This is a genomic window from Paenibacillus sp. FSL M7-0802 (assembly GCF_038004945.1).
Lineage (GTDB): Bacteria > Bacillota > Bacilli > Paenibacillales > Paenibacillaceae > Paenibacillus > Paenibacillus polymyxa_B.
The window spans coordinates 1,095,758-1,153,428 of record NZ_JBBOSD010000001.1 but is presented as its reverse complement, the minus strand read 5'-3'; the positions used below and the strand labels follow the sequence as shown (position 1 = coordinate 1,153,428).

Here is a 57,671-nt window from a genome sequence, read left to right as displayed (position 1 = left end):
CCAAAGGTAACTATACACAAGTTACCTTGCAAGCGACCGTTCCAGCTACAGCTACAGCAGGTAATGTTAACTTTCTGACACGCGTAGCCTACCAATATGTTTAACAACTAATTACCAATACAATGGGAGGGAGAATGTCTATGTTTGTACAGTGTAATGGATATTCTCCTGTGTCACAGGATTTTATTTGGCTGGGTGAGTACGTAGATGGTACTCACCTTTCTGAATATGATTTTGTCACACAGGCAGAAAACAGCTTCTACGCTATTCAGAAAGAAAAGTTGATCCGATTTGGTTTAGTTGGGCATGGTAAAAAGTTTTTTTTTGAGAGCGATGGAATTTTCAAATTGGCTGGCAGAATGCTGGAACTGGTGTATTCAACACCAGACAGAGATTATAATCTGACCGGTAATGTATTTCAATCTTACACAGATATTATTTCGTTTAAGGATGCCGAGGCATCTGGATTACCTAACTATAGTCCTGTTGCCGTTGGAGAAAAAGGTGTAATGAATAGCACAATTACCCAGTTTAATTTTGGATATAAGGCAGCACTTCGGATTAAAAATGTTCAATTTCATATTAAGGCAATTTGTAAAATTCCATTTAATGCACCAGTTCATATGGCTTTGAGACTGGTATCTGATACTGAACTAGATGGAAAATTACAAATCAAAGTAAATGGCTTTACCACAAAAGAATTTATTGCCCCATTAAAGCCTAATATCGGAGGTGAGTTGAATTGGCTGGTTCAGTAATTCGTAACTATACAATTGAAATAGATAAAACCCATAAAAAATCAATAGTTAATATTTATCCGCATCCAGTAGAAATTCTCACTCCCAATGGATGGGAGAATATTAAAGAAGAATTTGAAGAACTCCAGGAAAAAATACTAGACAACAGTTATAAATTAACGCCTGAAGAAGAACAAGCCTTTCAAGAGTATCAACAATTAGCCCATAAATTTTATGAGAATAAAATAACATCTACTATTATATTTGATACAGACGATCCAACTGGAATCGATATTGTGGGTAGAGACCGAGTTCAACATGTACTGGATGCAGAAACCCGTGAAGAAATCTCGTTTTGCCGTGAATTCGCTTACGTGTACGGAGCATCCAATATTAGCGGAACAATTATTTTGCCATATGATGATTATTCAGATGTATATGTAGTTAGTGATGCGGATGAAGATGGTGTCGCTGAATTGACTTACGTCAAGGATAAGGAAGAAACCGACGGTGTAAGACCCTATTATGAAAAGGCTAATGGCCAGACTTACATCTACGTAGATCACTTCTCAGGTGGCGGTGGAACACAGGCAGACCCGTATATCGTTTCTAATGAGCAGGATTTGGATGATGTACGTAAAAAGCCTGGGGCCTGGTATTTACAGGACAGAGATATTGTCATGGGCAGTTTTCAAAGTGGAGAGGGATTTACCCCGATAGGTTCTAGCGCTTCCTATTTTACTGGAGTATATGATGGCAATGGTTACTCTATAAAAAGCTTATACATGAATCAGGACAGAGATTTCGTCGGATTATTTGGCTATACTAGGGCTGCAACTATTCGCAATTTAAGATTAATTGACCCTAATATTACTAATAAAAAGGCATATACAGGAGCTCTGGTAGGTTACGGAGATTATAACGTCAAGATATATAATTGTAATGTTATTTCTGGTGTAATAGAAGGCCAGAATGGATATGTTGGTGGATTAATTGGTTATATTTATAATACTTCAGGAAACACAACCATTAATAACTCATATAATTACAATTGCACCGTTCGTTCTGCAGCCGACATCGCAGGAGGATTCATTGGAAATATGAATCTATATTCTGATAGGTTTGACGTAGTAAATTGTTATTCAACAGGTAAGGTTGAAGATATCACTGTAGCTAAAGATAGAAGCAAGATTGGTGGATTTATAGGAACTACTAATCGTCCTGATTTATTCAAAAATTGTTATTGGGATATGCAGACCTCTGGTATTCAAATAAGTGGAACTGGAATAGGAAAATCGACATTAGAATTAAAAACTCAATCCACATTTCAGGATTGGGATTTCACCCTTTATTGGCATGTAAATCAAGATTATAACGGAGGATACCCTGAGCATCGGCAATTCATTCGGTATCAGAGCGGATCAGGAACAGAGCAAGAGCCCTTCCTTATTCTAAATGAATTCGATCTTGGCCAAATGCGTTGGTTTCGAAACGGCTCTTATTTCAAATTTGAAGATGATATCAAGATGACAGAATATCAGACTGGTGCCGGTTTTTATCCTATTAGCACCACTCTTGAAGGTAAGGAGCAGTATTTCAAAGGGTACGTTGATGGTGGTGGGCGTTGTGTGGCTAACCTATTTATCTATCGCCCTAATGATCAAATGGTAAGCCTCTTTGGGTATATAGCAGGTGGATGGATAAAAAATCTGGATATTGTTGACTGTAATATTACAGGAAACAATTATACAGCGACTCTGGTGGGGCAAGTCTCTAATTCAAATATTAGCAATTGTCATATTGATACTTTTTCATCTTGTAAAGTTACAAGTACAGCAAATCATGGTTCTGGTTTGGTAGGTTTAGTAACTACCAACGGTATTGTAGAGGATTGTAGTGTGAATGTGACTGTTGCTGGAGTGAACTATGTAGGCATATTTGCAGGTTATTTGAATGGTAATGGAATCATACGTAGATGTTATGCTTCCGGTAAGGGAGAGAATACAGGCAATTGGCTTGGAGGGTTTATTGGTTACACAAACAGCAGTACTGCTGTTATAGAAGATTGTTTAACAATTGCAGAATTAAATGGGACATCTGTAGGTGGATTTGGTGGTAGTATCCAATCCTGTATCATTAGACGTTGTATTGCGTCTGGCAAGGCTTTTGCCTCATCCTCATTAAACGGATTTATTTATACAGGTAGCGGTACCTTTTCTGATAATTACTTTGATAAAGAATTATATAAAACAACCTCCAGTACTGGGGCGGTAGGTTTGACAACTCGTGAAATGAAATACAGAGGAACTTACTCCAACACTGCGTGGAATTTTGATGATATTTGGATATTAGACCCTCAATACAATAATGGTTATCCATCTTTAAGAAAGCTGTTGCCTCTTGATTTACCGTTGTTAGGCTTCCGTAATGAGTTTGGTAAATACTACACAGATAATGCAGGAGAGCGACTGCGTTATCTGGAATTCGGTACATTAGTTGCAAGCCAAACCTCGTCGCCTAAGCCAGTGTGGGTGCAAAACAATGCCGATTTTCCTATTAATCAACTAAAAACATGGGTAGATCCTGCAACGGTAGCCGAAGGAATGGAAATCGATTTAAGTAATTCGGACACTCCTTTTTTACCTGCCCAGGAATTGTCCTTCAATGGCACAATGGCCAAGGGGAGCGCGGCAAAGTTCTATGTGAGAATCAAATCGGATATTGCCGTGAAGACGGGTGGAACGTTTGATCTAAGGGCGAAAGCAAGCCCAGTGTAATGATGTTCCAATACAATGGAATAGGGCGTGATATTGATGTTTAGTAAGAGAGGATTAGTCCTTTCCCTTCACGCTTCCCTTGCTAATCAAGGTTTGGAAGTTGGCTCCAACTTAAAACCCACTTCGCAATGGCACGATTTGAGTGGTAAAGGAAATCACGGAATACTGAATGGTTTTAATTTTACGACAGATGATGTTTGGGTAGGTAGGAACACCTTAACGAACCCATATGCCCTTTTCTTAAATGGAACGAGTAATTATATCAGGTGTAGCAGTACTAACATTGCAAAGCCTATTTTCAGCTTCACTTTTGAAGTGTGGATATATTATATCGGCGGGAACACTATTTTGTCTTCCGGCGGGCAGTTGAACGATACTCAGGGTATCTCGGTCAGATTTAACGATATGGGGGAATTGGAGCTACAGCTTGCGACAAGTAATAGAAAGGCCTATACCAATTTGGGGAGATTACCCAAAAATGAATGGTACCACATTGCTGGCTCATACGATGATCTTACAGGTAATCTGTCTGCTTTTCTAAATGGTGCTCCTCAAGGAATAGTCCGAGCTGAAGCTGCTGAGCATCATAAATTACCAAGCAATCTTTTCATCGGACGAGATAGTGCGGATAATAGCAAATGGTTGCGCGGTTATATTCCTATTATAAGGATGTACGACGTTGCTTTGACGATGGACGAAATTGCTGAGAACTATCTGGCCGGTTACCTTTTAAATATTGACCACTCAGACATTCCAATTCGTGCAGGATTGCCAGAAAGGAATAATGTCACTGGATATTTACGAATTGGAATTAATCGTAAATTTAAGGCTAAATACACGATTATTCCTAACGATATGGCTGATATGTCTTCAAACATAAGGATAAAAAAATCCATTGATTTAGACAGCAGTATGTATATCAACCCTAGTGCTTCCGTAAAGATTCGTTATGGCATAACCCCTGTGGATAATGGCGATGTTCAAGGTGCTATTAAAATTAAGGTGTCCAAGAACCTTACAGCTCTTCTGAGTGTTAATGTATCGGCTAAGGCAACAGCCCAGTACGATGTAAATTCATTGAAACCAAATGATTTACCAGCCAACTTGAGCATAGTACAACAGAGATTACCTTCCCGGATGGCGGTATATGCTCATTCCACATTAGCTGCAAAATATAATATTCACACTCTGCAAGAGCAGGACCTCAAAGCTATAGTAGAAGTCAAGCAGCCTAATGATGTCATCAGTGTTTTAAAAATTAACGCACGGACAAAAGGTAGCGGGATATACCATGTATTGGGAATTGAGCATGATAACCTCAGTTCCAGTTTACAGATTAAATCTATTCGTCAGCTTAATTCCATATTGTCAGTACGGGTTCATACTCAAATGGCGGCGAAATATAGTATATTGTCTATTGCAACCGGTGACATCCTATCTCTCCTGACCGTGAGAAGTATATCTGAATTGCACAGTAACATCCAGGTAGGAACCCACTCTCGGATGATAGGCCATTACGATATCAGCTTAAGTAATGTTATGGATATGCGCTCTTGCTTGGATATTAAAGAAACAGGGGATATACCTTCATCATTCTCCATTTCACCATATACCAAGACTACTGGAAGATACCAGATGGTTGCTCAGAATCGTGATGATCTTTCATCTGTGTTAACGGTTCAGGAAGTATCTGATCTTTCTTCTACCGTAGGAATTTCACCCTATACCTGGATGAAAGGCAAATACGATGTTATTGAGCCTCCAACGTATACGGTCAGCGTTTATTCCAATAGGGATGCTTTTGTTCGCGAGTCTCAGCCAAGATTAAATTATGGCGTTGAAGAACAAATGTATGTTGGATATTCCACATCTGCTCTGGAAAGATTCAGATCTTATGTTGGTTTTGATTTGGAATCAGCTTCTATCCCTAAGGAAAACACAACGATTAAATCTGCTGAGCTAAAAGTATACTTTGATGGCCGAGACATACCTGAGAAGGCAATACAGCTCATAGAGGCCTCAAAGGAATGGACAGAATATGGAGTTACATGGCAAAACCAACCGTATCCATTTGGCTTCAGCAGCCCAACTTCAACCTATAACGGGATAAACGTTGTTAAAGATGTAGGTGGTAATTCTGACTACTTTTATTTCAATGTGACAAATTCGATTCGTGATTGGTATGAAGGAAAAAGACCGAATTTCGGTTATATTCTTAAAGCTTTGGACGAATTTGAAAATGGAAGCATTCGATTCTTTACTAAGGAAGAGAAATCATACCGTCCTATATTGGATATTACCTACTATGATACTCGCATTTACAGTTTAGGCAGGAATAGTATAGCTGGCAGTATTACTTCTCGTTTAAATAAGATAACTGATTTAGCAGTGTCGTTCCGTATTAAACAGTTCTATGGAGAAACGATTAGACAAGGAAATTTGTTTGTCCATAACCCCAGAGAAATTGTTGCAGATATTGCAGTGAGCAAACCCAATATGGATTGTGGATTAGCAATACGCCGTAAGAGAAAAGATTCTATAGACGGTCAAGTTATTGTTGCGGTTGGGCTTGAAAATTCCATTGATGGCTGTTTATTGGTCAACAAGAAAATAGTTCCTACACACTTATATATCCTTTATAGGGATGACCTTGCTGCAGAAATAAGTGTGGTCAAATGGGTCAAACCGTTTCCTATACTCCCGGGAGTTCTTTATGTCAGCAGGAGAGACATCACCGGGTCTATGACTGCAATAAGGACAGGCAATCATGATTTTTTATCCGACATAGTTCTAAGTATTCCTAAAATACCAGGAAGTATCGACGTTCTCAAAGGCTCGGTTAAGGAAGGCTCGGTTTCTGTTCGAAGATATTGTGACGGGGAAATAATGGCGGAGGGATATTTACCATATCGATGTGATATGCCTACTGAGCTGCGCGTTCATAACCTCAATCTTTACGGCAGTATTCAAGTGGTATTTATTAGTCAACTCATGTCGGGTTTGTTTGTAAGATCCCAAGAGCATTCAGAAAAATCTTCAACGATTACACTACCGCACCACGCTTCTCTAGAATCAAGTTTATCGATCTGGCCTAAAAAAGACTATCCTTCAAGTATCACTGTACTTTCAGGATATTTATCCGGGTCAATTACCATTCCATATAACAAATTGAAGGATATCCTTTCACGAATTACAGTGCGTGTAAAGCTAGTTTCTGATATGGAAATTGCAATAGGGATACGATCTGGTTATCTCGGCTCTAATATCAAGGTTAGAATTGATAGTTATGTAGATCAGTTTTCTTATCTGCAAATCAGGTGTAGTAACCATGGATATTTTCCAGGTGAGCTTTATGTGAGTACCTGGGAAAAATCTGAAATGAAAAGTATGATCAGCGCACGAAAAAATCGTGACTCGGACAAGTGGTCTCGAATTTCAGTACAACTTTCACGTTGGAATGATTTGGTTGCTAATCTCTCGGTGCTTGTTATGGAGCCTAAAGACCTGAACTCTGATTTGGAGATCAGGAGGAAGGAGACGTATGACAAGCGGGGACGAGTTATTGTTCGGCACTTGGATCAAATGGAGATTCCAGCGGATCTAGGTGTCCGGGAACATAGTCACATATCAGGTATTCTAGCTGTAAGGAGAATGGAACGGATATATATACCCAGTAATGTTAGCATATGGAATAAATCAGCTATCAATGGGGCGGTAACAGTCAGACAGTACAGTTACCGTGATCTTCACACCTCAATGGATATATGGAAGAGGGCTATATTAGAAAGCTATATTTCTGTATGGCAAAAATCATTTTTGCCCGGAACTATACAGGTTCAGGTTTATGACAACCTCGAATCTAGTATTGAAGTCGCTACAGAATATGGATATAGTTTCATTATATAAAATTTAACCCCTACTATTTATAGCAGGGGTTAAATTTTATTGATTTTTACTTATATTGATCGCAAAAAGGAGGGCGGAGAGCACTATCTATCCGACAGGAAGGGGTAGTACAAAAGATGATTTGGTAAAAAGTTATCTTAGCATGCTTTGGAGAGGGATTATTAATACTAACTGTCAAATAGATTCGGCAGCCTTATATGGAATTTTAAAACTAGGTCATTTTGATTGAGTAGGGATATTAGGTCTAGGTCTTTTGTGATATTTTCAATTGATTCAAAAGTCTTATTTTTTTGAGGTGTTTTACACAAAAAACAAATCATTATAACCATGTTAAAATAATATCAACCTATGTTAGTAATTGACAAGGTTATATATACCTATTAAAATAAGAACAAAAGTTCGTATATAGCTCAAAAAAAGTATTAAATGAATTGCAACTCTTTGCATGTATATGACGACTATTAGAGTATAATTCTAAAAATTATTTATTCGCCTAGGAAAATGGAACTGATTCAAATGAATTACGTAATAGAAAAGAGTAGGATAACATAAAGAAAATAATGGAAATTTATCACCAAAATACAGAAAGGAAGGTGATAATTATTTTAGGTGGAGGAAATATGAAACAGAGGAGGACGGAGCCTACTAAATTAAACATACTAAATTAACTACTAAAATGGGAGATTCACATGATAACAACAAATGTTAGTTCATTTAATCCGGACACTTTAAATCATATTTTTAATTTTATATTGCGAGGCGTCAATGAAGAGGATCGAGAAGATGTTAAGCAGGATTCTATCGTTAAAATTCTGACCGCTATTAATAAAGGAACCATAAAAAAGGATATATCTACATTTTCACATACTATAATCAAACGTTCGGTAGTTGACTATTATCGTAAAAAAAAACGGAAAATTACACAATGCAGTACAACGGTTCATTATTGTGATGGAGCAGACGAAGAAGGATCAATGACAAGTTTTTACTCAGTCCAAGTTCATGATTACGGATTTGAATTAGCAAACATAAGAATAGACTATATGAGTAACATAAACAAGTTCACAAAACAGGAACAACGAATAATAAACTTCATGTTGCTCACCGAAGAAGGAATGGATATGAAACCGACAGAAATTGCCCATTATCTTGATATTCATAAATCCCATGCAAGCCGGGCTATGAAAAAATTAAGAACGCTTTGTGAGTGCTAATCATCAAATAAGATAAACTCCCTGATATGCCACTATCAGATAAGATTAACATTGAAGCCTATAGTAAAGAACTACACATTGCCCCTTACTATACTTTTTAGTATACATATCTAGAAGAGGCATTGCAAGCGAATGATTCTAAAGTTTTAATGAAAATTGGAATGAGGAAGGTTATTTATATGCTAAGTCGCTATATTGTCGGTGGAAGACTAGATCCGCCTTTTCAACCTACCAAAACAAGACCTTATATTTTAAGTCGTATGGTTGATATAGACGGTTTAAGAGCTATAGGAAGCAAAAGGATAGTATCAGACACATTTACAATGTCACATGATGTGGAATTTTTCGCTATATCATTAAAAGCGGATATTATTACTTCTGCCGATTATTGGTCTTTAATGGTTGATGGTAGATTAATTATCAATCATGTATATTGCAAAGACTATGGCGAAGGTCTTTATTTTCAAGTAGCCCATCCTGTCAAAGGAGGTAAGGAATTCGAGTTTGAGTTTTCTACCGAAAGTGATGAGTGCAAAAGGATAGAGGTATCATATCATTTTCTGACAGACCCTGACTTTAATCTTAGTTTAAACGGTACGGTAGACCCAAGTTATTACCTTGATCCATTACCTGAATCGATTGAACCTATAAATCTGTTAGTTGAAAATGATCCTTGTGTGGCTCCTGTTGTTTGGAATCCGCATATTTCAGTTAAAAGTGCAGAGGGGTGGTGTAAAAGTGTTGGTATAACGGCGGATTTTTCTAACCAGCTGGATGCTGCAAATTATATTACGGAAGCCTTGACCTTTTTACTTAATCATTGCTGTGGATTCGGACGTATGCTGGCCGAGAATCAGATGCAAATTCTCATTAAAAAGATTAATGGTGCTAATGGTTACTTTGATCCGGCGAAAGAGCAGATCGTCATTAATAAACAGTATAATTTTAAAGATGCCAATAAGGTTGCCGAGATTGAGTATGAAGTAAGGCAGAAATCTTCTCCTCATAAGCTGCGTACTTTTATTCATGAGGTGGGACACTGGCTGCATTTTCATAGCATTGGAAAAGAACAGTTTCTTCGTTACTCTTCACTTGATCCGGATCACTATGGGAACAGGACGATTTTAGCACAAGCAGATGAAATCTATATTGCGAATCATCTTAGTCAGTATGCTACTAAATGGTTTCCTATTGAATTTATACCTGAGGTATATACTGCAAGGGTGACGGGAATCGATATTGATCCCAAGATATGGGAGTGGTATTTACAATATGGAGGCTATGAATGCTCCAATTGATAAGGAGGTTTATATGGATATCACAGTTCCGTGTACGTTTTGTAAATATTTTAATCGAAATGATAAAGGTAATATGACTTGTAGAGCCTTTCCAAACGGAATCCCGAAGGAAATTCAGGAACTAAAAGTGATTCATGATCATGTTTACGAAGGAGATAATGGGCTGGTTTATGTGCCACTAAGTCGTGCGGTGGATTATTATGAATACTTTCCAATGGGATAGGGATCTGATTAGAATTTATACATTTTAAGTCAAGTTTTTGATAAAACGTGAAGGGAGATTATAGAACATGCTAGGTTACATGAATAAATGTCCCCATTGTGGGACGGAATCTTCTTTTGTCCCTGAGGAAATGGAATGCGATAAATCCCTTGTGCTATGGTGTAAACATTGTGGCAATTATATTAACCAAACGATAACCATGGAATCTCTTAGAAAGTGGTGGGCGAGATTTGATGAGGGTGAAGATTCATTCAGGCCGCCTGTAAGTAAAGATATTATGATCATGTTTGAAAAGCTTGAGCAAACTCTGGCTACAGATCCTGAATGTTATCTGAACCAGGTCGAAATTCATCTTAAGGATTTTACAGACTATCGCTACTCTGATTCAGAGGAACCAGATCATAATAATAATCCATATAAGAGTTAACTTTGAAATAAGTAACTAGCTTTTAAAGCGATGTTAACAAAAAACGGAGGTAATGGAAATGGAGTATACAAACAACAATATGTATGAACAAACTACTGAAGATTCCGACTCAGTGGATTTTATTCAAATTATTAGCAAAATCGGAAAGGTTGTTAAGGAAAATAAAGAGTTTAAAAGAGAAAATCTCCATTTGATCTCCCAAAATAGACAGCTTGCTGCCCGCAATCAATTGCTTGAAATGCAAATGATTGAATATATTTCTCATGCCCAGGAACTAGAGCAGCGACTCGAGGCTCAAAATGAGTACGCACTCGGTTTGAATCACTATAATCGTACAGATCATAAGAAATTATCATATTTTAATAATTCCGGATATACGTATCTCTTTAATTGTTTCGAAGAATAAATTCTAAAGAAAATATATATGAAGGGAGGTACCTACTATGGGGGAAATATCCACTTTGGGTAACATGGTGACACGAGTCGATCTCTTGTTTAATTTGATTCGTAATTTTGAAAAATCTATGAAGCATTCTTCACCTGCCACAATTGAGATAATGCGGCATCATAAAGAGCAACTTGAAAATATGGTGGAATTCATTATGGAAGCAAACATAATTTCTGAAATGGGCATGGAACAATTAATAGATCACAAAATCTGCTTAAGAAGCTGCATGGAGTCTGTTTATGATCATAAATGGGCTTACAGCGGAAAGACGAGGGAATATTCATAATGATAAAGTTCAGGGATGTGTATGACGCGATCAAAGAATCACAGCATTTTATGATAAGAATTGGACAGGACATAGACAATTTTGGTGATGAAAAAAACGTGCACATCCTTGCGGAAGAGCATACGCGACTTTCAGAGAGATATATGGAGCTGTACAACATGGATGTGCAATTAGAACGCGTGAGTCTTAACGATGTGGAGGCCAAAATCAAGCTCTGTATGGGACTTTAATTGACACAGGATTTTGCAACTTTTTTATAAGGTAGACCGACTACTATATTGTAAAAGTATTAAATGCAGAAGGGAATTTAATATGCTGATATAGCCAGAAAATACGGGGTGAACAGGTTGCTCAGTGATGCATATGTAAAATTAAGAGAATTTGCTGTGAAAGATATGCACAATACAAAACTTATTTGTGCGTGTAAGAAGAATACGGACCTTCTTGGTGAATTTCTTCAAGAGAATCGTAAATTTATATTTTCAATTATCATCCGATATAGGGGAAGTATAGAAGAGTTGAAAATAAAGTTTAGAGTTACCGAAGAAGATATATATCAACATGCATGTATAGGATTATTAACGGCACTTAAAGATTTCGATGTTAGTAGAGGCATTAAGTTTACTACGTATGTGGTAAGACCTATTTTATGGGAGGTTAATCAATTACTATATAGTAACTCTCAAGAGGTGAGGCTTAGTCGAGGGGCTATTGATATGATCCGAAGGATGGCAGAGATAGAAGATACACTAGGCTACAGACCAAACGAACAAGAAATGGCTGAATTTCTTCAAGTTTCTATAGAACGTTATAGGGAAGTTACTCAGTTTAGTAACGTAATGGAACAATTTGAAGCATTAGATAACTTTGAGGCTGTAGACAACTCTCAAAGTAGCGTACATGAGGATGTAATTGATAAGATTTATGTTAAGCAATTGCTATGTAGTCCCATGTTTACAGAGCATGAGAAGACTGTGATGCATCTAATTATGCAAGGAGCAAATAACTCTCAAATCGCAGAAAAAATTCACGTGTATCCCATGACAATTAGCAGGACATTAGCACGCATTAGAAAAAAAATAGTGAAACAACACTTGGATACTGACAATATTCAAGTTGAATCTCAATCAAAATACAAAAATGAAATAAATCTAATTATAGAGAAAAGCAAAGGGCAAAAACAAGTAATGAACGTTACAGACATTACTGATGCACTCGAAGTATCCGGTTATGATACTTCAAGGTATTCAAAACGCGTACTTTACTATATCCGTAAAAAAGCAAATCTAACTATCTAAAGTATAACAAATATAATAACAAATCACAACTGCATACAAAAGAAACTTTCTTTTATAAGAGAAAAATGATCTATGTGAGAGGCATAACTTATGCATATTACACTTTATTATAAAAATAACTGCCGATATTGTGAAAAGTTGAAAATTACACTCAGCAAATTGGCAAACGAGGATGGATTCTCGCTTCAAATGATTGATGCTGAATTGGAGAAGAATCCGTTGGATACTGTCCCTAAGGCAGTTATAAAATATAAAGGCCATGAGATTGGCAGGTTCAGTAGTGCTTTGGATAAGGTCGTTATAAAAAATTACTTAGCTTTACTCAGAGATTACATTAAGAAAAATAAAGCATATTTTGATTAATAGGACTTATTTAAAAACGATCAGGAGCCCATGATACCTCTTTGCATGAGCTCCGAAGTGTAAAAAATTTAATTAGGTTTATCCCAGCACTGTCAGTTCTTTTGGAAAAGAGGTAAGCACTTCAACACCATCAGAGGTGACCAGAACGTCATCTTCAATCCGCACACCGCCGAGGCCTGGCACATAGATACCGGGTTCGATTGTGAACACGAAGCCTTCATGAAGCAGATCGCTATTGCCTCCGTGTACAGATGGATATTCGTGAACACTCATGCCAAGGCCGTGTCCAACTCGATGGTTAAAGGCAGGGCCATATCCAGCGGCTTCAACAACAGCCCGTGCTGCCTGATCTACGGATGCGCAGGAAACTCCCGGGCGAATGGCGGCAATTCCCGCTTCGTTCGAGCGAAGAACCGTATTATAAATCGTTTCCAGCTCAGTCGATAGCTTTCCAAAAGCAAAAGTACGTGTAATATCCGAAGCATAGCCATCGGAGTATACGCCCATATCAAACATGAGCAGATCGCCATGCTGTAGCTTGCGGGTGCCTGGAACACCATGAGGCAAGGCTGTTTTGGGTCCAGACAGCACTGTTGTGTCAAAGGACGGGCCATCTGCGCCAATCTTTTTCATCTGGTATTCGATTTCTGCCACCAGCTCAACTTCCGTCACCCCTTCGCGCACATGGGTGAGACCGTGACGAAGAGCATCTTCTACCAAACGAGCTGCATGTTTCAGACGTTGCACTTCCTCAGGAGTTTTTCTCACACGCATTTCTTGAAGCACTGGACCTAGATCCACATATTGAGCCGCGCCAATGGCAGTATGTAGCTGTTCGTAACGGAGGACGGAGACGTGCTCCTTTTCCAGCGCGAATGCTTTCACACCGGTACCTGTACGTTGACGCAGCAGATCATATGGATTGTCCGTATCGGTGTGGGTGGATATACGAGTCACAGAAGAAGCAGCTTGGGCGGCTTCTGCATCCAGGGCGGGTACGATCAGTTCTGGTTCTTGGTCCCGAAGCAACACCAGACCCAGAAAACGCTCATGCGGATCACTGGCAAAGCCCGTCAGATAGTAAATATGTTTAGGATCGGTCACAAGCAGGCCGTCCCAAGACTGTGACTTCAGTTCATCATACAGTCGGGTTATTTTCTCATTCATAAAGTCTCATTCCTTTCTGTCTATTTATTCATTATAGCTCTTCATACATAATTATTTATGGCATTGAATGACTTATTCTCTTTTCTGACATAATGTTTGCAGTCGTGCCTGTACATTCTGATCATAGTAACCACCATGGTAGCAGAGTACCTTCTCGACATCCAATACAGTTAGTTTATCGAGGCTCTTCAGGGCCAGCGGCATATCCGGCGTAGCCGACTCTGCAGGCCCGACCAGTTCACCTTCGACTACCAGCAGTTCATCTGCTGCCAATAGTAGCTTTTGTGCGGGCACATACAAGCTTATATGCCCGGGCGTGTGACCGGGTGTATGAATAATCTGTATGCCCCCACCATAAGGCAGATGCTCACCGTCCTCAAGAATATGAGCAAAGCGCAAATCTGGCAGGCGGCGAATCATATCCTCTGCTTGCTGTTTGAGCACAGTATCCATTTGTTTAATCCGTTCGGGCGTCAGCTTCACAAACGGTCGCTCTCCTGTCATGTAAGGAACGTCATCCTTATGGGCTAACAGGGCAGTATTCGGCAGCAGATCCAGCAGTGCATGAACATTTCCGATATGGTCAATATCCTGATGTGTTAAAATAATTCTTTTCACGCGGCTGATATCCTCACCCACATCTGAGATAGCCTTGCGTAATGGCTCCAATTGGCCAAGCATTCCCGTGTCAATCAGTGTAAGTCCATCCTCGTCCTTGAGCAGTACAGGATAAATAGTCGTTTTTCCAAAAAAAGATTCCATAGGTATTTCCAAAATCAAGAGTTGAGTTCCAATATTCATATTAAGCTGCTTCAGAATCCTTAACTCCGAAACATACCTCCCGTCTCATCGTGTTAAATCGCTTTCCCCGTTTTTATTTTTCCTTATCTTCAAGCTCTATTATAAAACCCTTTGGGACTAATCCGCAAAACAACTCGATATGGCTGATCGGGCGCTTGTCTTGTACAATAAATAAATCACACAATAGGAGGCGGATACGAATAATGAATAAGGACCAATCTTTTTCCATTGAATTTGCGTGCAAAGAGGATCTTCCCGATATTGTGGACATTTATAATTCTACGATTGCAGGACGAATGGTCACGGCAGATCTGGAACCGGTGACAGTGGAGAGTCGCATTCCATGGTTTGAGGCTCATCAGGAGAACCACCGCCCTTTGTGGGTATTAAAACAAAAGGGTGCAATTGCCGGATGGGCCAGCCTTCAGTCCTTTTATGGGCGTCCAGCTTATAACGGTACAGCAGAAATTAGCATATACGTCCATGAGGATTCTCGTGGAACCGGAACAGGAAGTCGACTGGTACAGCACTTGCTAAATGAATGTCCGAGACTGGGGATTACAACGTTGTTGGGATTTGTTTTTGGTCATAATGAACCAAGTATTGGGCTGCTGCGGAAGTTTGGTTTTGAGCAATGGGGATACTATCCGCGTGTAGCTGTGCTGGACAGCATAGAGCGAGATTTAGCGATATTGGGCAAGCGAGTGGATGAATAATAGCTTATGACAGTTAAATATTCTTTGTAATGTGTACAGAAAAAGGCTGTTTCCAAAATCGTCTCAAACACTGCGGATGATTTTAGGAGCAGCCTCTTTTACTTTGCTATTTTCATCGCTTTTAGCGCTGTGGTTTAAAACGTATGCTGTGAAAAATTTGATTAAGCACCTCAGACAGCACTAAACCGACAGCAATAGCACCTGCGATCATCAGCGTGCTCATGGCCAGCTCCAGTGCCTGAGGATAATGTTGTTGTACGAACTGGCGCATGGCATTATAGGCCATTCCCCCTGGAACGAGCGGGATCATGCCTGCCACACTAAAAATAATCACAGGCATTTTGTACAGCCGCGCAAAGCCTTGACTGACGATGCCGATGAGAATCGTTGCCAAAAGGCTGGCGCTCACAGGTCCCATGCTGTCCGTGGTTGAATAATAGACAAGCCAGCCTAGCATACCAACAAAACCGCATTGCAGTAGTGAACGCCGGGGGGCATGGAAAAGTATGCCGAAAGCAGCGGTGGCAATAAAGCTTGTGAATAATTGTGCAAGCATAGACTTGAATCTCCTCCGAATCACATATAAGAAATGATAACCGCAACGCCAGCTCCAATGCCGAAAGACGTCAGGCAAGCATCGGCTCCCTTGGAAAGACCCGAAACAAGGTGCCCGGACATTAAATCACGGATGGCATTTGTAATTAACAAGCCTGGAACCAGTGGCATGACAGAGCCAATAATAATTTTATCCATCATCTGTCCCCAGCCTACTATCGTTAATAGAGCCGCCAGCAAGCCGATTAGAAAAGATGCAGAAAACTCTGAGAAAAACTTAACCTTAACGAGCCTGTGAAAATACTGTACAGCTGCAAATCCGATACCTCCGCATAACACAGCTGCGGGGAAATCTCGCCAGACTCCACCAAACATGATCATAAAGCAACCGCTGGCCAACGCAGCAGCCATCAGCTGTACACGGTTGGAATAGCGGAGGGGGCCACGTTCAATCTCCGAAAGCTCCTTGACGGCAGCGCGAGGAGACAAATCACCTGTGCTGATTTTACGTGAAATGGAATTGACCTCTGTCACCTTGTGCAAATCGGTGGTCCGCTCTACGATGCGGATGAGCTTGGCAGGCTCCGAGTCATTAATGGCAAAAAAAATCCCAGTTGGTGTTACATAGCTATGGGACTGGGATATGCCATAGGCTGAAGCAATGCGGGACATCGTGTCTTCAACACGATAGGTTTCGGCTCCATTTTGCATCATCAGTTTGCCCGCCAACAGACAAACTTCAATGATTTCAGGAGTAGGATAGGAATGATTATTCATACTCGCTCTCTTTCATTCGTACCGGGCCGTTCGACCCTATTATTTTCATTTATTGTAGCACAAAAAGCCGCCTTTTCAGAGGCGGTTATGTTAGGCGGAAGCCAAGGATTTCGTCATGATTCTATCATATCGGGAATAACGGTATAGTAGGACTCTTCCAGATATGTTGCGGCCTCAGACAGACCCATCAACTTAAGCTGTCCAGCTACAAAAGCACGAAGGGCAGAATGGGTGAACAAATGCCGTGTCTGGGCATCCCGAATAAAAGCCAGTCTGGCTTCACGCGAACCGTTGTGGAACAACTCACGCACAGCTTCGCCTTGTTGTTCCCAAAGGAAAGGCTCCGTTACGGTTAAGAGGGCACTCTCCATAGAAGAGCTATGCTTCGCAGAAGAAGATAACTGAATGCCCAACCCGTTTAGCGTAGGAGCTGCTTCATTGTGCTTCCGTTCTGTTCGCAAGCTGTCGATATACGCAGCCATATCCTGAATCGGTTCGATACCAAAGCGTTCGCGAAAGCATTCGCGTACAAACGCGGTGCGTTCATCTACAATCTGAGGCAGTCGCTGACCTGCATGTCCAGAATAGTCATCTCCACTGGCATAGTATCGTTTTAATGAACTGTTCTCTGTATAAACAACGCTTAAAAAATCCTGCAAATGACGGGCAACCACCCACACACCCGTCCAATCGACGGGAGATACACATACTATAGGGGCCCGGGAAAGGTCCTTTTCAAGCCCAAAATCCGTTAAAAAGCCATAATGTATTCCGTCCACCCCTGCGTGGGCAAAAGGAACAACATCTGGTGGTGTAGCCATATATCGTGGCGCGCGGCCCTGCTCCATAATCAATCCCAAATCAAAACTCAGAGAATGCCGGTTCGCTTCGAGCTCTTTTTCAAATTCTATAAGTGCCTCAATCAAAGGTGTAGCTGATCCATAGGCTAGGTTAGAACCGGAATCCATCGTGTATGCCTCCCTTATCCAAGTACATCCGTAAAGCGTTCATCCCTAAAAGGTACGTGATTTTACACGAAATGTAAACCTGTATGACGAATATTTTCAAAAATGTGACCTTTTACCCGTGTGTTGTCAAATAAAACGCTTTCGGGCAAAGCAGGACAAGATACCTATGTTAGCTCGGTAGAGAAGTAAAGTGAGTTTGTGAAAATGCGGTCTTTTCAGTGTATGTTAGCAAACGTGAAGTGTGATTGCAGGATGCGCAGTTGAAGGACAAGGTGCAACGTAACAGGCCAACGGGTATAATATCAGGACAAGGTGAAAAGGAGCGTCATCCGAAGATTTAACAGAAAGAAGTGGGCATATGAATTTGCAAAAGAAGGCTGTTTTTTTTGATGTAGATGATACGATGTACGATCATTTGCACCCTACACGCGATGCATTGCGTACAGTATTAGGATTGAGTGAGCGTTTTCCTTATGAGAAAGCCTACCATCGTATTCGCTATTACAGCGATGTACTATCGGATAAAGGAGGACTATTGGAGGGGAAGGCAGGGCCGGATGAACTGGATGAGATGAGGGAAGGCCGTTTCATTCTGGCTTTACAAGAATTCGGGGTAGAAATTACCCGTGAGCAGGCAGTACATGTTCAACAAGAATACTTAGATCGTCAGTACCGAATTGAGCCTTTTGAGGGGGCGATCTCGTTAATAAATGATTTGAGCTCGGCTGGCTTTTTAGTTGGATTAATTACAAACGGTCTTGAGGAACACCAGATGAGCAAGATCAAGGCCATGGCACTGGAAAATCATGTTGCAGCAGAGCATATCTTTGTATCTGGGACCGTTGGCTATGCCAAGCCTGATCCGCGCATTTTCGAAGTAGTGAACGAACGGACAGGAACGTTAGCAGAGCACTGCTGCTACATTGGGGATTCCTGGCGTAATGACGTGGCGGGAGCTATAGCTGCGAATTGGCAGGTGATCTGGTTCAATCACAGGAACGCTCCCCCGGAGACTGACGTGTTGGGGATCTATAAAACAGCAGCAAGCTATGCAGAGTTAAGAAGGTTGCTTCTGCCGGACGCTCGTTAGACACGGTACATACCGTATTTATAAAAGAATCAACCTATTTTGAAGCCATTCCAAAAGATAACCCGTAATACTATTTATCTGTTATAGAACTAACTTTATTGGTATTGGTTTAGAACAGAGAAGGAGGGGATCGCGCATGGTAGAACAATGGAGGCAGGCAGAAGACATCATAAGTCAAGTGACCGTATACAGTACGGAGGATAATGATCCGGTTACCATTAAAACAGGCACTCAAGACGTCCGCTGTATTGGCATCGGGACAGATGCGGCCGTATTTACGCTCGATACGTTGCCAGGCTACGCGTTCAAGGTGTACTCAGACATGGCGATCGAGAAGAAAGATGCGGAGGCCGACGTATATGAGCGTTTGCGAGGGTCTGACTTTTTTCCTCATTATTACGGAAAAGGCGACAAGTATATTGTCATAAGTTATGAATCCGGTATTACGCTGCTGGATTGTCTGCTGCAAGGAATTCCTGTGCCAGAGCAGGTCATTCTAGATGTGGAAAAGGCGAGGGAATTTGTCCGATCCAAGGGGCTGAATCCCCGTGATATTCACCTCAAGAATGTACTCATGCAAGACGGGCGTGCCAAGGTATTGGATGTATCTGAATACGTGAAGGAAGGCGATGACAAGCGCTGGGAGCATTTGGTGTGGGCGTATCATACGTTTTATTCCGGTATCTCGGAGGTTAAGGTTCCCTCATGGATTTTGGATACGATTAAAAAATGGTACTACAAGCTGGACAACTCCAACTTTAATCTGGAGGAGTTTGCCCAGCGTGCCAGTCAATTGTTCTCTAAATGGAGGTCATAACCGCTGTAAAGAAAACGGATATGAAGACTGATCTTTCGATAGCAAAAAGGATTGCACCCGTATTTAGGGGAGCAATCCTTTTCTTTTATCTGAAATCCCGAGGCACTCTTCTGGCTGTACCGCTCGCAATCGCGGCTTGAATCACCTTTTCACGAACCCGTTGAACTGCACTCTCGTTAAATACACCAGGGATAATATACAGCTTGTTTAGTTCTTCAGGACGGATCGTGCCTGCGATGGCCTCTGCGGCCGCCAGCTTCATCTCTTCGTTGATTTCACGGGCACGGCAGTCGAGCGCCGCTCGAAAGATGCCAGGGAAACAAAGCACATTGTTAATTTGGTTAGGATAGTCCGAACGTCCGGTGGCGATGACACCCGCAATGTCCTCGACGTCCTCTGGCGCAATTTCGGGAACCGGGTTAGCCATAGTGAACAGCACCGGGGCTTCTTTCATACGTTTCACGTCTTCTCGTTGCAGTAGTCCACCTGCCGACAGCCCGATAAACACGTCAGCATCCTTCAGAACCTCGGACAGCGTGCCGGACAGCCGATCAGGGTTGGTATGCTGCGCATACCAGTTCCACATCGGATGCTCGTATGTTTCATCAGCTGTAAGCGCTCCGTGACGATCTACGCCAATGATGTTGACTGCTCCTGCAGATAGCAAAATTTTCGTACAGGCCACACCCGCAGCCCCGATACCACAGACGACAATTTTGACGTCAGACAGGGCTTTGCCGACAACCTTGAGCGCATTGATCAGCCCTGCGTATAAAACGACAGCTGTGCCGTGCTGATCGTCATGAAAAACAGGTATGTCCAGCTCTTTACGTAACCGCTGTTCAATCTCAAAGCATCGTGGCGACGAAATATCCTCCAGATTAATCCCGCCAAAAGCTGGGGCCATTTGTTTAATGGCCTTAATGATCTCTTCGGTGTCCTGCGTATCCAGACAGATTGGAAAGGCATCGACGGAGCCGAGCTGCTTGAACAGCATGGCTTTGCCTTCCATAACCGGCATGGCTGCATAGGGACCGATGTTCCCTAGCCCGAGAACAGCGCTTCCGTCAGAGACGACAGCGACCGTGTTGCGCTTGATCGTCAAGCGGAAAGCTTTGTCCGGTTCCTCGTGAATCGCCATGCATACGCGTGCCACATCGGGGGTATATACCCGGGATAAGTCATCGCGGTTTTGAATTGGGACTTTGGGCTGCATTTCAATTTTGCCCCCGAGGTGTAATAGGAAGGTACGATCAGAGATGGATAATACCTTAACACCTTGTGCTTTTTTAATCCGAGCAATCATTCGGTCGATTTCTGCTGGATCGGCAATGGTAACTGTAATATCCCTCACAGTGACCTTCTCAGAGGTGCTAATGACGTCAATGGCAATCACATCTCCGCCATGTTCGTTTACCAGCGTAATCAATTGACCAAATTGGATGTGTCCGGTGGAAATTTCCAATCGCAAAATGATGTTTTTACCGCCAATACCGCCTTGCATACAAATTCCTCCTTTGTCTTCCATAACAAAATCATACGTAGGATCAATTGATTGCGCTTACAATAAGAAGCGGATGTAAAATCTATGCTGATATTTTAAATTAGTGGTTTCTTCCCCTATCATAGTGAACAATCTCTCGCTTGTACAGATCAAGTTGAGTAATATCTATTATTTTGTATTTAAAAAAGGACGAAAGCCCGGCTGCATTCCAGTCCAAGCGATCATCCTTTTTTCAATAAAATGATCTATTTTATTTTCACGCATTCGATCTGTTACGTCATATTTTTACCGTAGTAAATTTCGTCCATTTCGATCTTGAGACGTGTTGATATATTTTGTTGCTCTTTTTCACTCAGACTTTCCTTGGTGTAGCCGAACAGGTAATTGTCCAGATCGAATTGTTTTAGCTTACATTTGGTATGGAAAATATTTTCCTGATACACATTCACGTCGATCATGTCATACAGACTGCGCACTTCGTCTGGAATATAGTTTTGAATGGAGGCGATATCATGGTCGATGAAAAGCTTATGTCCATTCGTATCACGTGTGAAGCCGCGTACCCGGTAATCAATCGTCATAATGTCGGTGTCGAAAGAATGAGTCAAATAGTGGAGTGCCTTGAGCGGGGAGATTTCCCCACAGGTAGAGACATCAATATCAGCTCGAAACGTACTGATCCCCTCGTCTGGATGATATTCCGGGTAGGTGTGAACCGTAATATGGCTTTTATCCAGCTGTATCACGACAGATTCAGGCAGGGGGCCTGGTGACTCGGCATAAGATTCAGTCGGTACCTCCACAATGGGTCCTTCTGATATAAGTACTGTTACGCTGGCTCCTTGAGGTACATAATCCTGCTGGGCTACGTTGAGTACGTGGGCGCCGATAATGTCAGATACATTTTTTAAAATAGCTGTCAGCCGATCTGAGTTGTATTGTTCATCAATATATTCAATATACGCCTCGCGTTCTTCTTTGGTTTTGGTGTAACAAATATCGTACATGTTGAAGCTCAATGATTTGGTCAAATTGTTAAATCCGTGCAGGGTAATCCGCTGTTCCGGTGTTATGGTCATAGGCTATTTCCCCTTATAGTCGCAGTATTCATACATAATATTCCCAACACTCCTTTTCATATACCGATTCATAAAATCAGTTCTGTAGCTGTTAGATTAAAGCCTTGAACAAGTATGTCTTACCCGTTTGGCATAATTAAAAACAGGCAGGGGAGCGTCTTTGTTTTTACATGTATGGAAATTTTAACGTATATATACTTTATTTCTTACTCAGCGATTTTTAAGTAACAGGACTTATAATGTAGACTATGCATAGGGCGAAGGAACTGAATGGACAGAGGACTCGTAGTAAAACATAAGAACCGGGTTAGTAATTCATTAATTTAATGTGTGTCACCTTCACAATGCTGAAAGCTTAACCGAATATGATTATAGACCCGAAAAAATAGTGATTTTGTATATTGCGTAAATCGAGAAAAGCAACTTCAGCTAATAATGTGCGTATAATGAAATAAACGTAAGAAGCTGAGAATTATGAAGTTAAAATGAATTTTGATAGCAAAATTTAATTTACAAACCGATCCCATGTTACTGTCAGGATTTTGCAAAATTCGATTCCAGTCGCTCCGAAGTGCAAGATATAGACGAACTAAACCATTTCGATCTATATCTTGTTCATTGGAAAGTTCATTGGAAGTCGCTTATGAGATTTTTGCAAAATCCTCTACTGTAAGAAAAACGGTGAAAGGAGTATCAAGATGCTGGCTTTGTCCGATCCGGCCTGGACTCTGCTCCAAGGCCCCTACGGTTCTTCTCAATACGTCCCAGAAATGTTGAAGCAGCTCCAAGCCGGATATGACGGCGAAATGGCTGACACCTTGTATTGGGAGGAACTGTATCACCAAAATACGTTGTATACTTGTACATTTGCGGCTGTACCTTACCTTGTAGACATTGCGTTAAAAAGTTCTGATATAGGGATTCGTGCAGATATATATAACATTTGCGGAATATTCGAAGCGAAGAATAACAATCCTCTACATACCAAAGTTCCATTGGAATTTACAAGGGATCAGGTGAAAGTGGATTCTAGTCTGGCTGAATATATTTATGCGCAATATCGGAGTGCCATTGTCCGACTTGCAGAATTGACTGAAGAAATGGTGCTCTATGCGAAGGAACACGAAGGAGATATCGGTAAACGCTATGTTCTGGCTGCGGGTGCTGCTTTTCAGGGTTATCGCTGCGTAGCTTATATGCTACAAAGCTTCGATACAGGTGACGAATATACGCTGGATTGTCCGCATTGCGGTACCCCGCTCTATATTTGGCCTGATGAACAGAATGACACCCTGGTTGTCTATGATAAAGATCCTGTAAATTCAGACAATCTGGTTCCCCATCCGATCAGCCCCCGTTCATTGGACCGTAGAGGTGCTAATATGCAGTGGTTACACGAATATGCCCAAAAAATTGAAGAGAACAAGCTGCTTGCCCAATTACCCTATTTAAACGGTTGGGTAGATTGTCCAGTGTGTAATACGCCCATATATATATGGGATGAGTTGATGAAAATGGCTGATGGTGTTCGGAGATATACCGCTTAATCAATCAAAAAAGGGTGCTGTCTTCTACAGCCCCCTCATTTCCTCTTATATTTTTCCATCTAATCTCCGTATGCTTTGCCAATTCTACTCCCGAAACGGATTCAAAAAGGTTTTAGGAATGTCGGATTCAAAACGCAGCAATACTCCGGTGACGGGATGAATAAATGACAATACCCTCGCATGTAGGCCAAGACGCCCAATCGACTTGGATTTGGAACCGTATTTTTTATCTCCAACAATTGGATGGCCGATATCCTCCATATGTACGCGGATTTGATTTTTGCGTCCGGTTTCCAAACGTACTTCCAGCAAAGAAAAATGCCGATTGGCTTGAAGCAGCTTGTAATGAGTGACTGCGTGCTGTCCGTCATTCGGATAAGGACTGGAATACATTTTTAGCGTCTTGCTTTCTTTCAGCCATGAAGTGATCGTACCCTCAGCTTTTTTAACTTGTCCTTCGACAAGAGCAATGTATGTTCGTTCATACACAACTTCCTTCCACGCTTTTTGCATTTCCTGCTGTATGGCTTCGCTTTTCGCAAACATCATCACTCCTGATGTATCACGATCCAAACGATGCAGTACAAAAATACGATTGTACGGATGTTCGCGCCTCACATGGGCCGTAAGCTGGCGATATGCTGTTACTTCCTGCTCCTGCGCTGAAGCCACGGACAGCAACCCGGCATCCTTATGGATAACGATAATGGCTTCATCCTCATGCAAAATACGTAGCCCAGTCAGTGGTACGACGGGAGTTATTTTTTCCTTGGAAAGAGCGACAGTCTGACCTTGCTCCAGTGGAAAATTATGCACGGTACGCGGAATGCCGTTGACGGACACCTGCCCACGAGCCAGTGCTGATTTAATGGAGTTACGACCCATGCCAGTCACATGTTCTACTAAAAAGCTCAATAGCTCGGCAGGCTCCTGGACGATGTATGTTTTGGCAGGGGCTTTATCTAAAGCATTCGTTCTCCGTTGAGCTTCCGGTTTATGGGAGCCAGATCTTCCGGCAGGTTTATGACTGCGTTTGGAATGGCTTGCGTTTGACGTAGATTTTGTATGATTTTTCCGTTGGGGTTTCCGATTGTTCATGGATTCTTTCTCCTTCTTGGAACCGTGTCTCTTCATAGTTATGGACAAATTTGCGGCACCGTGTTCACTATATCATGAGAAAACAGCGAACGCCATAAGGGACTAAACCAGATTGGCAGTCTTCTAGCGGTTGAACATTACCCAGAACCCCGGTAAACTAAAGGTAACGAAAGAAAAGCCGATATGCGTCAAGGACGCTAGAAATATGAGGAGTTTTGAAACTATGAGTGTACAAGCACCAACATTGGAACGGGCGCAGGACTTGCTGCAAAAATTTTATGGCTATCCCGATTTCCGGGAGGGACAAAAGAAAATTGTGGCCAGTATGCTGGAGGGCAACGATACGTTGGGCATCATGCCGACAGGGGGCGGAAAATCGATATGCTACCAGATCCCCGCGTTGTTGCATGAGGGGCTGACCATTGTCGTGTCACCGCTCATCTCGCTGATGAAGGACCAGGTGGATGCGCTGACCACAATGGGGATTGCTGCTGCCTACATCAATAGTACGTTGAGTGGTCGAGAAGTGAATGACCGCATACGAGCCGCACGAAATGGTGACTTGAAGTTGCTGTATGTCGCACCAGAACGACTGGAACTGGACTGGTTTCGCGATGAAATGGCTCAGTTGCCAATTTCCTGCGTTGCGGTAGATGAGGCTCACTGCGTTTCCCAGTGGGGCCATGATTTCCGTACCAGCTATCTGGCTGTGGCTCCATTCGTGGACGGGCTGTATGAACGCCCAATCGTGGCTGCGTTTACGGCAACGGCGACACCGCAGGTCATGGATGACATCGTGCGCCTGCTTCGTCTGCGCTCACCGGAGACGTTCGTTACAGGCCTTGGGCGGCCAAATTTGGCGTTCAGTGTGCTGCGCGGGGAAGACAAACGTAGCTTTTTACTGAATTATGCCCGTGAGCATGAGGGGGAATCGGGCATTATTTATGCGGCGACACGTAAGGACGTGGACGATTTGTACCAACGGCTGCGTGACGCAGGCATGGCAGCCGGGCGCTATCATGCCGGGATGACAGATCAGGAACGTGCAGATAGCCAGGAAGGGTTTTTGTACGACGATATCCGTGTCATTGTAGCAACCAATGCCTTCGGCATGGGGATAGATAAATCGAACGTACGCTATGTCATTCACTACAACATGCCTAAAAATATGGAGGCTTACGTGCAAGAGGCGGGACGCGCAGGACGTGATGGCGACCCGAGTCAATGTATTTTGCTGTTCGGACCGCAAGATATTGTGACGCAGAAGTTTCTGATTGAGCAAAATCCACAGGATGAAGACCGCAAGCGCAACGACTACCGCAAGCTCCAGCAGATGGTTGATTATTGCTACACGACTCGTTGCCTACGTACGGCACAGCTTGAGTATTTCGGAGAAGCGGAAGAGCATGAAGCTTGCGGTATATGTAGTTCATGTACAGATGAGCGGGAACTGGTTGATATGACCATAGATGCGCAAAAGATTTTTTCGTGCATTCATCGCATGCGGGAGCGTTATGGGGTCTCGATGGTCGCCTCGGTCTTGAAAGGCTCGCGTAACAAAAAAGTACTGCAGTATGGTTTTGACAGCCTGCCAACCTATGGCGTGATGGGCAACCGGACGGAAAAAGAAATTGCTGAAATTATCAATGTTCTTGTTTCGGAAGGCTATCTGATGTTGTCCGAGGGGCAATATCCGGTCGTACGCTTGCAGCAGCTTGCGGCTGAAGTGCTAAAAGGCCAGCGAGAAGTCATGCAGCGTGTGGTGCGACATGCCACGGCTTTTGCAGGTGGAGCAGGTTCACGCGGACGACAGGGACGCGATGCATACCCGGCTGCAGTCAACGAAACCGTGTTCGAGCAATTGCGCCTGATTCGTCGCGATCTGGCCGCTCAGGAGCATGTACCGTCTTATATCATTTTCAATGATGCGACGCTGCGTGAGATGAGCGTAGCGAGCCCGCAATCCGAGGCAGACATGTTGCGGATCAAGGGTGTCGGCGAAGTGAAGTTCCGCAAGTACGGCAAGCCGTTTCTTGATTTTTTTCAAAATCAGGGGAATATCGGGGGAACGGTAAGCGAGGACGAGATTTATGCAGACGATGTGTACGAGGATTTTGAATAGCTATACTAAGGTAAGGATAGAACAGTTCATGCAAACTATAAAAGGTTGTGACCTATGAAAGTCATTTTATCAACGTTAAATGCAAAATATATTCATACCTCGCTGGCAATTCGATGCCTCAAAGCCTACAGTGAAAAGGACTTTGATATCGAGCTGGCGGAGTACACAATTAAGGACCCGGTGATGAACATCGTATCCGATTTGTTTCAACGGGGGGCAGATGTTATCGGCTTTTCCTGTTATATTTGGAACATTGAAGAGACGATTAAAGTCATTGATGTGTTGAAAAAAATTATGCCCGAGGTCAAAATTGTTCTGGGTGGTCCGGAGGTATCCTACGATACGGATCACTGGATGAAGCGTTTGGCGAATGTGGATTTTATCGTGGTTGGTGAAGGAGAAGAAACATTCCATCAACTGCTGCAGGAGCTGGAAGGGGATCGCAAGTTCCATTTTGTATATGGACTGGCTTACCGTAAGGGAGAAGAGGTTATTCAGATGCCCGGCCGCCCGAAAGCGGACTTGAACGAGCTGCCGTCGCCCTATCGTTTTGCAGAGGATATACCGGAACTCGGGAAACGGGTTGTTTATTTTGAAACGAGCCGGGGCTGTCCGTTCAGCTGCCAGTTTTGTCTGTCCAGCATTGAGGTTGGGGTACGTTATTACGATATTGAGCGCACAAAGTCAGATATTTTGTATCTGATCGACAATGGGGCCAACCTAATCAAGTTCGTGGATCGGACGTTTAATATTAAACGCGATTATGCACTGGAAATGTTCAAATTTTTGATTGAAAATCACCGTGGCTGTGTCTTCCAGTTTGAGATTACGGCAGATATTATGCGTCCTGAGGTGTTGGATTATTTAGCGGAGAACGCGCCACCGGGCGTATTTCGATTTGAAATCGGCGTCCAATCAACGAATGATCCCACCAATGAGCTGGTTAAGCGTCGCCAGAACTTTACCAAGCTTTCCCGTACTGTTACCAAGGTCAAACAAAGCGGTAAAATCGACCAGCATTTGGATTTGATCGCCGGATTGCCCTTGGAGGACTACAACACATTCCGTAAAACGTTTAATGACGTTTTTGCGCTCGGCCCGGAAGAGCTTCAACTTGGCTTCCTCAAAATGCTGCGTGGCACCGGACTGCGTATCGACGCAGACAAGTATAACTATACGTATATGGATGTTGCGCCGTATGAAATGCTGAGCAATGACGTCCTTTCCTTTGCCGATATCGTCCGGCTCAAGCGCTTGGAAGATGTATTGGAGAAATACTGGAACTCTCATCGTATGGATCATACAGTCAACTATCTGATTGAGCGTGAATTCTCGTCCGCTTTTGATTTCTTTCAGGAATTCGGAGACTACTGGGAAGGACAGGGCTGGCAAAAAATCGGACATCAGCTCGAAGACTTGTTCACGCGTCTCCAGTCCTTTCTGGAATCGCGTGGAACAAAGCGAATGGATATGGTGCTTGGACTGATGAAGCTTGATTATTTCCTGAACCATAAATACAAGCCGCGTAAAATCTGGTGGGAGCATACCTTGGAGAAGGACGATTGGTCCAGCTACATGAAAATGATTCTCCAGCACCCGGACGCGCTGTTGTCACCTGCGGTTGCAGATTTAGTGGCAGATGCGAGCAAGGAGAGTACAGGTGAGGCGAATGTAGGCAATCAACAGCCTCAGCCATACCGCGAGATTATTCCAGCCTTTGCTTCATTGAAGCTGAGTGAAAAGGAACTGCAAAAGCACGCGGTGCTGGATGTACTGCCATTTAGTCTGGATCATATCCTGAGTGGGGGAAGCCCATTGACAGCCGAAGGCCGCACGCTTCTGCTTGTAGTCTATCAGCAAAATGGACAGCAAAAACCGCTCTACTACACCATGCCGATCGGCAAAAATATCGCCGCCATTTAAATATAGACGCCAGAGGGCATCGACTTTGATAAACCAAGAGTCGGTGTCTTCTTTTGTTTTATAAAAAACAGGTGGTCACTCCAAATTTTACATTCGTGTAATCTTTTGCTTTACGATGCTTTACAAAGCAGATATATGATTACTTTATCATATATGAATATTAAATTTATTGGAGTGTGACCTTGTGAAAAAGCGTTCGATGAAAAAGAGTATCCTTGCTTTCGGTGCCATTACCGTTTTGAGTGCGCCATTGTTATCTGCTAATATTCCTAACGCTTTTGCAGCCTCATCTAGTACCAAGTCTACTACCGCACAGGTATCCAAAGGACTGAAAACCTCGTCAGCGAAAGTCGATGCTCCTAAGAATGTCATTCTCTTTATCGGCGATGGTATGGGAGAAGCAAGTCGCAACGCGATTCGCTTGGCGACGGTAGGGAAATCGGGATTACTTGAAATGGACAACATGCCTGTAACTGGCTTGGTTAGCACAAGTTCAGGGGATAATCTTGTTACGGATTCCGCCGCCGCTGCGACTGCAATTGCAACAGGTGTGAAAACGTATAACGGCGCGATCGGAATGGATTTGAATAAAAAACCAGTGACAACGATTATGGAGCTGGCTAAAAAGGCAGGCATGTCTACAGGTGTTGTGACGACAAGCCAAGTGACAGACGCAACCGGGGCCGCCTTTGGTGCGCATGTCGAAAAACGCTCCGCTCAAAGCGAGATTGCCAAGCAGTATCTGGAGAAAAGTAAGGTGGACGTTATTCTGGGCGGTGGTGAGGATTTCTGGTACCCTGCCGGAACAGTAGGCAAACATCCAGATGCTCCGGCAGAAGATCCTGAGGAAGCTAGTAAGGGAACTCAAGGGAATTTGGTAGAACAAGCGAAGAAGCTGGGTTATAGCTATGTGACGGATCAGACAGAAATGAAAGCAGCTAAAGGTTCTAAGTTGTTAGGGCTGTTCGCCAATGAAGAGATGTTTCAAGCTCACAACAAGCTGGGTAACTCTTACAACCCAACGGTTTCTTTACCGGATATGACGGCTAAAGCGATTGATGTTCTTTCCAAAAACCAAAAAGGTTTTTTCCTGATGGTAGAGGAAGAAGGAACGGATGAGATGGCGCATGACAATGAAGGTGAGTTAACGATTAAGGCTGGGCAACAACTCGATAAGGCCGTTAAAGTAGCTAAAGAGTATGCCAAAGCGCATCCAGATACATTAGTGTTGGTGACGGCAGATCATGAAACGGGCGGTTTGGCGATTGAAGGCGAAGATGCGGAGGATGAATCCGGTGAAGGCGTCTCCAAAGAGGATGGTCCTTTTACTGTAAAAGGCTCTAATGAAAAGTTTTATATCGACTGGACCACAGGAGGACATACATCTGTTGATGTGGCGTTAACCGCGATGGGCCCCGGATCTTCTCAGTTTAGCGGGAATTACCCGAATACTGCCATTCATGACAAGCTGGTTAAGCTGCTTCAATTAAAGAAGTAACGTAGGGTGAAAGCTGCCTCTTAAAAAGATTTTCCATATTGGCAATATGGTTTTTCCTGTGATAAACTAAAGCTAATAAGTATATACTAAAAAAGAGTAAGGATGCTACCAACATCCTCACTCTTTTACAACAGCCGCTTATAAGGGCGGTGGCTGTAGGGTTGGATTAGTAAAATAGACCGCTAACCTTTTCCGGAGGGCGGTCTATTTCTTTTTGTTGAAGGAAATAATCAAGATCACCAACGTTGCAAATTGAATCATCAACATTAATGTATCTTTAACCTCCACAGGCATCACCTCCTTTGCAGGAGACTAGCCGACCGCCCATCTAAGCCATTCTGTTGTTAGTTTATAGTATATCATATGGATAGTATTGCTAAAAAGGACAAAACCAAAGGTAACTTTTAAATTCGCTTATATTATGAACATGCCGAATATCCTCAACCTTTACTCCTCCGTTGTTTTCTTCCCCCACACAAATTTCATTATAAAAAATATAATTGTCAGCATGATGAGAAGCAATGCCATCTGCAGGCCATAACGATGGATCAGTTCTCCTGCTGCTTGTACATGATCGCCAAAGATACGTCCGAGCAGAAAGAAGATCAGCGTCCAGATCAAGCCCGTTGAATAAGAGAAGAGGGCATAGCGCTTGAAGCTCATTTTATTGATTCCGACAATATATGGAATAATGTGACGGACGATCGGTAGCAAATAACTGATGCAAATAGTGAAGTTTCCATACTTATGTACTAATTTTTCCGAAAACGTAATGTACTTGTCCATTTTTTTCTTCCGGCGCAAACGTTCTAGAATCGGTGTACCCACGGTTCTCCCCAATACATAACCTAAGGACAAGCCTGATATAACCCCAAGATATACAATTAAAAAAGCGGGTAACGGGTGAAGTATGCCCATGCTTGTTACAGCCCCGCCAGTCATCACAATGACTTCGTCCGGGATGGGCAGACCTACAATTCCGAGCCATAGAGAAAAGAATAATGCTGCATAGCCGTATTGTTCGATGATGGAAATTAAATATTCCACGTCCATACGCATACTCCTTTCTTATGCTTTCTTTCGGCATACATACACGAATGCGGGTGGAACGTTCATAGGCACAAACTTGATTTCTTCAATATCAAACCATTCACCTAACTGTTGCTTCATCTGTTTAGAGTATTGAAAGGCGACAAACATTCCTCCATCCCTGAGTGATAGATGAATTTGTTCTACAATTTGATTTCGCATCTCTTGTGGAAAATTGAAAAATGGCAGCCCGCTAATTATGCAGTCAAGCTGTTCTATTTGGGCATTTTTCATAGCAAGCTGAAGCTCACGCGAGTCGGAATAGCACAGATAATTCGGGAATCTTCTTTTTAAATTCTGCTGCATGGCCTGGTCCTTTTCAAAGAGTAAGACCTTTGGTTGAAATTTAGCAGCAGACGGGATGTATTGAGTAATTGCCCCCGTGCCAGCACCAAGCTCGGCAACAGCATGAACTTCACTCCATGGAATGGATTCTATCATATTTTTAGCTAAAAATCTGGAACTTGGTGTTACACTACCCACATATGCAGGCGAGTACAAAAATTTGAATAGGAACATAAGTCTCTCGTGAACCAAATGGCTAATACGGATCATACATCATTCCCCTACTTTCAATTTTTAGAATACGTTCATTTATTCTTTGCTAAGAGTAACAAATTATCCCTTTACTTACTCCTGTCTCGAGTAGGGTTAATCCCCCCGTCCTGCGGAGGGGATTTTCCTTGACTATGGTCTAGGAAATAAAAAAAGAGTGGTATTAATGAGTCTGTATTTATTCAGTTATCATTCAGCATACCCTCAGGTTGCATTCAGATTTGCTGCCGATGAAAGGTAGGTGGGCAGCTAAAAACATTATGTACACTGAGAGGGGATCTACTTTGTCACTATCCATTAACAGGCATCTCATCACGACTTCCTATGATCAATCGAATACGGTGAAGTCAAATGAGAATGGACTAAATACCACGGGTCATACCACACACAAGAAATCTAACGATTCACTCGAATTGAGCAAGGAATTTATGGAATACACGGGAGGAATGCAGGCTCCACTTCCTACGGAAAACTACAGTAATGATTACAAGTACGACGACCAGGATACCATTGTACTAACTACAGACCAACAGAAAACGCTGTTGTCTGATCTGCAAAGTTATCTGATGTCTTCAAGTGCTTCCTCTGATACAGATGAACTTACCAATAGCACGAAGAATCCGTTGGCTTCGGTTAACGATTTATTAGCCGATGTGGATCTTTCGACGGCAACAGATGAGGAAGTATCGGAGCTATTCGATAAGATAGCAGAAACGATCCAAAATAATCGTCCTGCACCGCCGCCAGAAGGAGACCCGTCCCATCCTGAAATGGATAGCAGTGGTCTGCCTCCTATGATGCAGGCAATGGGTGGAATTATGCCTCCATTCGCATGGAATATCCAAGAGACTTCCAATCAAGAGGATAACGGTGCTACATCTGAGAAAGAGCTTACAGTAGATGAAAAAAGATCCTTGCTGAGTGATTTGCAAAGCGTTCTGAGTTCCAGTCTTATATCCGGGTCAACAGCTTCGGACAAAGATCAGGAAACAGATCTGCTTTCTACATTAAAAGACGCGTGGGGAAATACAGACAAATCGAATGCCACAGATGAAGAAATATCGGCTTTATTCGATGAAATCGCTAAGATTTTTGAACAATCTGTATCATCGTCGTCTTAGTCATTAGAGTGCAATACCATAGCTTAGAACCGGTTAGCCCACACGTGTAAAACTCATACTTTTAAAAAGGAGAAATCTCGTATGAACATTTCATCCACATCCAGCAGTTCTATATCTATTGCAAGCACTTCGTCTTCATCCAGTACCAACGATACAGCTAGTCTGGAAAAGCAAAAAGCTCAACTTGAAGCGGAGTACAACAAGGTACAGCAAAGTAAAGATAATAAAGATACAAAAGAAACAAAAATGAAGCAGCTTCAACAGCAAATTAAACAGATTGAAGCTCAAATTGCACAGCAAAGTTCGCAATCCAGCAGCACGTCAACTCCAAAAATGGAAAAGCCCGCTCCAAGTAACATGGAAACAACTCGTATCAACAGTGCTAACAGCAGTGATATTACAGGAGTTGGGAAATCACTGGATATTTCAATTTAATCATCCCATCTTTTTTCCTGTAGGACAGACGATGGATACAAACGATAGCAGGCTCTCCGTTTCATAGGGGCCCGTTTCTACCGTTAAAACGGATGCTAATGGAGCCAATGCGGTTTTAGCAACAGGAGTCTCCAGACAAGAAAGTGTGTACCAAAAATTAACGAAAAATAACAAAAATATCTCATATTAGTAATTAGCAAGTATTAAAAAGAGCCCGATAAGCAAGTATCATCGGGCTTTTTATCAAATTCAGGAGGCGACTGTGTCTATTCATACTTTACAGCTAAACCTCGCTCAAGTGATAATTTAGCTATGCAATTACTAATTTAAGCGACAGGTGTTGAATTCCAGATTTGAGATTATTTTTTTGTTGAAAACGCTATCTCCATCCTATATAATAACTACATAATTAATATTAGGGTTGTTACTGCAATGCAGGCAAAGCCTAAACCAATCCGTACTAAATTATGTTTAGTTTTGGATTAGTTTAGGTTTTTTTTGTTAGTAAAAAATACAAAGTGGGCGAACTCATGAGGATTAAAAAAGTATTCAACAATAATGTTGCATTGGTTGAAGGACCAAATCGATCCGAGATAATTGTTATTGGAAAGGGACTAGCCTATCAGAAAAATCCAGGTGAAAATATAGATCCATCCAGAATTGAGAAGACTTTCGTGATGGAGACTAAAGAATTATCTGAGCGGCTATCTACATTACTGAGTGAAATTCCTACAAAGCATCTAGAATTGACAGATCAAATTATCCGTTATGCAGTAAAGGATCTCAACACTTCCTTTAGCAATAATATTTACCTGGCTCTTACAGATCATATTAGTTATGCAATTACGCGTGCTGCACAGGGATTGAGTCTCAAGAATGCGCTGCTCTGGGAGATACAGAAGTTTTATCCGAAAGAATATCACACGGCAATGCACGCATTACACTTAATTGAAAAGGAAACAGGAATTACATTACCTGTAGATGAAGCTGGCTTTATTGCAATGCATTTTGTGAATGGCCAGCAGGATGGTCAGGAAATGGAACAGACCTTAATGGTAACCCAGATGGTTCAAGAAATTCTTAATATAGTAACACTTCATTATGGGATTGAGCTAGATGAGGAATCACTCAATTATAGCCGCTTTGTGACTCACTTAAAATATTTTTCTTATCGCACCATGCGTCATGAATCGATTCCTTCTGAGGATGATGAGCTGTACGAACAAGTCGTTGTTAAGTATCCTGAAGCTTTTGCCTGCAATGAGAAGGTAAGAGCATATTTACGGGAAGAGTATCAAGTTGAGACAACCGAAGGTGAAATGGTCTATTTCATGCTCCATATTAGGCGTGTGACCAGCAGAGAGTAGCCTATTACAATAAATAGCAGGGTTGTTACCATTAGTTGGGCAAAGCCTGGATAAGTGATGAGTGTACTGGTTTTCAGTGTGCTTTATCACCTGTTCAGGTTTTTTTGTTTCATATTAAAAGAATGAGGTCTAAAGGAGCGAGAACAAATGAAGTACGAAAGATTAGCCAAAGATATCGTGCAGAACATTGGGGGAGAGGAGAATGTTGCGAATCTTGTCCATTGTGCAACCCGGTTGAGATTTAATTTAAAAGACAATCATGTACCCGACAAAGAGAAGCTAAAAAGCTTAGAAGGAGTGCTAACGGTCGTAGAAAGTGGTGGTCAATTCCAAGTGGTTATCGGAAATGACGTTGCGCACGTGTATCAAGAGATTATGAAAACTAACAAACTAGGGGCGGGCAATACTGCATCTGAGGATGGAGATAAACCTAAGGAGAAGATCATGTCCAGAATTTTTGCAGTGATTTCTGGAAGTCTATCTCCCCTGTTGCCTGCTATGGCGGGGGCGGGGATACTTAAAGCTTTCTTAACCCTGTTCACAACCTTTGGCTGGGTATCTGCGGAAAGTGGAACTTACCTCATTCTGGCTGCAGCAGCTAATGCCGTCTTCTATTTCCTGCCTATATTCCTGGGCGTCTCTGCAGCGATCAAATTCGGCGCCAATCCTTATGTAGGTGGAGTTATCGGTGCGGCATTAATGGAGCCGAATTTTACGGGGTTATTGGCCAATGGAGATACTTCTTCATTTCTAGGCATTCCTGTAGTGCTAATGGATTATTCGTCAACCGTCTTTCCGGTGTTCGTAGCTATTTGGATATTCTCTTATGTGGAGAAATATCTAAAGAAAATCATCCATAAAGAACTGCAGACGTTTTTGGTTCCGTTATTGTCCTTAGCCATCATTGTACCGCTCACTGCTATGATCTTTGGCCCATTTGGAGTATATATCGGAAACGCGATAGCAGATGCCATTAATTATCTCATGGGAGTAAGCGGGCTGTTGACAGGAGCTGTCATTGGCGGGTTAATCTTTTTCCTTGTTGTTTTTGGCCTTCATTGGGGTATTATTCCGATCGTTCTGGCAAATCTTACGAATGGAACCGATCCAATCCTTGCGATGTGGGCAGCCTCTAACTTCGCGATGGCCGGGGTGGCACTGGCTGTTTTCATTAAATCCAAAGAAAAGTCTTTGAAATCAATTGCTGGTTCCTCTACATTAAGTCTGTTGTTAGCAGGTGTCTCTGAGCCGACTGTCTACGGGATATTGCTGCGTTACAAGCGCACGATTCCCTATGTTATTATTGCTGGAGCTATCGGAGGGGCAATTAATGGCGGTTTCCATACGTATGCTACAGCATTTGTCTTCCAAAATATTTTTTCGATCGGTGCATTTGAACCTATTGGGTATTATTTAATAGGAATTGCAGCTGCCATGGGTATTGGTTTGATTCTGACGATTCTTTTCGGATACATGGATAAAAAAGCTGTAACAGTAACTGAACCAATTGATGTAGCTCCTACTGTAGAAACAAAGGCTATTCAGCCAGAAGCAAGTGTCAATGTTATTGCTGGTTCGCCGAGCTTAAAGAAAGAGGTACTGATCAGCCCATTAACAGGTGATGTGAAATCCTTGATTGAAGTTCCCGATCCTACCTTTGCAGAAGGTGCTATGGGGAAAGGTATTGCAATAATCCCGAGTGTTGGCCAAGCTTTCTCGCCAGTGAACGGTACGATTAGTACTGTACTTAAGTCAGGTCATGCTGTAATTATACTGTCCGAGAATGGCGCAGAAATATTGATTCACATTGGAATCAATACCGTTCAATTAAAAGGGCAATACTTCACGCCTCGAGTGAAGGCAGGAGATCAGATCCGCAAAGGAGATCTATTAATTGATTTTGATCTTGAGAAGATTAAGGAGGCCGGATACAATCCGATCACACCTATTATAATCTCGAATACTAGCGATTATTTGGATGTTATTGAAACAACAAACTCATCGGTTTTGGCACAAGATAAGTTGCTGACGCTTGTTGTCTAAGCAAATCTGTCTTCATCGGAATGGGGCTGGCAGATTGATCCGCTTGGTCTAAGGATTACTCTAAACCTACTCTCACAGACAGTGATGCTAAACTCTCGAACATCGTGGATAATGGACACACTATTTATTATGACGCGGGTGAGAGTGCAAATAACTGGTTGAACGGGGAGACGATCACCCTGTCTGGCGGCGGCAAGCTGACTCCAGCCAGTGCTTCATAAGCAGCAAGACGATAAAATCATTTCAATTAAATCCATAGGAATAAAAAGCAGTTGCTGGTCTATTAAACCAGCAACTGTTTTTACGTTTACTAAATATTTTGCATGAATCCAGGGAGCGACTTTCAATCAGCGCTATATAGATCGGAATAATTTTATCTGTTTAAATGGCTCATGTGACTAAACATAGAAAAGTATATACAATATATAACAATAGGAAGATGAAAGTATTTTAACCATATTATTTTCTTAAATCAGTAAGTGCTAGTAATCATTTCAAATTGGAGGGCTTATGCCATGACGCTGGAACCTCAGATGAGTCGAGGTAGTAGGGAGGAAGCGCGTTTAGTCAGAAACAAGTTGATTGAGTTTAATGCGAAACACGTCCCAGCAGATATTCGAACCCGATACGAAGAGATTAATCTTACGCTCAAAGATGAAGATGGTCAGGTGATAGGCGGTCTCCTAAGTGTACTATGTTGGAACTGGGTGGAGGTTGATATTTTGTGGGTAGATCAGCGCTACAGAGGAAAGGGCTACGGTTCACAACTGCTTGGTGAAATCGAACAAATTGCTAAAGATAAAGGGTGTAATTTTATACAACTTAATACCTTTACTTTTCAAGCGCCCGAATTCTATGAAAAGCATGGCTATGAAGTCGTTGGTGTCATTGACGATGCTCCAAGAGGCTTTAAACACTATTATTATAAGAAAAGTATCTACTGAGGACTCTATATATGCGCGTACAGATCAAGGAAATAAATAAAGATCATCATATCATCATTCGTAGTATTGGCAAGGAAAAAGTATACGGCTACTGGACATATTTTTGGCATGAACTGACTTCTGGATATGCGTATGTTGTTCCGTATGAACAAAGCTTGAATAAGATGATTCCCGGCTGTGTCATTTCGGTCGAGACTTCTCAATCCAGTATAGAAGGGTTCAGAAGGCTGAAGTCTACTGAAGAGACAGGGATTTTTCGACCTCAACCCAAGCTAGGCGACTACTGGATTCAAGGAACGATACATCAAGTGATGCAGGGCGAAGCAGGTGGGATAGAATGTCTGGAGATTGTAATAGGAGACACTACGTTTATTTTGGATTCTGAAGAAATGAATGGTGATGTCAACGTTAAAGCGGGCGATGTTGTCGCCTTTGAAATCATAGGCCTACAGTTGTTTGACGAGGGACTGTGATCGCTCCAGGTTACCCCGCTAATCTAGTCTATGGTTAGAGTTATTGCGCTCTACAAAATAACGAGTTAAAGTATGGTGAATTCCATATTTAACCACAGTATGTCGGTGTGAAAGTTAAAAGCTAGATTATAGTGAATCGTGAATAAAGAAAGGTATGATCGGATTGACAACAGAAGTGACACACAAAATATATACCATGTGTATGATTCAAGACGGAAGCAAGGTATTGCTTATGAATAGACCAAATCGAAAGGGGTTTCCGGGTTATATTGCTCCAGGAGGAAAAGTAGAGTTTCCAGAAAGCATTGTGAATGGAGCCATTCGTGAAGTAAAGGAAGAAACAGGCTTAACCGTTACGGAAATTGTATTTAAAGGAATCGACGAATATTGTGACCCAAGTCAAGGACTGAGATATATGGTCTTTAACTATTTGGCTACAGCCACTGAAGGTGACCTATTAAAAAATCCCCCTGAGGGAGAACTGCTGTGGGTGGATATGAAGGAGGCGCTAAATCTGCCGATGCAGGATTGGTTTAAGCGGAGATTTCCATTGTTTTTCGAGCCGGGAACGTTTGAGGTTAGTTTCGTTTGGCTAGCAGATACGGATGAAACCCTGGAAGCAACGATTAAGAGCTATGGTGTGTAGAGATGACGACGACCATTTATTTTTCGTCTAATCGGCTAGGCGAGGTAACAAATGATCAAATGCAAAGGATGCTGAATCGTTTTGATTTGGGACGTTTGCTGTCTTACGAAAAAACGGCAGAAGGTGTCCTAGGGCAAACTCTCTATGTTTCCTCAACGGCTGGGCAGTTTGTGCTGAAGGGGAACCCGCTTTTTCTAGGGCAATGGATAGAAGAAAAGTTTATGGTGGAGCAAATACAGACACGGACTCCAATACCCGTGCCAACACCGTATCTTGTGGATCATACGGAGGACATTTTCGGCTGGAGCTATGCAGTTATGCCCCGTCTATACGGTCAGCATATACATACACCTGAGTTGCAAGCAAAGCTGACCTCGCTGGATAAACAGCAAATGGCTGAAATGCTTGCTACTGTTCTGTTGGAGCTTCATAGCTGGAAGGTTAAGAACAGTGGAGAGCTGGATACAACAACTCTAGCCATTCGCCCTTTTGAAGTCTCTTATCGAGGATGGTTGTATGGACGAATTCGATATTGGCTAGAGGATGCCAAAAAATACTCGAACATTTCTGTACAGGATATGGAATGGGTAGAGGAAATATTGGAAGGCTCCCGTCAAGCATTCGATCAGCTGGAAGCTGCGACCTTTGTGATGGGGGATTTTAAACCGCAAAATTTCCTTGTGCAGAATGGGGATAAGGGCTGGAGAGTCAGTGGTCTTTTTGATTTTACGACAGCCTATTTTGGGGATGGGGTTGCAGATCTTCCGAAAATAACCACCATGTATCTGGAGAACAGCGAAGAAGAGTTGGCAAAGGGTTTTCTTACTGCTTACGCACAAGGGATGGAAGCCAAAGAAGGATTTACTGAGCGTTTCCGGGTGCATATGCTGCATCAGCAGATTCTAAACTGGGGATGTGCCAAAGCGATGAAGCGAGTCACTTGGGATGATAAGCTCTCTTTTGCAGATTGGGCGCAAAAATTCATGGATATTGAAATATAAGCAATATGAATTGAACGTTTAAAGAGGAGGCCGTGAGTGGATGCAGACCGTCAGATTGGTACAGCCGGATCAGGACTGGAAGGACGCTTATCTTTCATTTTATGAGGAATGGAAACAGAGCCAGGAGCATATGGTGCCTTGGGTGATTTCTTTAGAACCGTACGATTTTGAAGGTATGCTGACGGTTTTAAGTAATCAGGAAAATGGAATCAACCTGTCTGAAGGCTGGGTCAAAAGCTCAACATACTGGCTTGTGAATGCGAATGAACAGGTCGTGGGAGCAGTGAATATCAGGTATGACCTTAACGAACACCTAATGAATGCCGGAGGTCATATCGGTTACGGTATCCGTCCTTCTGCACGAGGGAACAGGTACGCTGTTACAATGCTGGCCTTGGCGTTAGAAAAAGCAAAAGAGCTGGGGATTTCCCGAGCCCTGGTCGTATGCGACTCCGATAATATTGCCTCCAAAAAAACAATCATACAAAATGGCGGAACGCCGGACAAGGATTACATAGAGGAAGACGGAAACCGTGTAAACCGGTTTTGGATCGAACTGTGAGTGAGAAAGAAGGGAACGCGAGAAGCTCATGAAATTATGGCCTGAATATGCGCAAAACATCATTGTTGGTGTTATCTTTGAAGGGGAATGGAATTGGTATGTGACGGAAAGAGAGTATTGGTTTTTGAATACCGAGATGGAGGAACGGTTTGGTATCCCTATTTTGGATGAAACCACAGTGGGAGCATTTTTGGATCACATCTGTGAATATAAGGTGGCTACTGGGGAACTAACTTCAATGCTCCAGTTGCTTGATGGTGCTATTCAGCATCAGGATGAAGTGTTGGAGTTCTGTCCTGCTCTGTATGTTAACTTTGATGAAAAAGTTCTCTATTCGCTATTTCCTGAGCCAGCCTCGTTTGAACACTATGTCCCAGCGGGGTGGAAAGGGGAATATCAAAACTTTTTGAACGAGGTACCTTCACCTGAACAGTATTGGATGATCGAGGGAAGTAATTTTTTTGAGAAATTCACTTGATAGGACGAAGGAGGAAATAAATATATGGATTCTTCTATGCATGAGTTTAAAATCATATCCGAGCACAGAATGTACGATCAATATTTGGTAAAGTTGCGGGCATGCATTGTGCTTTTGGATGAACAGGTGCTATGGCGAGTAGGTGAGACGGAAACGAATAGCATTGGTGGGATCATCAACCATATCATGGTACATGTGCGCAGAAACGCAGCCAAGCTCATAGATCCGACGATTACATACAAGCAAGGAATGGAGGATAGCTTTATACCTTCCATGCAAAACAAGGAACAACTGATGGATGAGGTAGAAGAAGCTTTTTCATCCTTCTGTGCAGCATTGGACCATACGGGGGCGATAAATATGTATGACGTATACCATGTGGTGGAGCATACGGCTTATCATCTGGGGCAGATCATAGACCGAGTTCAGAGATTGGCAGATCACCGTTTTCAATTTGTACAGACAGGACTTAATGAAAAAGCATTGCATGCGATAGTGCAGCAATCCTTGCATAATCTACGAGAATAATGGAATCAGTAGCTATATAAACCTATAAAATGTAGTTCTAAGGTCACAAAAACCTCTGTAATGGTCATGTTTTTATTTCTTAATTGATATTGATAATTATTATCACTTATAATAGGAGCAGACATATTACGTTATGATAGGGAGAGTTGCAGAGTGACAGTGTCCTTGGAATTATATGATGTAACGATCATCGGCGGTGGTCCTGCCGGTATGTATACCGCATTTTACAGTGGAATGAGAGATATGAAAACCAAGCTGATCGAAGCCAAGCATGAGCTGGGCGGACGAATGCGCATATACCCAGAGAAGATGATTTGGGATGTCGGGGGGGTTACCCCGGTTTTATGTGAAAAGCTGATTGATCAGCTGGAGCAGCAGGCGCGGACGTTCGAGCCTACCATTGTGCTGGGACAGCAGATCACTGGTTTGGATCGGCAAGAGGATGGCACGTTCCTGCTAACTTCTGCCACAGGGGAACAGCATTGGACACGCACGATCGTTCTGGCAGTAGGCTATGGTATTCTCAAAATGGCTAAGCTGGAGATTGAGGGGGCGGACCGCTATGAGGTTACGAACCTGCATTATACTGTACAAGAGCTGGAGCCATTCCGGGGCAAGCACGTCCTGATTTCTGGTGGAGGCGACTCGGCAGTGGATTGGGCGAATGAGCTGGAGTCTATTGCGGCGAGTGTGACCGTCGTACATCGTCGGGATCACTTTGGCGGACATGAGAAAAATGTAGCTCGTATGAAATCATCCTCGGTCCGTGTCCTCACACCATACGCGGTGAGTCAGCTACATAGCAACAATGGAGAGACGATTGAACAGGTGACGATCAGTCATGTAGATACGGGCGAAATACAGGTGTTGAATGTCGATGCTGTCATCGTAAATCATGGACTTAAATCCGACTTCGGCCCGCTTCGGGATTGGGGACTGGATATGGGTGAGTGGCATGCCCGAGTGAGCGAAAAGCTGGAAACGAATCTGCCAGGGATTTTCGCAGCAGGCGATTTTGTCGAGTACGGAAGCAAGCTGTATCTAATTGCCGGTACGTTCACAGATGCCGCCCTTGCACTGAATAGCGCCAAGCTGTACATTGATCCAGCAGCTGACAAAGCGGCATATGTATCTTCTCATAACAGCCGATTCAAGGAAAAAAACCGCGAGCTTGGTGTCGTGGAGTAAGAATACGGAATAAGTTATATAGGATTAGCAATAGGGTAGGGAAAATGTAAAAGAACTTCCGCGACTGCGATTTGTGTGGTTTTGGAGGTTCTTTTTTTGTCAGGTTACTGACTTCTCGTTCTAAAGGTTGGATAGCATACACCATATAGAAAAAAATGAAGAAAGCCTGTCCTTTTCGGTCTTATATAGTAGATTTTGAGTAGAGAAGATAAGGAGCGTGAAAAATGAGCTTACAAGAGGTACTTGAACGGCTAGCAATTCATCTGCCAGACGACATGGTGGAAGCTTTGCATGTACATAGCAAGGAACGAGAGGGACGGAACGTTCAGCTTCAACTCATGAATGAGCAAGAGCTTGCCGAGGGCATCAAGTGGATGGGGCAGATCGAGGTATTTAAACATATCGTCCCTCTATGGACGGATGACCATTCTAATTATGTTGGCATATATGTGGAGGGGCCGTTAGCATATAAGTTGTGTTATATAAGTCACGAGGAAACGGATTTGTCACCGGCGTACAGAAGTGCGTTTTCTCTGATTACAGAGTTGGAGCAAAATCCAGCACTGGAGTGGGAACAGCTCCGTAAGGATTATCCGTCCGGCGAGGACATTAGCACAGAACAATTAGCGGAAGATATTCGTTGCATGAATGAACTAAGAGCCTTGCTAGAAAAGGATTCACCTGTGGATGATGATGTGAGATGTCAGCTTCTTTACAGCCTAATGGCGATCACGCCTACCTGCGAACTAGACTCATTGCTTCCCTATTTGGACGATGAGGATATGTATGTACAGGAACGAGCATGTGTCCTTTTGGGACATCATGGATATGAACCAGCGACCGAATTATTAAAAGAAGTGGTGAAGCATGGAAGCCCGAATGGGAAACTGGCAGCCCGTAAGGCGCTCTCAATGATTCGCAGTAAGCAGATGGCCAAGCATTAAAAAATTAAACGAACCTACCATAGAAAGTATGGACGGGATTGAAAGGTGACATATGGAGAGACGAACGGAGCAACAGGAAGCGATTTTGGCAGATATTATTCAAAAGGCGGAGCACTTTGTACAGCAGCAGTTGGAGCATGATCATAGTGGTCACGATTGGTTTCATATAGACCGGGTGAGAAAGCTGTCCCTTAAAATTGCTGCCAAAGAGGGCGCAGATTCGTTTATTTGTGAACTGGCAGCACTGCTGCATGATGTAGCGGATGAAAAATTAAATGATTCCAAGCAAGCGGGCCTGGATAAAGTAGAGCAGTGGCTGCTTCTGCATGTAAGTGATCCAGATGTGATCACGCACGTGATGACTATTATAGCTACGATGTCCTACAATGGTGGACAAAACCCGCCTATGGAAACGCTGGAAGGTCAAGTTGTGCAGGATGCGGATCGGTTGGATGCTCTTGGAGCGATTGGGATTGCAAGAACCTTTATGTATGCTGGCTCAAAAGGCAGTATGATGCATCACCCGGATAAAGACTTTTCACAGCATGATTATCGTGCCGCAGGTAAAAGTGCCATATACCATTTTTACGAAAAGCTGCTCAAACTCAAGGATTTAATGAATACCGCTTATGCCCGAGAGCTGGCGGAAGTTCGGCATCAATGGATGGAGATGTACTTGGAGCAATTTTATAGAGAATGGAATGTGGATGATAAATAAAGTGTTTCAATAAGGCTGTTTCCTCTAACCGAGCATATCGGAGGGGAAATGGCCTTTATTTTTTTAAAAATGTCATATTGATATTATTGAAAATGTGTGTTATTTTATTGTTAATAACAAAATGATAATAACAAAATATTATAAACTATAATGAAAGCGGGGAAGCGGCTATGTTTGGATTTAATTTTGTTAAATTTCAGCCCAGTGAATATGTGATGAAGGTGAAAAACGGGAAGGTGGTTCGAGAGGGTGTTGGCTTATCTTTTTATTACTACGCCCCGACCACCTCGGTTGTTGTCGTGCCCGTCTCTTCCATTGATGCGCCGTTCATGTTTGAGGACATGACGAATGATTTTCAGGCGGTGACGGTGCAGGGGCAACTGACTTATCGAATTGTGGATTATCGGAGAACGACGCAGATTTTAAACTATACGTATGACTTGAAGGAACGACGCTACATTTCGGATGACCCGAGCAAGCTGGCCCAACGGGTGATTAACATCGCCAAGGTGCTTACCAAAAAGTATTTGGAGCGTGTCCCGCTCAAAGAAGCTGTTCAGTCCAGTGAACGTCTGGCCCAAAATATGACGAAGGATATTGCACAGCATACGGAAATGGAAAAGCTCGGCATTGAGGTTATGGGGTTGTCGATTTTGGCGATTCTACCCAATAAGGAGACGATGAGAGCGCTGGAGGCTCAAGCGAGGGAAGAGATTCTTCGCAACGCGGATCATGCTTTGTATGAACGTCGTAATGCATCTATTGAGCAAGAGCGGCGTGTGAAGGAAAACGAGCTGAACACTGAGATTGCAGTAGAGACGAAAAAGAAACAAATCCGCGAAACTCAACTCGATGCCGAGCGTTCTGTGAAGCAAAAGCAAAGCGAGATGAAAGAGGAGCAGCTACGATTTGACACAGCCTTGGAGGAGAAAAAACGCGAGCTGATTGAGCTGACCGTAACGAATAAAAAGGCAGAAGCCGATGCCAAGGCCTATGAGCTGACAGCAGTCATGAAATCGTTGCAGGATGTTGAGCCGAACGTACTTCAAGCTATGGCCAACATGGATATGAGCCCGGATAAGCTAATTGCGATCGCATTCCAGGAGCTTGCAGAAAATGCAGGCAAAATCGGTCAGCTGAATATTACGCCGGATCTGCTGCAAGGTCTCATGTCAGATACGGGAGCTAGCGGATCAGCAGGATCGAGAGGGTCTGGAGGAAGAACACGATGAGCAGCCGAATGACAGAGCAGAAGATCATTTTGGTGAAGCGTAAAACGCGACTGGAGGAACTGATTGTCCGATACAATACGGTGCAGCAGGCTCGCTTCTTTATGGAACGGTTGGGTGCGGATTTCAGTGATTATGTGCTGGAGGACGAAAATTACCGCAGGGCGGTGGCAACGGCAACGTCGGAGTTAACGGCCTTGGGTCGTGTTCAGATTGTGGAGCGGGAGCATGTGCCGAACTTTATTTTTGGTGAGCAGGATACAGTGGTGGTGCTGGGGCAGGATGGGCTGGTAGCTAACACGTTAAAATATTTGACCGAGCAACCGCTTATCGGTGTGAATCCAGATCCATTGCGCTGGGACGGGGTATTGCTGCCGTTTACTGTATCCGACCTGCGCTGGGTGGTGCCGGATGTGTTCGTGCACAGACGGCCAATTAAGGAGGTTACGCTGGCTAAAGCCCAATTAAATGATGGCCAATCCTTGTATGCTGTAAATGATTTGTTCATTGGGCGCAAAACTCATGTCTCCGCGAGATATGAGCTAAGGCTGGAGGATCAGGTAGAGCAACAATCATCCAGCGGCATTATCGTTTCAACCGGATTGGGAGCGACAGGCTGGCTGACCAGTGTGCTGGCTGGAGCGGCCGGAATTGTCGGCAGTGCTACACGGCATCCAATCTCGCTGACTCCAGGCCAGCTGATGCCCGGTGTAGCCTTCACTCAGGAAGAGGCAGCAGACGGAATGAGTCATGATCATCGTGCAACTTGGAGTTCGCCATCGCTTTATTTTACGGTGAGAGAACCATTCCCCAGTCGAACGACTGCTGCGGATCTCGTGTTTGGTCAGGTAGCAGCCGAAAAACCGCTACGGATTGCATCGCAGATGCCGGAAAATGGAGTTATTTTCAGCGATGGAGTGGAGAGCGACTTTCTGGAGTTTAATGCTGGCATTGAGGCGACCATTGGACCGGCGGAGAAAAAAGGGCATCTGGTCGTGTAGAGGTTTGTACAGGACGGCAATGGGTAATTATGAGTAAGGTACAACCATCAGATGAAATTAAAAAAGGAGGAATCAACATGAGCGACCACACTCAAGACGAAGCGAAAATCCGCAACAAGAAGGACGAGGACGGAGATTCCTTGATGGAGAAAACGAAGCTGGAAAATGGCGTGGATATCGAGCCTGAGGCTGATGAATGGATTGCGAAGCCCTCACCAGTGTCATACGATGATACGAACTCCTCTTCGAAGAAATAAGGCTCTTGCGTCCAAATAGAGCAGTGATGCAAAGACAGATGATCCCTAATCGGGTCATCTGTCTTCTTTACATAGGTTAATTGAATCTAGAATATACCTTCCATACTAGCTCACGGCGGCTGCTTACATCTGTTTTCAAGAAAATCGCTTTCAGATGATCCTGCACCGTGTAGGCAGTAATATGAAGTGCGTTGGCCAGCTCCTTGGTCGAAAAGCCCTGAACAATGAGTTGGACAATTTGTCTCTCTCGTTCGGACCATGAGTACACCTCGGCCATAAGCGGTAGCATGTCAGTTGCTTTAGCAGCCTCAAACCATACGGCTAGCTGCTTCTGGCCCGTATGCTCCTGTCCGCCTTGCAGAAGGGTGGCTCTGATGGTTACCCATGGGGTGCCTGCGTCTGCGGAAGGGATACATAGTCGGGCTGGTGCAGTGGCAGTGGATAGCGCTCGCAAGCATACTGCCCGGACAGGAGCCGGAAGGCTGTCTTCATGGATTCCCTCCTGCTGCCGAAGCAGCTGTAGCCACTGCTCTGCTACTGTATTGGACGAGATCGGTTCTAGCTTATCGGAAAGCATTAGAACCCCTGGCTCAAGTTCATTTTCCGTAATCATGGCAGGGGCTGGAGATAAACCAACACTGGCCTGACGCAGATGGTAGGCTATGGACGGCGCTAATGCTTCAAGCAGTTGTTGCTCTTCCTCGCTGAATACAGGCTTTCCATGATGACGGAACAACGTAAGAAATCCCCAACAGCTCCCTTTGTACATAAATGGAACACGTAGCTCGTCCCCGAATCCGGCGGGTTGCAAAACATCTCTATATCGTGTGCTCCGATCCGGTTGGCCTTGTGTAGACCCATGTAGCGTCGCTACAGACTGTCCTTCTCGCACCAACTGATCATATTTTATCATATCGTCGTGCAGATATTCGTATTCCAGCAGTTTGTTATGAATGTCCTCCACACCCGACTCTGTAAATGCCCCCGTGGAAAGCAGCGTACGCGGATCTACTGAGGTGCAGCACGCCGCATCGAAAGCAATCTGAGTACGCAAGCGGTCGATTAGGGTGTGCTTGTACGTTAGGGATGAGGGTGCTTTTTCCCCCAGATCAATGATTTGCTGTCGGGCGTCCTTAAGCTGTGCAAATTGCGTGTAGTGTGCGTTCATCATTTACTCCTATCGTGAAAGCTGGAGATTCTCAAGCGCGATTATTAAATCCCACATTTATGGGATGGTGGATATTCGTATTGTATTTATAATTGAGAATGATTCTTAATAAAATCTACAATAAACGAATGGTCTGAGAAGATCAAGGCTAAATGTTTGGAGGAAAGCACATATGAGACATACCCCTATTGGAAATACGGACTCAAACCAACCTATGAGCTGGAATCATCCGAATGTGCATAAGTACGCGGATACGATTGCTTTAAAAATACCTGGATATGCTCATTTGTATGAGATGACAGACTGTTTGATAACCGCACAGCTTGAGGCACAAGCTCATACTAGAAATATAGATCCAAATATGCTAATTGTCGGTGCTGGAGGCGGTCAGGAATTGATAACGCTCGGAGGGCGCCATGGAGCATGGTCCTTTACGGCAGTTGATCCCTCTGAGCACATGCTGGATTTGGCACGTAAGCGTGTGACACATGCGGGCATCAGTTCAAAAATATCGTTTGTTGCAGGTACGTTGGAAGAGTTGTCTGGAGAACAGCCTGAAGAACAGCACGAAAAGCACGGCGAAGAGTCATGCAGAGAACCGGTCTATGACGCTGCTACCTGCCTGCTGGTGCTTCATTTTCTTCGGAGCTTGGAAAGTAAACAGGCATTGCTACGCCAGATATCCGCTCGACTCAAGCCGGGTGCACCTTTTTGTCTAGCTTCTATTAATGGGAATCCGCAGGAGCCTTCTTTTTCCATCCAAATGCAGGCATGGAAAGGTCATATGCTGAGTCAGGGCATTTCACTCGAGGATTGGGAACGATTCGCTGCTTCCATCGGTCGTGAGTCAAACCCGGTGTCCAATGCGGCAATACAGGAACTGTTGATAGAGGCAGGCTTTACCCACATCACCCGGTATTATGGCGCTTTTTTAGTAAATGCATGGTTTGCGGTTAAAGAGGGAGAGACGACTTATGACAAAGGATAACATCATCATCATTGGCGGGTATGGCCATGTTGGAAAAATTATATGCACGGAGTTAAGTGAAATGTTTCCCGGCAAGGTATTTGCCGCAGGTCGTAGCCTGGAGCGTGCCACTGAATTTAGTAGACAATCGAATGGTAAGATAAAGCCCCTGCAGCTTAATATCCATGAGCCGTTGGACCCGTCGATATTAGAGCAAGCCAAAATGGTGATCATGTGTCTGGATCAGGATAATACGACCTTGGTACGTGCCTGTCTACAACATGGGGTGCATTACATGGATATTACAGCGAATGCGGACTTTTTGAGTCAGGTGGAGCAGTGTCATCAGGAGGCCCGAGCTTATCAGGCCACAGCCCTGTTAAGTGTAGGATTAGCTCCGGGACTGACCAATCTGTTGGCATTGCAAGCGACACAGCTCATGGATCAGACAGATGAGTTGAACATATCTTTGATGCTGGGCTTGGGAGATCAACACGGTCAGGCTGCCATTGAGTGGACAGTAGATCAGATTCATGCCGATTTGGAGGTTATAGAACAGGGACGCCCTGTGACTCGAAAAAGCTTTACCGACGGCATAGTAGCAGACTTTGGTGCAGGAGTGGGTCGTCATCGGGCGTATCGATTTCCTTTTTCGGATCAGCAGACACTTCCTCGTACGCTCAAAGTTCCTACGGTTAGCACACGCCTTTGCTTCGATTCGCGCTTGACCACCCGGCTTCTGGCAGGGCTTCGAATGATAGGAGTATCAGGTTTACTCCGACAGAAAACTGTGCGTGATGCTGTAGTTCGCAGCTTTGGCAAGATACATCTAGGAGGGAATGCTGTAGCGGTCAAGGTAGATGCCCGAGGAACGCTCAATGGCAAGGAGACGAAGGTTGAATGCCGGCTAAGGGGTCACCATCAGTCTGATTTAACCGCTAAGGCAGCCGTCTTTGCAGCGCTCGCCCTGTACCGTTCAGAACTTCCATATGGTGTATTTCACATGGAGCAGGTTTTTTCGTGGAATCGCATGCAGGCTTGGTTGGGGCAGCAAGTAGCCGTAGATATTCAGGTGAACGGACAGCAAGTATAGAAGTCATATATTATAATAAAGGACTCTCATATAATCCAAGCTTATTAGGCAATGTATTGCGGATAGGTCTTGGATTTCTTTTCCTATTGAATTACACTAGAAAGAAGTACATATTTTTGGAAAAGACCTAAGGGGATGATATGAAATGTGGAACCCCTATGAAAATAGCAGACAGCATACGCACGATTTTACAATAAAGTATCGATTTTACACGCCGGAAGAAGGAGGCAGGAAACAGCTGCCTTTTCAGGGGTACCGCTGCGATTTTGCCTATGAGAGCGATGATATCACGACGACGGGGATTTACGCCATACATCCTGAGTTTGAAGATGGAGATGGTCAATTGATCATGGATACCGAGCGTCCGGTTCACCGGGAAGGACAGGCGAGAATGTGGGTTTTGTTTGGAGAAATGAGGGAAAAGGTACACCGACACCGGATACAGGTAGGAACAAGGGGATATTTTATGGAAGGCCCGCGCCGTGTTGGTGAAGTTGAAGTTACAAGCCTGGTAGGCCTCTTGACCAATCCGGTCAACTAGCTAGCTGCTGAGGAGTCGATAAGAGATGGATATCGCTTATATCATAGATTTATTACGTAAACACGATGTGACCTTAGCTCCAGGCTTATCCATGCAGGAGGTTACCGACGTCGAAGGCAGGTATGATATTCACTTCCCGCCCGATTTGCGGGAGCTTCTGATGAGTGTTCTTCCCATCGGTAAAAGCTTTATTCCTTGGAGAGATACGTCACCACAGCGGATGGGGGTAATTCGGCAAAGGTTGAATTGGCCGCTGGAAGGTATGATTTTTGATGTAGAGCAGCATATATTCTGGCCTCCCGAATGGGGCGAAAAACCGACAGATTCGGCGGAAGCCGTTGATATATGTAAACGTGAGTTTTTACGTGTGCCCAAGCTAATCCCGATCAACGGACATCGATATATCCCCGAGCAGCCATCTGAAGAAGGAAATCCGGTATTTTCAGTGTATCAAACGGATATTATCGTGTATGGGGAATGTTTGCAGGAGTATTTCAAGCTGGAATTTGGGGAGAAGCCTTATGAACAAATTGATTTTAATGCCGTAAAAAAAGTGCGTTTTTGGAGCAACTTGTGTGAGTGAGTGTCAGGAAGATGAATAAGTCGAAACGAAGGAAGGGGAGCATGATGTGAAGGTGGAGCAGGATTTGGAAGAAATCAAAGAAAGGTTGACCCAGATCGAGATCAAACTGGAACAAAAGTCGACCTCCAAGAGAATCTTGAAGTACATGATCATCGTTTTCTTGTCTGTTTTTTTTCTTTTATTTCTAATAGGAATTATTCAATTTGTTTCAGCCTAATCGGTGCAAGAAGATGAAGGAAGGGAGCTATTTATGTCCATAGAAGCGATTATTTTTGATCTGGATAATACTCTTATTCATCGTAAACAGGCGTTTGCGGCATATACAGAGCGCTTTATTGAACGATTTATTGTGGCAGAAGAACCGGCGAGCCGCGCGGCTGTTGTTGAACAGATACGTTTGGCGGATCAGGACGGGTACCGGGATAAGAGGGAACTGTATACCGAGCTGCATGCAGACTTGGAACTGAAAAATCCCGATACGTCAGTACAAGAGATGCTGGGCTTTTGGTATGGTGAATTTCATAAGTTTACGGTGTTGATGGACGGGGCCAAGGAAGTGTTGTCCGAACTGCGGTCGCGTGGCTTGAAGCTTGGTATTATTACCAACGGCTCACTCCGCACGCAGCAAGCGAAAATCGACCGAGTTATGCTGAGGGATTATGTGGATTCTATTATCGTATCGGGCGGCGTCAACATCCAGAAGCCTAATCCTCGAATTTTCGAGTTGGCTCTGAATGAGCTGGACATTGTCGATCCCGGCCATGCCTGTTATGTAGGCGATCACCCGACAAATGATATTCGTGGTGCACAAAGTGCAGGATTGCATACCATCTGGCTGGAAGGCTTTATGACGTGGCAGGAAACAGGCATTGTACCGGACTATCAGATTGGGAGTTTGCGTGAAATCACAGGTTGGCTGGATCGTCGCAGTTATTCAACGAATAAGGAGGAGGGTGCATCATGAGTATGGAGCAGCAACCGAATCCCATTCTCTTATCGTTCCCTGACCAATTCCAGACGGAGCGATTGACCATACGCGCTCCGCAATGGGGGGATGGGGCGGCAGTCAATGAGGCGATACGAGAGAGTGCGAATGAACTGCGGCCTTGGCTTCCGTTTGCAAGAAATCTTCCTACGGCAGAGGAATCTGAAATCCGTTCGCGCCAAGCCAGACTTAAATTTTTGGATCGGTCTGATATGATGTTGTATATATTTGATACGGTTTCGGGAGAATTTGTAGCCAGCAGCGGTCTGCATCGTATTGATTGGGATGCACGAAGATTTGAAATTGGGTATTGGCTCAGAACATCATGGACCGGAAAAGGCATTATAACAGAGGCCGTGCACGGTATTACGGATTTTGCCATACAGCATTTGCATGCCAATCGGGTGGAGATTCGTTGTGATTCCAGAAACACGCGCAGCGCCAAGGTAGCGGAACGTGCAGGTTTTACACTGGAGGGGATTTTAAGAAACGTCGAGTATGATGAAGAGGGAAGCATGGTACACCAAATGGTTTTTGCCAAGGTGCGTGGTATTGAATTTTAGTATCCTCACACGAACAGTTTGGAAGTTGCTGATACGTTTGTACGATATTACGGAGGCTCGTTATGATTAATTATATTATGAAAAATACAGACAAGTTGGTGTGCATACAATATGACATCAGCAAAAGGTTCAGCAATCTTGCAAGCGCTATCCAAGAGAGGATGCTTTACGAATTTCCAGCAGCTTGGCGGAGATGTCCCAGCATTAGGACGGGTGATTTAGCATGAGGAGCGTTCGTAAGAGCGTCATCAGGAAGGCCAATCGGGAAATAAAGGGGAAATTCCGCTGGAAGGCTCGCGCTGCGTACCTAATTGCTGTGCTGGTCACAATCTTGTTGGGTTTGGGAAGCCGGGTTTACTCCTCCCGGTTGCCTGAATTCGTTGCTGATCACTTTGGGGATGCCTTGTGGGCGTGCATGATTTATTTGGGGCTGAGAATGTTGTGGGTGAATCGTCAATTGTCTGTAGCCCTGTGGGGCAGCTTGCTGTTTTGCTTCGCCATTGAGTTCAGCCAGATGTACCAGGCTCCCTGGATTAACCACATTCGGGCAACGACGCTGGGCGGCTTGGTGCTTGGGAAAGGGTTCCTGACCGCGGATCTGATCAGGTACACGGTTGGCATTGTGGTATCCTGGGCGCTGGATCAAGGTTGTCAAAAGCTGGCGGGGAGCAATACACGTAGAGACAATGACAAACCACTCAAATAACCTGAAAAGCGAGGGTTGCGCTTGAAACAAAAGGGAAAACGTCACAGGTTGTTCGGTAAGATGATTGGATTATGCGCAGGGTTCAGCTTGTTGTTTGCAACCATACTTATCCCAGGGCAGGCATTGGCCGAAAGACAGCTTGCGGCGCCTCTTCGATTTGACTTTGGCCCTGGGAACGTAGCTGACGGCTACACCCAAGTCACTGCCAAGGATGTTTACACGCCTGAGCGAGGCTATGGATTTACCGATCTTTCCAAAGTGAATGAAGAGGATCGTGGTGGAAGTGATGCTATACGCTCAGATTTTGTTCGTGTTCAAGGATCATCATTTGTCGTCAATTTACCACCTGCGGATTACACGCTTTCCCTAATTGCCGGAGATACTGCCGGAAACACAGACATTACGGTTAAAGCCGAGTCCATCGTCAAGGTAGAACCTACTGCCAAAACAGCAGGACAATTTGTCGAGGCTGGATTTGAACTTGCACTCATCGATGGGCAGCTTGAATTGTATTTCTCAGGTAATGAAGCGAAGATTAACGCTTTGGTTATTACTCCAAAGGATGCTCGAACGGCTGGAGAACACCCTTCGGTATACCTTGCGGGAGATTCTACGGTTCAAACCTATAAATCCGCGATGAAGCCTCAGGCGGGCTGGGGGCAAATGATTGCTCCGTTCTTCACAGATGAGCCTATATTTGTGAACCGTTCTATTGGTGGACGAAGCACGAAAACCTTTCTGGTACAAGGGCGGTTAGATGATATTTTACGCAATATCCGTCCAGGAGATTATCTGCTCATACAGTTTGGGCATAATGATGCCGCGATCAACAACCAAGAGCGTTATGTTTCACCCGCGGATTACAAAGTTTATTTAAAAACCTACATCCAAGGAGCCATCCAACGCGGTGCAACGCCTGTGCTAATTACTCCTGTTGGCCGACGGGATTATGATGCGGCAAGTGTCTCGTTTCGGATTAGTTTCCCGGAATATGTGCAGGCCATGAAGGAAACAGCATCGGAGACAGATGTTGCACTGGTCGATCTTAGCCGCTTGAGTGTAGCGTACTATGATACACTTGGCCTGGAAGGAACACTCCCGTTATTTTTACATGTGGAGCCAGGGGTGTATCCTGCATTTCCTGATGGAGTGAAGGATGATACACATTTTCAGGAATACGGTGCGGAGCAAATAGCTCGGCTGGTAGCTCAGGGAATACGTGAGTTGAATATTCCTTTATCCTCTTATGTACAGGCGGAAGATTCGCAATAAAACATTATTTCCATAGTCATGGTATACTTAGAAAATAAGCTGGCCCTACCCAAAGATAGCATTGCTTAGGCTTGGGTAGGGCTTTAATGTTCTGGATCTTAAGGAGGAAGCGCAGAATGACAGTCGCTCAACTTCATAATCTTATTAACGATCAACTCCTGTACAATCAGCATCGGAGTTTATTTTATATGCGCGAGGGTTCTGTTCTGTTAGGACCTTCAACGGAAATGACGTACTGGCTGACGCAGAGAAGCTCGGAACTGATCCTCATGCTTCAAAGCTTGAAGCGCCAGCAGACGTATAACGCTTTTGTGAAGGATGTAGCGGCTAAAATACTGTCCCAGTTTGTAAATACCAATCAGTATCTACATTTTCACACAGATCATGCGAGGGAGCTTACGGAGCTGTATGATCGACTTTTCACCCGGATTGAAAAACTGTTTCAGAAGAAATTTATAGATAGAGCAACCCTGGACTTGCTGCTTCAGCAGCATTACGGGCATTTGAGAGATTTTTTAACTCGTACCAACGGACGTGAAATGTTTGCTAAGTATGCAGAGTGTGAGTATACCTTTTGGATACCTTGTGAGGAGTATACGCCGGAGTTGCAAGCCAATCTACTGGGATTGGACATTGCTCGTTTGCAAGAGCCTGTTCTAGACGTTGGTTGCGGATCTGAGGCACGGTTAGTTACTTATTTACGTGCCTGTGGAATTGAAGCTTACGGAACAGATCGGTTGGCTGAAACAGAAGGTTGTGTCACTCAAGGAGATTGGTTAGAGATCACCTTTGGAGAACGTACATGGGGAACGATCGTTTCACATATGGCATTCTCCAATCATTTTATACATCATCATCTGAAGGCAGATGGTAATATTCATGAGTACGCTCGCAAATATATGGAATTGCTTAGAGCCATTCGGCCAGGAGGGAGTTTTATTTACAGTCCGTGCCTTCCGTTTATGGAAGGGCTTTTGGATGCTCGAATGGGTTATCAAGTAGAGTATATCCAGTCATCAGAAGGTTACAGGGCCACGAAAATAACGCGTATACATTCATAAGCGCAAGTAGTAGTTCATTCATTTGTCAGATTCATTCTTGGAATGGTAGTATAAGGATAGATATTACTCTATTTGGGATTCTGTTAATGATAGAGATTCTCATGACGCTAATTTGACACCATTATAGGATGATCATTAGCAGTATGGCTGCACTGAATAATAATGATTAGCTTACGGATAACGGAATTTTCAGGAAAGATTAAATCATATTTTCCTAAAAGCCGATATATGGGAATGAGGCGAGAACATACTGTTATTATACCCGCCCGAAAATGGAAGTATATAATTTGGGTTAGGAGAGTAGAAGAAGTGTCAGATCTGTATACGAAAAAAGAAGTAGAAGATTATGTAACGAACGTGGTTTTCGAACGACCTTTAGGTGTAAGCATTTCAGCTATTTTATTGATCTTTAATGGAGCACTTCTGTTGGTGACCCAGCTATTGACGCTTAATGCATTAAATGAGGCTTCTACGTTAGTAGGTATTTGTAGGGGGATGTTTCAAGGGTTTATCGCGTTACTCGGCTTGGCAGGGACGACTGCCGGTGTCGGCATGTTATTTGGTAAGAAGTGGGCTTGGTGGCTGGCAGTATTTTATTTTACATATGAGACCATGCGTTATACGTGTGCAATTCTGTTTATTCCGGATGTCCCTCCAACGTTGGGCGGTGTACAGCTAAACCCTGCTCTATACTACGTAAAATATGGTATGCGTATTATTTGGAATTTGTTGTTTACGTTGTTCATGTGTCGTAGTAAAGTGACTGTTTTTTTTCAAACAAGTGAAAGCAACAAGTGGAGAGCATGTATTGTATTATTCTTCATAAATGGAGTGATGGTTGGGATTGGCTGGTGGCTGATAAGATAGGTTCTTCGATGTGAAGGAGATGGATAATGTCAATGGAAACGTTTCCGATTTTAGAAACCGATAGGCTTCGTTTAAGACAGCTTACAGTAGGGGATGCGGAGGATGTGTTCGGCTATTTTTCCAAGGATGAGGTCACACAATATTATGACTTGGAAAGCTTTACAGAGGTAGAGCAAGCCGAAAAATTTATTCGTTCGATGCTAACCAGATATGAGAAGCAAGAGGGCTTTCGTTGGGGGATTACGTTAAAAGAGGCTCCTGAGCGGATCGTGGGTACAATTGGATTCCATAACTGGCAGAAGGAGCACTCCCGTATTGAAATTGGGTATGAGCTGGCACCGGAATATTGGCGGCAAGGTCTGATGACGGAGGCGATGAAGGTGGTCGTGGATTATGGCTTTCATTTGCCGCATGTTCACCGTATAGAAGCCTTCATTGATCCAGATAACGAAGGCTCCAAACGGCTGCTACTCAAAAGTGGCTTTACTAAAGAGGGTCACCTGAGAGACTATTTTTATGAAAAAGGTCAATTTGTCGACGCTGTTATTTTTGGATACCTTCGGGAAGAGCATCCCGTGGATCGGTAAGTTTACAAATACCCTTTGTCCCCGTAAGGCTGGAGTCGATCAAGCCAGGTCTGCTCCAGC

The 57,671-nt window shown here is 43.5% G+C and carries 61 protein-coding genes and 1 pseudogene (2 of these 62 running past the window's edge); 49 read left to right on the top strand and 13 right to left on the bottom strand.

What is annotated here, in order from left to right; translation table 11 throughout:
- The 13 genes from MHB54_RS05850 to MHB54_RS05790 form a co-directional block, all read left to right on the top strand.
- Window positions 1-104, top strand: the 3' portion of a protein-coding gene (locus MHB54_RS05850) for a hypothetical protein (protein WP_023987679.1). It extends 391 nt beyond the left edge of the window; 104 of the gene's 495 nt are visible here — the last part of the coding sequence; the start codon falls outside the window, past its left edge; the stop codon is at window positions 102-104.
- A gap of 36 nt (window positions 105-140) precedes the next feature.
- Entirely contained in the window at window positions 141-758 is a 618-nt protein-coding gene (locus tag MHB54_RS05845; protein WP_023987680.1) for a hypothetical protein, read from the top strand.
- On the top strand, window positions 743-3,514 hold the full coding sequence (locus tag MHB54_RS05840; RefSeq protein ID WP_023987681.1) for a right-handed parallel beta-helix repeat-containing protein: 2,772 nt from the start codon (window positions 743-745) through the stop codon (window positions 3,512-3,514). The genes MHB54_RS05845 and MHB54_RS05840 overlap by 16 nt, the downstream gene beginning before the upstream one ends.
- 36 nt (window positions 3,515-3,550) lie before the next feature.
- Complete coding sequence (locus tag MHB54_RS05835) at window positions 3,551-7,420, top strand: DNRLRE domain-containing protein (RefSeq protein ID WP_023987682.1); 3,870 nt, start codon at window positions 3,551-3,553, stop codon at window positions 7,418-7,420.
- A 689-nt stretch (window positions 7,421-8,109) separates the two neighbouring features.
- A complete protein-coding gene (locus tag MHB54_RS05830) occupies window positions 8,110-8,634 on the top strand; it encodes a sigma-70 family RNA polymerase sigma factor (RefSeq protein ID WP_023987683.1) in 525 nt (174 codons plus the stop codon).
- 179 nt (window positions 8,635-8,813) lie between these two features.
- Window positions 8,814-9,932 (top strand): hypothetical protein, encoded by a 1,119-nt coding sequence (locus MHB54_RS05825; protein WP_023987684.1) that lies wholly within the window; start codon window positions 8,814-8,816, stop codon window positions 9,930-9,932.
- Between the two features lie 13 nt (window positions 9,933-9,945).
- Window positions 9,946-10,155 (top strand): hypothetical protein, encoded by a 210-nt coding sequence (locus MHB54_RS05820; RefSeq protein ID WP_034094999.1) that lies wholly within the window; start codon window positions 9,946-9,948, stop codon window positions 10,153-10,155.
- Between the two features lie 67 nt (window positions 10,156-10,222).
- Entirely contained in the window at window positions 10,223-10,582 is a 360-nt protein-coding gene (locus tag MHB54_RS05815; protein WP_023987686.1) for a hypothetical protein, read from the top strand.
- 58 nt (window positions 10,583-10,640) lie between these two features.
- Window positions 10,641-10,988, top strand: coding sequence for a hypothetical protein (locus tag MHB54_RS05810; protein ID WP_023987687.1), 348 nt, complete (start codon window positions 10,641-10,643; stop codon window positions 10,986-10,988).
- A 37-nt stretch (window positions 10,989-11,025) separates the two neighbouring features.
- Complete coding sequence (locus MHB54_RS05805; protein ID WP_048481498.1) at window positions 11,026-11,316, top strand: hypothetical protein; 291 nt, start codon at window positions 11,026-11,028, stop codon at window positions 11,314-11,316.
- Window positions 11,316-11,546, top strand: a complete 231-nt coding sequence (locus MHB54_RS05800; protein WP_023987689.1) for a hypothetical protein — start codon at window positions 11,316-11,318, stop codon at window positions 11,544-11,546. The genes MHB54_RS05805 and MHB54_RS05800 overlap by 1 nt, the downstream gene beginning before the upstream one ends.
- A gap of 108 nt (window positions 11,547-11,654) precedes the next feature.
- Entirely contained in the window at window positions 11,655-12,614 is a 960-nt protein-coding gene (locus MHB54_RS05795; protein WP_235322386.1) for a sigma-70 family RNA polymerase sigma factor, read from the top strand.
- Between the two features lie 90 nt (window positions 12,615-12,704).
- Window positions 12,705-12,977 carry a glutaredoxin family protein gene (locus MHB54_RS05790; protein ID WP_023987691.1) on the top strand — a complete coding sequence of 91 codons (273 nt, stop codon included), beginning with the start codon at window positions 12,705-12,707 and terminating at the stop codon, window positions 12,975-12,977.
- A 78-nt stretch (window positions 12,978-13,055) separates the two neighbouring features.
- Here MHB54_RS05790 and MHB54_RS05785 read toward each other — a convergent pair whose 3' ends face one another.
- Both MHB54_RS05785 and MHB54_RS05780 read right to left on the bottom strand, forming a co-directional pair.
- The gene (locus MHB54_RS05785) at window positions 13,056-14,144 is read right to left on the bottom strand and encodes a M24 family metallopeptidase (RefSeq protein WP_023987692.1); all 1,089 of its coding nucleotides are present in this window, start codon (window positions 14,142-14,144) and stop codon (window positions 13,056-13,058) included.
- Window positions 14,145-14,216: 72 nt separating this feature from the next.
- Window positions 14,217-14,945 (bottom strand): MBL fold metallo-hydrolase, encoded by a 729-nt coding sequence (locus MHB54_RS05780; RefSeq protein WP_023987693.1) that lies wholly within the window; start codon window positions 14,943-14,945, stop codon window positions 14,217-14,219.
- Window positions 14,946-15,148: 203 nt separating this feature from the next.
- Here MHB54_RS05780 and MHB54_RS05775 point away from each other — a divergent pair, with 203 nt between their 5' ends.
- Window positions 15,149-15,661, top strand: coding sequence for a GNAT family N-acetyltransferase (locus MHB54_RS05775; RefSeq protein WP_068939939.1), 513 nt, complete (start codon window positions 15,149-15,151; stop codon window positions 15,659-15,661).
- 121 nt (window positions 15,662-15,782) lie between these two features.
- On the opposite strand, the gene MHB54_RS05770 is transcribed toward MHB54_RS05775, so the two are convergent.
- The 3 genes from MHB54_RS05770 to MHB54_RS05760 form a co-directional block, all read right to left on the bottom strand.
- The gene (locus MHB54_RS05770; protein WP_013309318.1) at window positions 15,783-16,217 is read right to left on the bottom strand and encodes a threonine/serine exporter family protein; all 435 of its coding nucleotides are present in this window, start codon (window positions 16,215-16,217) and stop codon (window positions 15,783-15,785) included.
- Window positions 16,218-16,237: 20 nt separating this feature from the next.
- The gene (locus tag MHB54_RS05765) at window positions 16,238-16,993 is read right to left on the bottom strand and encodes a threonine/serine exporter family protein (protein ID WP_013309319.1); all 756 of its coding nucleotides are present in this window, start codon (window positions 16,991-16,993) and stop codon (window positions 16,238-16,240) included.
- A 113-nt stretch (window positions 16,994-17,106) separates the two neighbouring features.
- Complete coding sequence (locus MHB54_RS05760; RefSeq protein ID WP_071639990.1) at window positions 17,107-17,961, bottom strand: hypothetical protein; 855 nt, start codon at window positions 17,959-17,961, stop codon at window positions 17,107-17,109.
- Window positions 17,962-18,319: 358 nt separating this feature from the next.
- On the opposite strand from MHB54_RS05760, the gene MHB54_RS05755 reads away from it, so the two are divergent.
- On the top strand, window positions 18,320-19,051 hold the full coding sequence (locus tag MHB54_RS05755) for an HAD family hydrolase (protein WP_264454037.1): 732 nt from the start codon (window positions 18,320-18,322) through the stop codon (window positions 19,049-19,051).
- Between the two features lie 136 nt (window positions 19,052-19,187).
- The gene (locus tag MHB54_RS05750; protein ID WP_023987697.1) at window positions 19,188-19,868 is read left to right on the top strand and encodes a serine/threonine protein kinase; all 681 of its coding nucleotides are present in this window, start codon (window positions 19,188-19,190) and stop codon (window positions 19,866-19,868) included.
- Window positions 19,869-19,953: 85 nt separating this feature from the next.
- Here the strand turns inward: MHB54_RS05750 and MHB54_RS05745 are convergent, their stop codons facing one another.
- Both MHB54_RS05745 and speD read right to left on the bottom strand, forming a co-directional pair.
- Window positions 19,954-21,372 (bottom strand): NAD-dependent malic enzyme, encoded by a 1,419-nt coding sequence (locus MHB54_RS05745; RefSeq protein ID WP_028543003.1) that lies wholly within the window; start codon window positions 21,370-21,372, stop codon window positions 19,954-19,956.
- Between the two features lie 272 nt (window positions 21,373-21,644).
- Complete coding sequence (speD, locus tag MHB54_RS05740) at window positions 21,645-22,451, bottom strand: adenosylmethionine decarboxylase (protein ID WP_053324922.1); 807 nt, start codon at window positions 22,449-22,451, stop codon at window positions 21,645-21,647.
- 698 nt (window positions 22,452-23,149) lie between these two features.
- On the opposite strand from speD, the gene MHB54_RS05735 reads away from it, so the two are divergent.
- Window positions 23,150-23,998 (top strand): hypothetical protein, encoded by an 849-nt coding sequence (locus MHB54_RS05735; RefSeq protein WP_023987699.1) that lies wholly within the window; start codon window positions 23,150-23,152, stop codon window positions 23,996-23,998.
- Between the two features lie 84 nt (window positions 23,999-24,082).
- On the opposite strand, the gene MHB54_RS05730 is transcribed toward MHB54_RS05735, so the two are convergent.
- Window positions 24,083-25,096 carry an RluA family pseudouridine synthase gene (locus tag MHB54_RS05730; RefSeq protein WP_023987700.1) on the bottom strand — a complete coding sequence of 338 codons (1,014 nt, stop codon included), beginning with the start codon at window positions 25,094-25,096 and terminating at the stop codon, window positions 24,083-24,085.
- 223 nt (window positions 25,097-25,319) lie between these two features.
- Here MHB54_RS05730 and recQ point away from each other — a divergent pair, with 223 nt between their 5' ends.
- The 3 genes from recQ to MHB54_RS05715 all read left to right on the top strand — a co-directional run bounded on the left by recQ (window position 25,320) and on the right by MHB54_RS05715 (window position 30,639).
- Window positions 25,320-27,218, top strand: a complete 1,899-nt coding sequence (recQ, locus tag MHB54_RS05725) for a DNA helicase RecQ (RefSeq protein ID WP_025724305.1) — start codon at window positions 25,320-25,322, stop codon at window positions 27,216-27,218.
- 54 nt (window positions 27,219-27,272) lie between these two features.
- Entirely contained in the window at window positions 27,273-29,141 is a 1,869-nt protein-coding gene (locus tag MHB54_RS05720) for a B12-binding domain-containing radical SAM protein (protein WP_028543002.1), read from the top strand.
- Between the two features lie 184 nt (window positions 29,142-29,325).
- Window positions 29,326-30,639: an alkaline phosphatase gene (locus MHB54_RS05715; protein WP_023987703.1), complete on the top strand. Its 1,314-nt coding sequence runs from the start codon at window positions 29,326-29,328 to the stop codon at window positions 30,637-30,639.
- A 204-nt stretch (window positions 30,640-30,843) separates the two neighbouring features.
- On the opposite strand, the gene MHB54_RS28680 is transcribed toward MHB54_RS05715, so the two are convergent.
- The 3 genes from MHB54_RS28680 to MHB54_RS05705 all read right to left on the bottom strand — a co-directional run bounded on the left by MHB54_RS28680 (window position 30,844) and on the right by MHB54_RS05705 (window position 32,283).
- Window positions 30,844-30,933 (bottom strand): putative holin-like toxin, encoded by a 90-nt coding sequence (locus tag MHB54_RS28680; RefSeq protein WP_007429455.1) that lies wholly within the window; start codon window positions 30,931-30,933, stop codon window positions 30,844-30,846.
- 153 nt (window positions 30,934-31,086) lie between these two features.
- On the bottom strand, window positions 31,087-31,692 hold the full coding sequence (locus tag MHB54_RS05710; RefSeq protein WP_023987704.1) for a DedA family protein: 606 nt from the start codon (window positions 31,690-31,692) through the stop codon (window positions 31,087-31,089).
- A gap of 15 nt (window positions 31,693-31,707) precedes the next feature.
- The gene (locus tag MHB54_RS05705) at window positions 31,708-32,283 is read right to left on the bottom strand and encodes a class I SAM-dependent methyltransferase (RefSeq protein WP_250272556.1); all 576 of its coding nucleotides are present in this window, start codon (window positions 32,281-32,283) and stop codon (window positions 31,708-31,710) included.
- A gap of 284 nt (window positions 32,284-32,567) precedes the next feature.
- On the opposite strand from MHB54_RS05705, the gene MHB54_RS05700 reads away from it, so the two are divergent.
- The 18 genes and pseudogenes from MHB54_RS05700 to MHB54_RS05615 all read left to right on the top strand — a co-directional run bounded on the left by MHB54_RS05700 (window position 32,568) and on the right by MHB54_RS05615 (window position 47,218).
- Complete coding sequence (locus tag MHB54_RS05700; RefSeq protein WP_264454036.1) at window positions 32,568-33,404, top strand: hypothetical protein; 837 nt, start codon at window positions 32,568-32,570, stop codon at window positions 33,402-33,404.
- A gap of 81 nt (window positions 33,405-33,485) precedes the next feature.
- The gene (locus MHB54_RS05695) at window positions 33,486-33,839 is read left to right on the top strand and encodes a FlxA-like family protein (protein WP_023987707.1); all 354 of its coding nucleotides are present in this window, start codon (window positions 33,486-33,488) and stop codon (window positions 33,837-33,839) included.
- Between the two features lie 530 nt (window positions 33,840-34,369).
- Window positions 34,370-35,206 (top strand): BglG family transcription antiterminator LicT, encoded by an 837-nt coding sequence (gene licT / locus MHB54_RS05690; protein ID WP_023987708.1) that lies wholly within the window; start codon window positions 34,370-34,372, stop codon window positions 35,204-35,206.
- 147 nt (window positions 35,207-35,353) lie between these two features.
- Entirely contained in the window at window positions 35,354-37,249 is a 1,896-nt protein-coding gene (locus tag MHB54_RS05685) for a beta-glucoside-specific PTS transporter subunit IIABC (protein WP_023987709.1), read from the top strand.
- A 6-nt stretch (window positions 37,250-37,255) separates the two neighbouring features.
- A pseudogene (locus tag MHB54_RS05680) lies at window positions 37,256-37,470 on the top strand (hypothetical protein); the annotation flags it as partial.
- Window positions 37,471-37,764: 294 nt separating this feature from the next.
- Window positions 37,765-38,193 (top strand): GNAT family N-acetyltransferase, encoded by a 429-nt coding sequence (locus tag MHB54_RS05675; protein WP_023987710.1) that lies wholly within the window; start codon window positions 37,765-37,767, stop codon window positions 38,191-38,193.
- A gap of 11 nt (window positions 38,194-38,204) precedes the next feature.
- Window positions 38,205-38,666, top strand: a complete 462-nt coding sequence (locus MHB54_RS05670) for a hypothetical protein (protein WP_023987711.1) — start codon at window positions 38,205-38,207, stop codon at window positions 38,664-38,666.
- Between the two features lie 154 nt (window positions 38,667-38,820).
- On the top strand, window positions 38,821-39,312 hold the full coding sequence (locus tag MHB54_RS05665; protein WP_023987712.1) for an 8-oxo-dGTP diphosphatase: 492 nt from the start codon (window positions 38,821-38,823) through the stop codon (window positions 39,310-39,312).
- Between the two features lie 2 nt (window positions 39,313-39,314).
- Complete coding sequence (locus MHB54_RS05660; protein ID WP_023987713.1) at window positions 39,315-40,313, top strand: phosphotransferase family protein; 999 nt, start codon at window positions 39,315-39,317, stop codon at window positions 40,311-40,313.
- A gap of 40 nt (window positions 40,314-40,353) precedes the next feature.
- Window positions 40,354-40,875 (top strand): GNAT family N-acetyltransferase, encoded by a 522-nt coding sequence (locus tag MHB54_RS05655; protein WP_069080698.1) that lies wholly within the window; start codon window positions 40,354-40,356, stop codon window positions 40,873-40,875.
- Window positions 40,876-40,903: 28 nt separating this feature from the next.
- A complete protein-coding gene (locus MHB54_RS05650) occupies window positions 40,904-41,353 on the top strand; it encodes a hypothetical protein (RefSeq protein ID WP_023987715.1) in 450 nt (149 codons plus the stop codon).
- Between the two features lie 24 nt (window positions 41,354-41,377).
- The gene (locus MHB54_RS05645; protein ID WP_264454035.1) at window positions 41,378-41,881 is read left to right on the top strand and encodes a DinB family protein; all 504 of its coding nucleotides are present in this window, start codon (window positions 41,378-41,380) and stop codon (window positions 41,879-41,881) included.
- A 153-nt stretch (window positions 41,882-42,034) separates the two neighbouring features.
- Entirely contained in the window at window positions 42,035-43,069 is a 1,035-nt protein-coding gene (locus MHB54_RS05640; protein WP_023987717.1) for an NAD(P)/FAD-dependent oxidoreductase, read from the top strand.
- 224 nt (window positions 43,070-43,293) lie between these two features.
- A complete protein-coding gene (locus MHB54_RS05635) occupies window positions 43,294-44,013 on the top strand; it encodes a HEAT repeat domain-containing protein (protein WP_264454034.1) in 720 nt (239 codons plus the stop codon).
- Window positions 44,014-44,065: 52 nt separating this feature from the next.
- Entirely contained in the window at window positions 44,066-44,731 is a 666-nt protein-coding gene (locus tag MHB54_RS05630) for an HD domain-containing protein (protein WP_264454033.1), read from the top strand.
- 170 nt (window positions 44,732-44,901) lie between these two features.
- Window positions 44,902-45,963, top strand: coding sequence for an SPFH domain-containing protein (locus MHB54_RS05625; protein WP_013309343.1), 1,062 nt, complete (start codon window positions 44,902-44,904; stop codon window positions 45,961-45,963).
- Window positions 45,960-46,961, top strand: a complete 1,002-nt coding sequence (locus tag MHB54_RS05620; protein ID WP_053324936.1) for a sugar kinase — start codon at window positions 45,960-45,962, stop codon at window positions 46,959-46,961. Before MHB54_RS05625 ends, MHB54_RS05620 begins: the two co-directional genes overlap by 4 nt.
- A gap of 77 nt (window positions 46,962-47,038) precedes the next feature.
- The gene (locus MHB54_RS05615) at window positions 47,039-47,218 is read left to right on the top strand and encodes a hypothetical protein (RefSeq protein ID WP_013309345.1); all 180 of its coding nucleotides are present in this window, start codon (window positions 47,039-47,041) and stop codon (window positions 47,216-47,218) included.
- A 76-nt stretch (window positions 47,219-47,294) separates the two neighbouring features.
- Here the strand turns inward: MHB54_RS05615 and MHB54_RS05610 are convergent, their stop codons facing one another.
- Entirely contained in the window at window positions 47,295-48,386 is a 1,092-nt protein-coding gene (locus MHB54_RS05610; protein WP_264454850.1) for a LuxR C-terminal-related transcriptional regulator, read from the bottom strand.
- Between the two features lie 172 nt (window positions 48,387-48,558).
- On the opposite strand from MHB54_RS05610, the gene MHB54_RS05605 reads away from it, so the two are divergent.
- The 11 genes from MHB54_RS05605 to MHB54_RS05555 all read left to right on the top strand — a co-directional run bounded on the left by MHB54_RS05605 (window position 48,559) and on the right by MHB54_RS05555 (window position 57,611).
- The gene (locus MHB54_RS05605) at window positions 48,559-49,374 is read left to right on the top strand and encodes a class I SAM-dependent methyltransferase (protein ID WP_264454032.1); all 816 of its coding nucleotides are present in this window, start codon (window positions 48,559-48,561) and stop codon (window positions 49,372-49,374) included.
- On the top strand, window positions 49,361-50,446 hold the full coding sequence (locus tag MHB54_RS05600) for a saccharopine dehydrogenase family protein (RefSeq protein ID WP_264454031.1): 1,086 nt from the start codon (window positions 49,361-49,363) through the stop codon (window positions 50,444-50,446). Before MHB54_RS05605 ends, MHB54_RS05600 begins: the two co-directional genes overlap by 14 nt.
- Before the next feature lie 145 nt (window positions 50,447-50,591).
- Window positions 50,592-50,987, top strand: coding sequence for a hypothetical protein (locus tag MHB54_RS05595; RefSeq protein ID WP_071558994.1), 396 nt, complete (start codon window positions 50,592-50,594; stop codon window positions 50,985-50,987).
- Window positions 50,988-51,012: 25 nt separating this feature from the next.
- Window positions 51,013-51,570 (top strand): hypothetical protein, encoded by a 558-nt coding sequence (locus tag MHB54_RS05590; protein ID WP_053324940.1) that lies wholly within the window; start codon window positions 51,013-51,015, stop codon window positions 51,568-51,570.
- Window positions 51,571-51,820: 250 nt separating this feature from the next.
- Complete coding sequence (locus MHB54_RS05585) at window positions 51,821-52,534, top strand: HAD family hydrolase (protein ID WP_013309351.1); 714 nt, start codon at window positions 51,821-51,823, stop codon at window positions 52,532-52,534.
- Entirely contained in the window at window positions 52,531-53,118 is a 588-nt protein-coding gene (locus MHB54_RS05580) for a GNAT family N-acetyltransferase (protein WP_160789227.1), read from the top strand. Before MHB54_RS05585 ends, MHB54_RS05580 begins: the two co-directional genes overlap by 4 nt.
- A gap of 223 nt (window positions 53,119-53,341) precedes the next feature.
- On the top strand, window positions 53,342-53,824 hold the full coding sequence (locus tag MHB54_RS05575; RefSeq protein WP_254347820.1) for a ribosomal maturation YjgA family protein: 483 nt from the start codon (window positions 53,342-53,344) through the stop codon (window positions 53,822-53,824).
- 60 nt (window positions 53,825-53,884) lie between these two features.
- On the top strand, window positions 53,885-55,096 hold the full coding sequence (locus MHB54_RS05570; RefSeq protein WP_264454849.1) for a rhamnogalacturonan acetylesterase: 1,212 nt from the start codon (window positions 53,885-53,887) through the stop codon (window positions 55,094-55,096).
- A 116-nt stretch (window positions 55,097-55,212) separates the two neighbouring features.
- Window positions 55,213-56,157 (top strand): class I SAM-dependent methyltransferase, encoded by a 945-nt coding sequence (locus tag MHB54_RS05565; RefSeq protein WP_264454030.1) that lies wholly within the window; start codon window positions 55,213-55,215, stop codon window positions 56,155-56,157.
- A 309-nt stretch (window positions 56,158-56,466) separates the two neighbouring features.
- A complete protein-coding gene (locus MHB54_RS05560; protein ID WP_023987734.1) occupies window positions 56,467-57,024 on the top strand; it encodes a hypothetical protein in 558 nt (185 codons plus the stop codon).
- Between the two features lie 26 nt (window positions 57,025-57,050).
- Window positions 57,051-57,611, top strand: coding sequence for a GNAT family N-acetyltransferase (locus tag MHB54_RS05555; protein ID WP_254347824.1), 561 nt, complete (start codon window positions 57,051-57,053; stop codon window positions 57,609-57,611).
- A gap of 2 nt (window positions 57,612-57,613) precedes the next feature.
- On the opposite strand, the gene MHB54_RS05550 is transcribed toward MHB54_RS05555, so the two are convergent.
- Window positions 57,614-57,671: the 3' portion of a GIY-YIG nuclease family protein gene (locus MHB54_RS05550; RefSeq protein ID WP_023987736.1), read on the bottom strand. 284 nt of this gene lie beyond the right edge of the window; the window shows 58 of its 342 coding nt (coding positions 285-342); the start codon falls outside the window, past its right edge; it ends in the stop codon at window positions 57,614-57,616.

Coding starts and splice junctions, on each gene's coding strand:
- MHB54_RS05615 (WP_013309345.1), top strand. CDS start 47,039: ATGAGCGACCACACTCAAGACGAAGCGAAAATCCGCAACAAGAAGGAC.
- MHB54_RS05665 (WP_023987712.1), top strand. CDS start 38,821: ATGATCGGATTGACAACAGAAGTGACACACAAAATATATACCATGTGT.
- MHB54_RS05780 (WP_023987693.1), bottom strand. CDS start 14,945: ATGAATATTGGAACTCAACTCTTGATTTTGGAAATACCTATGGAATCT.
- MHB54_RS05635 (WP_264454034.1), top strand. CDS start 43,294: ATGAGCTTACAAGAGGTACTTGAACGGCTAGCAATTCATCTGCCAGAC.
- MHB54_RS05630 (WP_264454033.1), top strand. CDS start 44,066: ATGGAGAGACGAACGGAGCAACAGGAAGCGATTTTGGCAGATATTATT.
- MHB54_RS05805 (WP_048481498.1), top strand. CDS start 11,026: ATGGGGGAAATATCCACTTTGGGTAACATGGTGACACGAGTCGATCTC.
- MHB54_RS05595 (WP_071558994.1), top strand. CDS start 50,592: ATGTGGAACCCCTATGAAAATAGCAGACAGCATACGCACGATTTTACA.
- MHB54_RS05695 (WP_023987707.1), top strand. CDS start 33,486: ATGAACATTTCATCCACATCCAGCAGTTCTATATCTATTGCAAGCACT.
- MHB54_RS05750 (WP_023987697.1), top strand. CDS start 19,188: ATGGTAGAACAATGGAGGCAGGCAGAAGACATCATAAGTCAAGTGACC.
- MHB54_RS05830 (WP_023987683.1), top strand. CDS start 8,110: ATGATAACAACAAATGTTAGTTCATTTAATCCGGACACTTTAAATCAT.
- MHB54_RS05645 (WP_264454035.1), top strand. CDS start 41,378: ATGGATTCTTCTATGCATGAGTTTAAAATCATATCCGAGCACAGAATG.
- MHB54_RS05600 (WP_264454031.1), top strand. CDS start 49,361: ATGACAAAGGATAACATCATCATCATTGGCGGGTATGGCCATGTTGGA.
- MHB54_RS05785 (WP_023987692.1), bottom strand. CDS start 14,144: ATGAATGAGAAAATAACCCGACTGTATGATGAACTGAAGTCACAGTCT.
- MHB54_RS05825 (WP_023987684.1), top strand. CDS start 8,814: ATGCTAAGTCGCTATATTGTCGGTGGAAGACTAGATCCGCCTTTTCAA.
- MHB54_RS05590 (WP_053324940.1), top strand. CDS start 51,013: ATGGATATCGCTTATATCATAGATTTATTACGTAAACACGATGTGACC.
- MHB54_RS05565 (WP_264454030.1), top strand. CDS start 55,213: ATGACAGTCGCTCAACTTCATAATCTTATTAACGATCAACTCCTGTAC.
- MHB54_RS05760 (WP_071639990.1), bottom strand. CDS start 17,961: ATGGATTCCGGTTCTAACCTAGCCTATGGATCAGCTACACCTTTGATT.
- MHB54_RS05745 (WP_028543003.1), bottom strand. CDS start 21,372: ATGCAAGGCGGTATTGGCGGTAAAAACATCATTTTGCGATTGGAAATT.
- MHB54_RS05570 (WP_264454849.1), top strand. CDS start 53,885: ATGATTGGATTATGCGCAGGGTTCAGCTTGTTGTTTGCAACCATACTT.
- MHB54_RS05710 (WP_023987704.1), bottom strand. CDS start 31,692: ATGGACGTGGAATATTTAATTTCCATCATCGAACAATACGGCTATGCA.
- MHB54_RS05605 (WP_264454032.1), top strand. CDS start 48,559: ATGAGACATACCCCTATTGGAAATACGGACTCAAACCAACCTATGAGC.
- MHB54_RS05730 (WP_023987700.1), bottom strand. CDS start 25,096: ATGAACAATCGGAAACCCCAACGGAAAAATCATACAAAATCTACGTCA.
- MHB54_RS05610 (WP_264454850.1), bottom strand. CDS start 48,386: ATGAACGCACACTACACGCAATTTGCACAGCTTAAGGACGCCCGACAG.
- MHB54_RS05670 (WP_023987711.1), top strand. CDS start 38,205: ATGCGCGTACAGATCAAGGAAATAAATAAAGATCATCATATCATCATT.
- MHB54_RS05580 (WP_160789227.1), top strand. CDS start 52,531: ATGAGTATGGAGCAGCAACCGAATCCCATTCTCTTATCGTTCCCTGAC.
- MHB54_RS05625 (WP_013309343.1), top strand. CDS start 44,902: ATGTTTGGATTTAATTTTGTTAAATTTCAGCCCAGTGAATATGTGATG.
- MHB54_RS05835 (WP_023987682.1), top strand. CDS start 3,551: ATGTTTAGTAAGAGAGGATTAGTCCTTTCCCTTCACGCTTCCCTTGCT.
- MHB54_RS05675 (WP_023987710.1), top strand. CDS start 37,765: ATGACGCTGGAACCTCAGATGAGTCGAGGTAGTAGGGAGGAAGCGCGT.
- MHB54_RS05655 (WP_069080698.1), top strand. CDS start 40,354: ATGCAGACCGTCAGATTGGTACAGCCGGATCAGGACTGGAAGGACGCT.
- speD (WP_053324922.1), bottom strand. CDS start 22,451: ATGACCATAACACCGGAACAGCGGATTACCCTGCACGGATTTAACAAT.
- MHB54_RS05575 (WP_254347820.1), top strand. CDS start 53,342: ATGAGGAGCGTTCGTAAGAGCGTCATCAGGAAGGCCAATCGGGAAATA.
- recQ (WP_025724305.1), top strand. CDS start 25,320: ATGAGTGTACAAGCACCAACATTGGAACGGGCGCAGGACTTGCTGCAA.
- MHB54_RS05620 (WP_053324936.1), top strand. CDS start 45,960: ATGAGCAGCCGAATGACAGAGCAGAAGATCATTTTGGTGAAGCGTAAA.
- MHB54_RS05770 (WP_013309318.1), bottom strand. CDS start 16,217: ATGCTTGCACAATTATTCACAAGCTTTATTGCCACCGCTGCTTTCGGC.
- licT (WP_023987708.1), top strand. CDS start 34,370: ATGAGGATTAAAAAAGTATTCAACAATAATGTTGCATTGGTTGAAGGA.
- MHB54_RS05800 (WP_023987689.1), top strand. CDS start 11,316: ATGATAAAGTTCAGGGATGTGTATGACGCGATCAAAGAATCACAGCAT.
- MHB54_RS05790 (WP_023987691.1), top strand. CDS start 12,705: ATGCATATTACACTTTATTATAAAAATAACTGCCGATATTGTGAAAAG.
- MHB54_RS28680 (WP_007429455.1), bottom strand. CDS start 30,933: ATGCCTGTGGAGGTTAAAGATACATTAATGTTGATGATTCAATTTGCA.
- MHB54_RS05685 (WP_023987709.1), top strand. CDS start 35,354: ATGAAGTACGAAAGATTAGCCAAAGATATCGTGCAGAACATTGGGGGA.
- MHB54_RS05585 (WP_013309351.1), top strand. CDS start 51,821: ATGTCCATAGAAGCGATTATTTTTGATCTGGATAATACTCTTATTCAT.
- MHB54_RS05775 (WP_068939939.1), top strand. CDS start 15,149: ATGAATAAGGACCAATCTTTTTCCATTGAATTTGCGTGCAAAGAGGAT.
- MHB54_RS05820 (WP_034094999.1), top strand. CDS start 9,946: ATGGATATCACAGTTCCGTGTACGTTTTGTAAATATTTTAATCGAAAT.
- MHB54_RS05845 (WP_023987680.1), top strand. CDS start 141: ATGTTTGTACAGTGTAATGGATATTCTCCTGTGTCACAGGATTTTATT.
- MHB54_RS05650 (WP_023987715.1), top strand. CDS start 40,904: ATGAAATTATGGCCTGAATATGCGCAAAACATCATTGTTGGTGTTATC.
- MHB54_RS05765 (WP_013309319.1), bottom strand. CDS start 16,993: ATGAATAATCATTCCTATCCTACTCCTGAAATCATTGAAGTTTGTCTG.
- MHB54_RS05720 (WP_028543002.1), top strand. CDS start 27,273: ATGAAAGTCATTTTATCAACGTTAAATGCAAAATATATTCATACCTCG.
- MHB54_RS05810 (WP_023987687.1), top strand. CDS start 10,641: ATGGAGTATACAAACAACAATATGTATGAACAAACTACTGAAGATTCC.
- MHB54_RS05735 (WP_023987699.1), top strand. CDS start 23,150: ATGCTGGCTTTGTCCGATCCGGCCTGGACTCTGCTCCAAGGCCCCTAC.
- MHB54_RS05755 (WP_264454037.1), top strand. CDS start 18,320: ATGAATTTGCAAAAGAAGGCTGTTTTTTTTGATGTAGATGATACGATG.
- MHB54_RS05705 (WP_250272556.1), bottom strand. CDS start 32,283: ATGATCCGTATTAGCCATTTGGTTCACGAGAGACTTATGTTCCTATTC.
- MHB54_RS05555 (WP_254347824.1), top strand. CDS start 57,051: ATGTCAATGGAAACGTTTCCGATTTTAGAAACCGATAGGCTTCGTTTA.
- MHB54_RS05660 (WP_023987713.1), top strand. CDS start 39,315: ATGACGACGACCATTTATTTTTCGTCTAATCGGCTAGGCGAGGTAACA.
- MHB54_RS05815 (WP_023987686.1), top strand. CDS start 10,223: ATGCTAGGTTACATGAATAAATGTCCCCATTGTGGGACGGAATCTTCT.